Annotated in this window: 57 protein-coding genes and 2 tRNA genes (2 of these 59 cut by a window edge); 35 read left to right on the forward strand and 24 right to left on the reverse strand. The window is 57.9% G+C overall.

The genetic code is table 11. The features are described from left to right. Nucleotides 1-159, forward strand: partial view of an NCS2 family permease gene (locus tag JAO29_RS08440; protein WP_334267761.1) — the final stretch only. Its footprint begins 1,149 nt before the window's first position; the window shows 159 of its 1,308 coding nt (coding positions 1,150-1,308); the start codon falls outside the window, past its left edge; its stop codon occupies nucleotides 157-159. A gap of 148 nt (nucleotides 160-307) precedes the next feature. Here the strand turns inward: JAO29_RS08440 and JAO29_RS08445 are convergent, their stop codons facing one another. Then, on the reverse strand, nucleotides 308-1,363 hold the full coding sequence (locus JAO29_RS08445; RefSeq protein WP_334267762.1) for an LLM class flavin-dependent oxidoreductase: 1,056 nt from the start codon (nucleotides 1,361-1,363) through the stop codon (nucleotides 308-310). 122 nt (nucleotides 1,364-1,485) lie between these two features. On the opposite strand from JAO29_RS08445, the gene JAO29_RS08450 reads away from it, so the two are divergent. The 5 genes from JAO29_RS08450 to aroA all read left to right on the forward strand — a co-directional run bounded on the left by JAO29_RS08450 (nucleotide 1,486) and on the right by aroA (nucleotide 8,632). Next, nucleotides 1,486-2,733: a putative DNA modification/repair radical SAM protein gene (locus tag JAO29_RS08450; RefSeq protein ID WP_334267763.1), complete on the forward strand. Its 1,248-nt coding sequence runs from the start codon at nucleotides 1,486-1,488 to the stop codon at nucleotides 2,731-2,733. Then, nucleotides 2,730-4,220, forward strand: coding sequence for a UdgX family uracil-DNA binding protein (locus JAO29_RS08455; RefSeq protein ID WP_334267764.1), 1,491 nt, complete (start codon nucleotides 2,730-2,732; stop codon nucleotides 4,218-4,220). Before JAO29_RS08450 ends, JAO29_RS08455 begins: the two co-directional genes overlap by 4 nt. Before the next feature lie 286 nt (nucleotides 4,221-4,506). Beyond that, nucleotides 4,507-5,286, forward strand: a complete 780-nt coding sequence (gene deoC, locus JAO29_RS08460; RefSeq protein ID WP_334267765.1) for a deoxyribose-phosphate aldolase — start codon at nucleotides 4,507-4,509, stop codon at nucleotides 5,284-5,286. A gap of 84 nt (nucleotides 5,287-5,370) precedes the next feature. Then, complete coding sequence (locus tag JAO29_RS08465; RefSeq protein WP_334267766.1) at nucleotides 5,371-7,248, forward strand: SpoIIE family protein phosphatase; 1,878 nt, start codon at nucleotides 5,371-5,373, stop codon at nucleotides 7,246-7,248. A gap of 67 nt (nucleotides 7,249-7,315) precedes the next feature. Continuing rightward, on the forward strand, nucleotides 7,316-8,632 hold the full coding sequence (gene aroA, locus JAO29_RS08470) for a 3-phosphoshikimate 1-carboxyvinyltransferase (RefSeq protein WP_334267767.1): 1,317 nt from the start codon (nucleotides 7,316-7,318) through the stop codon (nucleotides 8,630-8,632). Here aroA and JAO29_RS08475 read toward each other — a convergent pair. The 10 genes from JAO29_RS08475 to JAO29_RS08520 form a co-directional block, all read right to left on the reverse strand. Beyond that, entirely contained in the window at nucleotides 8,601-9,743 is a 1,143-nt protein-coding gene (locus JAO29_RS08475) for a glycosyltransferase family 9 protein (protein WP_334267768.1), read from the reverse strand. The two genes, aroA and JAO29_RS08475, sit on opposite strands and share 32 nt — an antisense overlap. Before the next feature lie 33 nt (nucleotides 9,744-9,776). Next, nucleotides 9,777-10,301 (reverse strand): bifunctional nuclease family protein, encoded by a 525-nt coding sequence (locus JAO29_RS08480; protein WP_334267769.1) that lies wholly within the window; start codon nucleotides 10,299-10,301, stop codon nucleotides 9,777-9,779. Between the two features lies 1 nt (nucleotide 10,302). Next, the gene (miaB, locus tag JAO29_RS08485) at nucleotides 10,303-11,676 is read right to left on the reverse strand and encodes a tRNA (N6-isopentenyl adenosine(37)-C2)-methylthiotransferase MiaB (protein ID WP_334267770.1); all 1,374 of its coding nucleotides are present in this window, start codon (nucleotides 11,674-11,676) and stop codon (nucleotides 10,303-10,305) included. 258 nt (nucleotides 11,677-11,934) lie between these two features. Further along, nucleotides 11,935-14,574 carry an ABC transporter permease gene (locus JAO29_RS08490; protein WP_334267771.1) on the reverse strand — a complete coding sequence of 880 codons (2,640 nt, stop codon included), beginning with the start codon at nucleotides 14,572-14,574 and terminating at the stop codon, nucleotides 11,935-11,937. Continuing rightward, a complete protein-coding gene (locus tag JAO29_RS08495) occupies nucleotides 14,574-14,921 on the reverse strand; it encodes a PadR family transcriptional regulator (RefSeq protein ID WP_334267772.1) in 348 nt (115 codons plus the stop codon). The genes JAO29_RS08490 and JAO29_RS08495 overlap by 1 nt, the downstream gene beginning before the upstream one ends. 192 nt (nucleotides 14,922-15,113) lie before the next feature. After that, nucleotides 15,114-15,190, reverse strand: a tRNA-Glu gene (locus JAO29_RS08500). A 23-nt stretch (nucleotides 15,191-15,213) separates the two neighbouring features. Then, nucleotides 15,214-15,290 (reverse strand) — tRNA-Glu (locus JAO29_RS08505). 87 nt (nucleotides 15,291-15,377) lie between these two features. Then, nucleotides 15,378-15,653, reverse strand: coding sequence for a DUF507 family protein (locus tag JAO29_RS08510; protein ID WP_334267773.1), 276 nt, complete (start codon nucleotides 15,651-15,653; stop codon nucleotides 15,378-15,380). Further along, nucleotides 15,650-15,928 carry a DUF507 family protein gene (locus tag JAO29_RS08515; protein WP_334267774.1) on the reverse strand — a complete coding sequence of 93 codons (279 nt, stop codon included), beginning with the start codon at nucleotides 15,926-15,928 and terminating at the stop codon, nucleotides 15,650-15,652. The genes JAO29_RS08510 and JAO29_RS08515 overlap by 4 nt, the downstream gene beginning before the upstream one ends. Before the next feature lie 54 nt (nucleotides 15,929-15,982). Beyond that, nucleotides 15,983-16,333 (reverse strand): (2Fe-2S) ferredoxin domain-containing protein, encoded by a 351-nt coding sequence (locus JAO29_RS08520; protein WP_334267775.1) that lies wholly within the window; start codon nucleotides 16,331-16,333, stop codon nucleotides 15,983-15,985. Between the two features lie 93 nt (nucleotides 16,334-16,426). Here JAO29_RS08520 and JAO29_RS08525 point away from each other — a divergent pair, with 93 nt between their 5' ends. From JAO29_RS08525 to JAO29_RS08585, 13 genes are all read left to right on the forward strand, one after another. Next, a complete protein-coding gene (locus JAO29_RS08525; RefSeq protein ID WP_334267776.1) occupies nucleotides 16,427-16,891 on the forward strand; it encodes a hypothetical protein in 465 nt (154 codons plus the stop codon). A 46-nt stretch (nucleotides 16,892-16,937) separates the two neighbouring features. Then, a complete protein-coding gene (recJ, locus tag JAO29_RS08530) occupies nucleotides 16,938-18,725 on the forward strand; it encodes a single-stranded-DNA-specific exonuclease RecJ (RefSeq protein WP_334267777.1) in 1,788 nt (595 codons plus the stop codon). 99 nt (nucleotides 18,726-18,824) lie between these two features. Then, nucleotides 18,825-20,066, forward strand: coding sequence for an efflux RND transporter periplasmic adaptor subunit (locus tag JAO29_RS08535; protein WP_334267778.1), 1,242 nt, complete (start codon nucleotides 18,825-18,827; stop codon nucleotides 20,064-20,066). Between the two features lie 3 nt (nucleotides 20,067-20,069). Continuing rightward, nucleotides 20,070-21,047 carry a tetratricopeptide repeat protein gene (locus tag JAO29_RS08540; protein WP_334267779.1) on the forward strand — a complete coding sequence of 326 codons (978 nt, stop codon included), beginning with the start codon at nucleotides 20,070-20,072 and terminating at the stop codon, nucleotides 21,045-21,047. Nucleotides 21,048-21,101: 54 nt separating this feature from the next. Beyond that, on the forward strand, nucleotides 21,102-22,433 hold the full coding sequence (locus JAO29_RS08545; RefSeq protein WP_334267780.1) for a TolC family protein: 1,332 nt from the start codon (nucleotides 21,102-21,104) through the stop codon (nucleotides 22,431-22,433). Then, entirely contained in the window at nucleotides 22,430-22,744 is a 315-nt protein-coding gene (locus JAO29_RS08550; protein WP_334267781.1) for a hypothetical protein, read from the forward strand. The genes JAO29_RS08545 and JAO29_RS08550 overlap by 4 nt, the downstream gene beginning before the upstream one ends. Before the next feature lie 68 nt (nucleotides 22,745-22,812). Next, nucleotides 22,813-24,291 carry a hopanoid biosynthesis associated radical SAM protein HpnJ gene (gene hpnJ, locus JAO29_RS08555; RefSeq protein ID WP_334267782.1) on the forward strand — a complete coding sequence of 493 codons (1,479 nt, stop codon included), beginning with the start codon at nucleotides 22,813-22,815 and terminating at the stop codon, nucleotides 24,289-24,291. Between the two features lie 146 nt (nucleotides 24,292-24,437). Further along, on the forward strand, nucleotides 24,438-26,150 hold the full coding sequence (locus JAO29_RS08560; RefSeq protein WP_334267783.1) for a PAS domain S-box protein: 1,713 nt from the start codon (nucleotides 24,438-24,440) through the stop codon (nucleotides 26,148-26,150). A gap of 106 nt (nucleotides 26,151-26,256) precedes the next feature. After that, nucleotides 26,257-26,961 (forward strand): hypothetical protein, encoded by a 705-nt coding sequence (locus tag JAO29_RS08565; RefSeq protein ID WP_334267784.1) that lies wholly within the window; start codon nucleotides 26,257-26,259, stop codon nucleotides 26,959-26,961. A gap of 251 nt (nucleotides 26,962-27,212) precedes the next feature. After that, nucleotides 27,213-29,459: a COG1470 family protein gene (locus JAO29_RS08570; protein ID WP_334267785.1), complete on the forward strand. Its 2,247-nt coding sequence runs from the start codon at nucleotides 27,213-27,215 to the stop codon at nucleotides 29,457-29,459. Nucleotides 29,460-29,503: 44 nt separating this feature from the next. After that, nucleotides 29,504-29,953: an SRPBCC family protein gene (locus JAO29_RS08575; protein WP_334267786.1), complete on the forward strand. Its 450-nt coding sequence runs from the start codon at nucleotides 29,504-29,506 to the stop codon at nucleotides 29,951-29,953. An 85-nt stretch (nucleotides 29,954-30,038) separates the two neighbouring features. Continuing rightward, entirely contained in the window at nucleotides 30,039-30,497 is a 459-nt protein-coding gene (locus JAO29_RS08580; RefSeq protein WP_334267787.1) for an EamA family transporter, read from the forward strand. Further along, a complete protein-coding gene (locus tag JAO29_RS08585; RefSeq protein WP_334267788.1) occupies nucleotides 30,494-30,886 on the forward strand; it encodes an EamA family transporter in 393 nt (130 codons plus the stop codon). Before JAO29_RS08580 ends, JAO29_RS08585 begins: the two co-directional genes overlap by 4 nt. A gap of 15 nt (nucleotides 30,887-30,901) precedes the next feature. Here JAO29_RS08585 and hpnE read toward each other — a convergent pair whose 3' ends face one another. Genes hpnE through JAO29_RS08605 form a run of 4 tightly spaced genes read right to left on the reverse strand, consistent with a single transcriptional unit; the run spans nucleotide 30,902 to nucleotide 35,197 of the window. Continuing rightward, nucleotides 30,902-32,293 (reverse strand): hydroxysqualene dehydroxylase HpnE, encoded by a 1,392-nt coding sequence (hpnE, locus tag JAO29_RS08590; RefSeq protein WP_334267789.1) that lies wholly within the window; start codon nucleotides 32,291-32,293, stop codon nucleotides 30,902-30,904. Beyond that, entirely contained in the window at nucleotides 32,290-33,195 is a 906-nt protein-coding gene (locus JAO29_RS08595; RefSeq protein WP_334267790.1) for a phytoene/squalene synthase family protein, read from the reverse strand. Before JAO29_RS08595 ends, hpnE begins: the two co-directional genes overlap by 4 nt. Next, a complete protein-coding gene (hpnC, locus tag JAO29_RS08600; protein ID WP_334267791.1) occupies nucleotides 33,192-34,133 on the reverse strand; it encodes a squalene synthase HpnC in 942 nt (313 codons plus the stop codon). The genes JAO29_RS08595 and hpnC overlap by 4 nt, the downstream gene beginning before the upstream one ends. Continuing rightward, complete coding sequence (locus JAO29_RS08605; RefSeq protein WP_334267792.1) at nucleotides 34,130-35,197, reverse strand: zinc-dependent alcohol dehydrogenase; 1,068 nt, start codon at nucleotides 35,195-35,197, stop codon at nucleotides 34,130-34,132. Before JAO29_RS08605 ends, hpnC begins: the two co-directional genes overlap by 4 nt. 112 nt (nucleotides 35,198-35,309) lie before the next feature. On the opposite strand from JAO29_RS08605, the gene JAO29_RS08610 reads away from it, so the two are divergent. Together JAO29_RS08610 and JAO29_RS08615 are read left to right on the forward strand one after the other, a co-directional pair. Then, nucleotides 35,310-36,089, forward strand: a complete 780-nt coding sequence (locus JAO29_RS08610; RefSeq protein WP_334267793.1) for an MlaE family ABC transporter permease — start codon at nucleotides 35,310-35,312, stop codon at nucleotides 36,087-36,089. Between the two features lie 7 nt (nucleotides 36,090-36,096). Next, nucleotides 36,097-36,939: an ABC transporter ATP-binding protein gene (locus JAO29_RS08615; protein WP_442886344.1), complete on the forward strand. Its 843-nt coding sequence runs from the start codon at nucleotides 36,097-36,099 to the stop codon at nucleotides 36,937-36,939. Nucleotides 36,940-36,956: 17 nt separating this feature from the next. On the opposite strand, the gene JAO29_RS08620 is transcribed toward JAO29_RS08615, so the two are convergent. From JAO29_RS08620 to JAO29_RS08630, 3 genes are all read right to left on the reverse strand, one after another. Then, a complete protein-coding gene (locus JAO29_RS08620) occupies nucleotides 36,957-37,595 on the reverse strand; it encodes a flavin reductase family protein (RefSeq protein ID WP_334267794.1) in 639 nt (212 codons plus the stop codon). Between the two features lie 42 nt (nucleotides 37,596-37,637). Continuing rightward, complete coding sequence (locus JAO29_RS08625; RefSeq protein WP_334267795.1) at nucleotides 37,638-38,408, reverse strand: phenylalanine 4-monooxygenase; 771 nt, start codon at nucleotides 38,406-38,408, stop codon at nucleotides 37,638-37,640. Between the two features lie 108 nt (nucleotides 38,409-38,516). After that, nucleotides 38,517-39,833, reverse strand: a complete 1,317-nt coding sequence (locus tag JAO29_RS08630; RefSeq protein ID WP_334267796.1) for an MFS transporter — start codon at nucleotides 39,831-39,833, stop codon at nucleotides 38,517-38,519. 185 nt (nucleotides 39,834-40,018) lie between these two features. Between JAO29_RS08630 and JAO29_RS08635 the strand changes: the two genes are divergently transcribed. Beyond that, nucleotides 40,019-40,603: a YceI family protein gene (locus tag JAO29_RS08635; RefSeq protein WP_334267797.1), complete on the forward strand. Its 585-nt coding sequence runs from the start codon at nucleotides 40,019-40,021 to the stop codon at nucleotides 40,601-40,603. Between the two features lie 68 nt (nucleotides 40,604-40,671). Here the strand turns inward: JAO29_RS08635 and JAO29_RS08640 are convergent, their stop codons facing one another. After that, on the reverse strand, nucleotides 40,672-41,454 hold the full coding sequence (locus tag JAO29_RS08640; protein WP_334267798.1) for a response regulator transcription factor: 783 nt from the start codon (nucleotides 41,452-41,454) through the stop codon (nucleotides 40,672-40,674). 4 nt (nucleotides 41,455-41,458) lie between these two features. Continuing rightward, complete coding sequence (locus JAO29_RS08645; RefSeq protein WP_334267799.1) at nucleotides 41,459-41,785, reverse strand: PilZ domain-containing protein; 327 nt, start codon at nucleotides 41,783-41,785, stop codon at nucleotides 41,459-41,461. 277 nt (nucleotides 41,786-42,062) lie between these two features. Between JAO29_RS08645 and rpsP the strand changes: the two genes are divergently transcribed. From rpsP to rimM, 3 genes are all read left to right on the forward strand, one after another. Next, on the forward strand, nucleotides 42,063-42,314 hold the full coding sequence (rpsP, locus tag JAO29_RS08650; protein WP_334267800.1) for a 30S ribosomal protein S16: 252 nt from the start codon (nucleotides 42,063-42,065) through the stop codon (nucleotides 42,312-42,314). Nucleotides 42,315-42,576: 262 nt separating this feature from the next. Further along, nucleotides 42,577-42,864, forward strand: coding sequence for a KH domain-containing protein (locus tag JAO29_RS08655; protein ID WP_334267801.1), 288 nt, complete (start codon nucleotides 42,577-42,579; stop codon nucleotides 42,862-42,864). A gap of 38 nt (nucleotides 42,865-42,902) precedes the next feature. Continuing rightward, the gene (gene rimM / locus JAO29_RS08660) at nucleotides 42,903-43,520 is read left to right on the forward strand and encodes a ribosome maturation factor RimM (RefSeq protein ID WP_334267802.1); all 618 of its coding nucleotides are present in this window, start codon (nucleotides 42,903-42,905) and stop codon (nucleotides 43,518-43,520) included. Here rimM and JAO29_RS08665 read toward each other — a convergent pair. Next, nucleotides 43,491-44,375 carry a hypothetical protein gene (locus tag JAO29_RS08665; protein WP_334267803.1) on the reverse strand — a complete coding sequence of 295 codons (885 nt, stop codon included), beginning with the start codon at nucleotides 44,373-44,375 and terminating at the stop codon, nucleotides 43,491-43,493. The genes rimM and JAO29_RS08665 overlap by 30 nt on opposite strands. Before the next feature lie 140 nt (nucleotides 44,376-44,515). Between JAO29_RS08665 and trmD the strand changes: the two genes are divergently transcribed. The 6 genes from trmD to JAO29_RS08695 all read left to right on the forward strand — a co-directional run bounded on the left by trmD (nucleotide 44,516) and on the right by JAO29_RS08695 (nucleotide 49,584). Next, entirely contained in the window at nucleotides 44,516-45,370 is an 855-nt protein-coding gene (gene trmD / locus JAO29_RS08670; protein WP_334267829.1) for a tRNA (guanosine(37)-N1)-methyltransferase TrmD, read from the forward strand. 78 nt (nucleotides 45,371-45,448) lie between these two features. Beyond that, nucleotides 45,449-45,805, forward strand: a complete 357-nt coding sequence (gene rplS, locus JAO29_RS08675; protein ID WP_442886345.1) for a 50S ribosomal protein L19 — start codon at nucleotides 45,449-45,451, stop codon at nucleotides 45,803-45,805. 141 nt (nucleotides 45,806-45,946) lie between these two features. Further along, nucleotides 45,947-46,654, forward strand: coding sequence for a ribonuclease HII (locus tag JAO29_RS08680; RefSeq protein WP_334267804.1), 708 nt, complete (start codon nucleotides 45,947-45,949; stop codon nucleotides 46,652-46,654). Further along, a complete protein-coding gene (locus JAO29_RS08685) occupies nucleotides 46,639-47,367 on the forward strand; it encodes a PIG-L deacetylase family protein (RefSeq protein ID WP_334267805.1) in 729 nt (242 codons plus the stop codon). The genes JAO29_RS08680 and JAO29_RS08685 overlap by 16 nt, the downstream gene beginning before the upstream one ends. 256 nt (nucleotides 47,368-47,623) lie before the next feature. Then, nucleotides 47,624-48,220: a pyridoxamine 5'-phosphate oxidase gene (pdxH, locus tag JAO29_RS08690; RefSeq protein ID WP_334267806.1), complete on the forward strand. Its 597-nt coding sequence runs from the start codon at nucleotides 47,624-47,626 to the stop codon at nucleotides 48,218-48,220. 152 nt (nucleotides 48,221-48,372) lie between these two features. Then, on the forward strand, nucleotides 48,373-49,584 hold the full coding sequence (locus JAO29_RS08695; protein WP_334267807.1) for a hypothetical protein: 1,212 nt from the start codon (nucleotides 48,373-48,375) through the stop codon (nucleotides 49,582-49,584). 59 nt (nucleotides 49,585-49,643) lie between these two features. Here the strand turns inward: JAO29_RS08695 and JAO29_RS08700 are convergent, their stop codons facing one another. Continuing rightward, the gene (locus JAO29_RS08700) at nucleotides 49,644-50,258 is read right to left on the reverse strand and encodes a TetR/AcrR family transcriptional regulator (RefSeq protein WP_334267808.1); all 615 of its coding nucleotides are present in this window, start codon (nucleotides 50,256-50,258) and stop codon (nucleotides 49,644-49,646) included. Nucleotides 50,259-50,308: 50 nt separating this feature from the next. Here JAO29_RS08700 and JAO29_RS08705 point away from each other — a divergent pair, with 50 nt between their 5' ends. The 4 genes from JAO29_RS08705 to JAO29_RS08720 all read left to right on the forward strand — a co-directional run bounded on the left by JAO29_RS08705 (nucleotide 50,309) and on the right by JAO29_RS08720 (nucleotide 55,011). After that, nucleotides 50,309-50,884, forward strand: a complete 576-nt coding sequence (locus JAO29_RS08705) for an isochorismatase family protein (protein ID WP_334267809.1) — start codon at nucleotides 50,309-50,311, stop codon at nucleotides 50,882-50,884. Next, complete coding sequence (locus JAO29_RS08710; RefSeq protein WP_334267810.1) at nucleotides 50,877-52,283, forward strand: DHA2 family efflux MFS transporter permease subunit; 1,407 nt, start codon at nucleotides 50,877-50,879, stop codon at nucleotides 52,281-52,283. Before JAO29_RS08705 ends, JAO29_RS08710 begins: the two co-directional genes overlap by 8 nt. A gap of 84 nt (nucleotides 52,284-52,367) precedes the next feature. Beyond that, the gene (locus JAO29_RS08715) at nucleotides 52,368-53,573 is read left to right on the forward strand and encodes a Gfo/Idh/MocA family protein (RefSeq protein WP_334267811.1); all 1,206 of its coding nucleotides are present in this window, start codon (nucleotides 52,368-52,370) and stop codon (nucleotides 53,571-53,573) included. Between the two features lie 55 nt (nucleotides 53,574-53,628). Beyond that, nucleotides 53,629-55,011 carry a Gfo/Idh/MocA family protein gene (locus JAO29_RS08720; RefSeq protein WP_334267812.1) on the forward strand — a complete coding sequence of 461 codons (1,383 nt, stop codon included), beginning with the start codon at nucleotides 53,629-53,631 and terminating at the stop codon, nucleotides 55,009-55,011. Between the two features lie 3 nt (nucleotides 55,012-55,014). Here JAO29_RS08720 and JAO29_RS08725 read toward each other — a convergent pair whose 3' ends face one another. Both JAO29_RS08725 and JAO29_RS08730 read right to left on the reverse strand, forming a co-directional pair. Further along, nucleotides 55,015-55,470 (reverse strand): low affinity iron permease family protein, encoded by a 456-nt coding sequence (locus tag JAO29_RS08725; RefSeq protein WP_334267813.1) that lies wholly within the window; start codon nucleotides 55,468-55,470, stop codon nucleotides 55,015-55,017. A 61-nt stretch (nucleotides 55,471-55,531) separates the two neighbouring features. Then, nucleotides 55,532-55,924: the 3' portion of a cupin gene (locus tag JAO29_RS08730; protein ID WP_334267814.1), read on the reverse strand. Its footprint extends 180 nt past the window's final position; the window shows 393 of its 573 coding nt (coding positions 181-573); its start codon lies beyond the right edge, outside the window; its stop codon occupies nucleotides 55,532-55,534.

Genomic DNA, 55,924 nt, shown 5'->3' on the forward strand with positions numbered 1-55,924 from the left:
ATTCCTCTCACCTGGTCCATCGCCGACGGTCTCAGCTTCGGCCTCACCAGCTACGCCGCACTCGAAGTACTGACAGGCCGGGCAAAGCGATCAAGCTGGATGCTGTATATCCTCGCCACCCTCTTCCTCATGCGCTTCTTCTTCCTCCATCGCAGCTAAAGCTGTTCTCATGCAAGGAGACTGTTCCGATTCGTCATCCTGAACGCAGAGAAGGATTCCTGTATTCCGCCCGGAACACCACAGACACTCACGGAAATACAGGGCCTCCTGATCACGACACCTTCGTGAAAACCGCAGCTGGAGGGCCTTACTCAGCCAGCCCAGTCTCCGCATCAAGGCCAAACTCGGCTGCCAATAGCTCGTAGCTCTTCAGCCGCTTCTCCTGGTCCCACACAATCGTATTCACGATCACCTCATCGATCCCCAGTTCTCCCGCCATCTGCTCCAGCTTCTCCCGCACCACTGCCGGAGTCCCCACAAAGTACCGCGGCCACTCCCCTTCCTCCAGCGGAAGCTCGCCCCTCATCCTCAGCTCTCGTATCGCATCCTCCGGCGTCGCCACCGGCTTCCGTTCTCCCATCCGGATCCTCTGCTGCAGCAGCTTCACGCTCGCCGAAAGAAACTCCGCCTCCTCCTGGCTGTCCGCGCAGATCACACCCACTGCCACCGTCGCCTCAGGCTTCTGACGGCGCAGGCCCGGCCTGAAGTGTCTCAGGTAGGCTTCAATCGCATCCCTCGTCTTCACCGGCGAAAAGAAGTGCGCGAACGAGTACGGCAGCTCGAACTCCACCGCCGCCGCCGAGCTCCACATGCTCGAGCCCAGCATCCACACCGCGGGACCGGCGTACCTCTCCTCCGGCACCGGCGCAGGCATGGCCTTAACCTTCAGAAAAGGATGTCCCGTCGGAAAGCCGTCCTCGAGAAACGCCAGCAGCTCCGTCACCTGGTCCGGGAAGTCGTCCTCCATCGCTACCTTGCGGCTGCGCCGAAGCGCCAGCGACTCCATCGGACCTCCACCCGGAGCCCTGCCCAATCCCAAGTCCACCCTCTCCGGATACAGCCCGTAGAGCGTCCTGAAGACCTCGGCCACCTTCAGCGGCGTGTAGTGCGGCAGCATGATCCCGCCCGACCCGATCCGGATACGGTGCGTCTCCGCGCCAATCCGCGCCAGCATGATCTCCGGAGCCGTACACGCCAGCAGATCCATCGCATGATGCTCCGACATCCAGAAGCGCGTGTAACCCAGCTTATCCACCCACCGCGCCAGCCCGATCGAGTTCTGTAACGCCTGTGCCGGAGCCGTTCCCTCCGCCACCGGCGACTGGTCCAGCACCGAGAGCCTCAGTTCTCTATCTTTCGCCATATAGCTATCTGATGTTGCAGCACGATGATAGGAGTCACGGCAAATCCACAGGAGACAAACCCAGAGTCAGAGAACAATATTCGCTTTTTATTCGCTATACTGTCTCTGGAGCGAGTGCGACGTTGAACACGCAGCAAAAACTCGAAATCCTCGCCGATGCGGCAAAGTACGACGCCTCCTGCGCCTCCTCGGGAGTCAGACGCGCTGGCAACGGAAAAGGGGTTGGCCACACCGATGGCACGGGAATCTGCCACTCCTACACGCCTGACGGCCGCTGCGTCTCCCTACTCAAAATCCTTCTCACCAACTTCTGTACCTACGACTGCGTCTTCTGCGTCAACCGCGCCTCATCAGACATTCCTCGAGCCCGCTTCAGCGTGGACGAGATCGTCAACCTCACTCTCGACTTCTACAAGCGCAACTACATCGAGGGACTCTTTCTCTCCTCCGGGATCATCCAATCACCCGACTACACCATGGAGCAGCTCGTCCAGGTTGCGCGCTCGCTGCGTGAGACGCACCACTTCGGCGGCTACATCCATCTCAAAGCCATCCCGGGCTGCTCGGCCTCGCTGATCGAGACCGCTGGCCTCTATGCCGACCGTCTCTCCGCCAACATCGAGCTGCCCACCCAGCAGGACCTCGTTCAACTGGCCCCCGAGAAAAAGTCTGCCGTCATCGAAACCACCATGAACCAGATCCACTCCCGGAAGACCGAGATGGACGAAGATCGCAGGCGCATCCGCTCCACCCCCAAGTTCGCCCCAGCCGGGCAGTCCACCCAGATGGTCGTCGGTGCGACCGACACGACCGACCACGAGATCATTCAGCGCGCGGACGCACTCTATTCCAGCTTTCACCTGCGGCGAATCTACTACACCGGCTTCAGCCCCTACCCAAAGGCTGACCGCCGCCTTCCTCTGGCCGCGACGCCCATGGTTCGGGAACACCGCCTGTATCAGGCAGACTGGCTTCTACGGCACTACGGCTTCAAGGCCGCTGAGATCACCACGCCCGCCGACCCGCACCTCGACCTCAGCGTCGATCCCAAGACCCAGTGGGCCCGCCGTCATCCTGAAGCCTTCCCCATCGATGTAAACGCCGCACCGCGTGAGACGCTTCTTCGCGTCCCCGGAATTGGCTACCGCAACGTCGATCGCATCCTCGATATCCGCCGCTACCACCGCCTGACCCTCGACGATCTGCGGCGGCTGCGTGTCAGCGTGCACAGCGTCTCTCCCTGGGTCATCACCGCCGACTCTGTGCCCCGGGCCACACCACCACTTCAACCACCACCCGCACAGCAGCTGTCTCTCGATCTCGGCCTCGACCTTCCCACCATCCACTCCACGCTGGACGGACAGCTATGATGGCGCCCTGCCTTACCTCGCTCGTAATCGATCCTCAGGCTCCTGAGGACTCGGGCTTCGATCTTTGGCGAAATCTCGCCCGTGAGCAGCTTGCGTGCGCCACGCCGCCCGATGCAGTGGAGTTTCAGGATGCACGCTCTGCTCTTTCGTGCTCCCTGCATCTCTCCCACAACCGCGCTCCAGCATCCGGCACGTCGAGCTCCACGACACCACCCCATGTGCCCCGGTCTTTTCTCGACGACGCAGCGGTCGCTGCCCATCACCGCTCACCCCATCGCTGGAACCTGCTCTATCGCGTCCTCTGGCGTCTGCAGTCGGATAAGAATCTTCTTCACATCTCCATCGATCCCGATGTCGCACAACTTCGTTCCATCGTCCATCAGGTCAGGCACGATCTCCACAAGATGCATGCCTTCGTGCGCTTCCGCAGGATCGAAGATCAGCAAGGCGAGCACTTCATCGCCTGGCACAAACCTGCGCATCGCATCCTTGCCCTGGCGGCGCCATTCTTCATCGAGCGCTTTTCCGTGATGCGCTGGAGCATCCTCACTCCCGACAACTCCGTCTCGTGGGATCCCGCATCCCGTACCGCCAGCTTCGGACCAGGCGCTGACCGCAGCCAGGCTCCAGCGGAAGATGAGCTCGAAGCCTTCTGGCGGACCTACTATTCCAACATCTTCAATCCCGCGCGCCTCAACCCATCGGCGATGCGCTCCCACATGCCGGTCAAATACTGGAGCACGCTGCCTGAGGTCAACGTTCTTCCCGGCCTTATCAACCGGGCCGAAAACCGCGTCGGCTCCATGATGGCGAGCCAGAAGGCCACACCCAGCGCCCAGCCCTTTATCCCGGAGATCCCAACCCTCCCAGTCCTTCATCAGGCGCTCCCCGCTTGTCAGGGCTGTGACCTCTTCCGTCACGCGACGCAGGTCGTCTGCGGTCGCGGACCCTCCTCTGCCACGCTCATGCTTGTGGGAGAGCAGCCCGGAGACAAGGAAGACCAACTGGGTGCCCCGTTCGTCGGCCCCGCGGGAGAGCTGCTTCGCCAGGCCTTCCACGAGGTCGGTATCGTCGGCGAAGAGCTCTACATGACCAACGCCGTCAAGCACTTCAAGTTCGTTCAGCGCGGGAAGCTCCGAATCCATAAAAATCCTGCCCAGTCCGAGGTGAACGCCTGCCGCCCTTGGCTTGAGGCGGAGATCCATGCAATCAAACCCCAGGTCATCCTCTGCATGGGGGCGACCGCCGCCAAAACTCTTCTGGGAGGCACCTTCGCCCTTATGCGCGACCACGGCCGCTTCGTTCCCACACGCTATGCCGATCAGACCATCGCCACCATCCATCCCTCGGCCATTCTCCGAACCGCGGACAAAGCGAAGGCAAAAGATCTGTATCAGCTCATGAAAGAAGACCTCGCTATGGCATGGTCCCGCAGCCGCTGCCCTCCGCCTCCACCTGTCAACCCCGTTTACCCCACAACCGCATGATTCCAAAAGAGATAGTCAGTGCCGAATAGCTTTGTACGGCTGGTATACTTGTAGGTGGGAGCCTTTATTTCTTTGGATTTCCAGACGAAGTCAAGTGCAATGTTTTCAATACTTTAGAAGTAATTCCTTTGGTTTCAAGAATTTACATTTTTGGTCCAAAGATAAGTGGTTTGTATTCAGGAATTTGCGCAATATATGCACGGGTGGGGTAGGGTCCACCAAGCCAGCCTTTCGGCTCGTGTGATAGAAACAGACCGCGCCGTTAGAACGGACGGTAAGGAGAATCATGAGCAGCCTGTCGCACACGGACACAGAAATCTTTGATCGCAACGCTTTCGCAGCCCAGGCCCTCTCCTCTCCTCAGAATCTCGCCGGTCTTCTCGACCACACTCTCCTGAAGCCGGACGCCAGCCGTTCTCAGGTCCTTCAGCTCTGCCACGAGGCAGCCGAGCACCGCTTCGCCTGCGCCATGGTTAATCCCATCTGGGTTCAAACCGCCGCCGCCGCCCTCCAGGGAACAGGCGTCCCCGTCGGCGTCGTCATCGGATTTCCCCTCGGCGCGACGCTTCCCGCCTCCAAGCGCGACCAGACTGCCCGCGTGCTCAAGCAGGGTGCGCACGACATCGACATGGTCCTCAACATCGGTCTGCTCAAGAGCGCAACTCCGGCCGACTACGAAGCAGTCAAGCAGGACATTCGCGGGGTGGTCGAACTGGCCCACGGAGGGGGAGCCATCGTGAAGGTGATCCTCGAGACCTGCCTGCTCAACTTCGAGGAGAAGCTTCGCGCCTCCGAGCTCGCTCTGTCCGCTGGAGCCGACTTCCTCAAGACCTCCACCGGCTTCTCGACCGGAGGAGCCACCGTCGACGACATCAGCCTTCTGCGAGGTGTCGCAGGCTCCCGCGCTGGCGTCAAAGCCTCGGGCGGAATCCGCTCGCTCGCAGATGCTTCCGCAATGCTGTACGCCGGTGCCTCTCGGATCGGGGCCAGTGCGAGCGTTAAAATCGTCAATGAACTCGCCGGTCGCGATGCAAGCGCCGCGCCTGCTTCGACTGGCAGTTACTGAAGAAATAACCAGTAGAAGGAAGGCACACCGGGCGAGAAAACTGCTCTCCCGAGTGCCTCGTCAGTAGTATCATCGGCTCTTCCCATGTCTACGGCCAACAAACAACGACGCGGAACCTCACCCTCCGCCGCGCCCCCCGATGAGGTCGCACTCGACAGCAGCTTCGAGGGCGACTACCGGCCGCGGACGGACGAAGCTCCGCAGACCTCGAATATCCGGGTTGACCCGGTGCATCAGGTCGAATTCCTCCATTCGCTGGCCGACGCTCTCAACACCACCCTCGATCTCAACACGCTGATGCATCGGGTCGGCGATCTCGTCCGCGCCGTGATCGACTACAAGATCTTCGCGATCCTGCTGATCAACGATCGAACCCAGGAGCTCTGGATGCGCTTCCAGATCGGCCACACGCCCGAGATCGAGCGCACACGCCTCAAGATGGGCCGCGGCATCGTAGGCCAGGCAGCCCTGCAGCGGAGAACCCTGCGGATCGACGACGTCACGAAAGAGGAACACTACATCAATGCGAACCCGGAGGTTCGCTCTGAGCTGGCCGTCCCGCTGATCGTGAAAAATCGCGTGATCGGCGTCTTCGACATCGAATCCGAGATTCCGGCCTACTTCACCGCGGAACACCAGCGGCTGCTTGAACTGGTCGCGTCGCGCGTCGCCATCGCCGTCGAAAATGCGCGGCTCTATACACGCGTCTCGCGCCAGGCACAGACTCTTGCGGTGCTGAACGAGATCTCGCGCGAGATCACCAGCATCCTCGATCTCGACGATCTTCTCGAGCGGATCGGCCAACTGCTGAAGCGCGTCATCGATTACCAGATGTTCACGATCCTCCTCTGGAACGAGCGCACGCAGCAGTTTGAGCATCGCTTGTCGTCCCGCTACGGCGAACGGGTCAAGCGGGAGCGCACCGTTGCCATCGGAGAAGGAATCATCGGATCTGCCGCCCAGGCCCGGGAGTCGATTCTTTCTCCCGACGTCCGCAAAGATCCGCGCTACGTGGCCGTCAATCCAGAGACGCGTTCCGAGCTGGCCGTCCCGCTGATCTACAAGGGCCAGGTCATCGGCGTCATCGATCTGGAACACACGCGCGTCAATTACTACAACGACGATCACCAGCGCACCCTTTCCACGCTCGCCGCGCAGGTGGCTATCTCCATCGCGAACGCGCGACTCTATCAGCGCATCCACGAGGAGGAGCAGCGGATGGAGCGCGACCTCGAGATGGCGCGCCAGGTCCAGCTTCGCCTGCTGCCGCCGCAGCCTCCCAGGATGGAGTGCGCCGAGTTCGCCGCGCAGTTCAGCGCCGCCCGCTCGATCGGTGGCGACATCTATGACTTTCTCGATTACGGCCACGGTCGCGTCGCCATCGCCATCGGCGACGTGAGCGGCAAAGCAGCACCTGCGGCGCTCTACGCTGCTCTGGTCAGCGGGATTCTGCGCTCGCTCGCGGCTCAGCACCTGTCTCCGGCGGCCCTACTCTCGGCGCTGAACGATCAGCTTCAGGAACGCAGGCTCGACTCCCAGTACGTGACCATGCTGGTTGCGATCTGGGACGATTCGAATCAGACGCTCCAGATCGCAAACGCAGGCTCGGTACAACCGCTCTTCGTCTCCCTGCTGTCGAGCAGCTCGCGAACCACGGTGGATGTAAAGACGATCAAGGCGGAAGGCTTTCCGCTCGGGCTTTTCCCAGACGTCCAGTACGAAGAGTTCACAATCTCTACACGCACCGGCGATCTCGTAGTCTTCTTTTCGGACGGCATCCCCGACGCCGAAAATGCGAACGGCGACATGTTCGGCACCGACCGTCTGGCCAAGGTGCTGAAGGCGCAACGCCAACCTACAGCCGCTTCGATGGTGAACGCCATTCTGAAGGCGGTGTCGGATTTCCAGTCGGGCACGGAACACTTCGATGACGAGACTCTCGTCGTATTGCGCGCGCTCTGATCTCCACAGGCCTTCGTCTTAAGCCCATCGATTCCAAGCCTGCCGGAGACAAGGTAGGATAAAAATAATGTCTTCCACAATGGATCAGTCGAACGCATCAACTACTCAGATTGTGCGCCCAGCGCGCAGCTTCCAGGGCTCTGTCACCGTTCCCGGCGACAAGTCGATCTCGCATCGTTATGGCATGCTGGCGGGTCTCGCCGAAGGAACGACCCGGCTCTCCAATTTTTCGACGGGCGCCGATCCGCATTCGACCTTGAGCTGCATGGAAGCGTTGGGAGCGAAGGTTGAGAAGGACGGCACAAGCATTGAGGTGACAGGCGTCGCGGGTTCGTTTCAGCAGCCCGCTGCGGATCTCGACTGCGGCAACTCCGGCAGCACGATGCGCATGCTCGCCGGCCTGGTAGCGCCCCATCCGCATGTCTTTACGATGATCGGCGATCACTCGCTGACCATGCGACCGATGGAGCGCATCCGCAAGCCGCTGTCTGCGATGGGAGCACGCATCGATCTGGTAGACGGCCATGCCCCGATGACGATTCACGGTGGACCGCTGAAGGCCATCGATTTCGAAACTCCTATCCCTTCCGCACAGGTCAAAACTGCCGTTCTGTTCGCGGGTCTGCAGGCCGAGGGCACCACAAGTCTCTCAGAAGCAGTCAGGACGCGTGATCACTCTGAACACGCCCTGAAGGCGTTTGGCGCCACCCTTACGCGCACCGGAGACCGCCTGAGCATCGCTGGCGGCCAGAAGCTGAAGGCCGTCGAAGCGACTGTGCCCGGAGATATCTCGTCGGCTGCCTTCTTTCTTTGCGCCGCACTTCTCTTTCCCGACTCAAACCTTGTCCTCGACTCGCTTGGCATGAACCCGACACGGGCTGCACTTCTGGATGTCATCACGACCCTCGGAGGCAAGATCAAGGTCCTGATGGTCGAAGAGCATCATGGCGAGACGATTGGAACCATCCAGGTCAATCGCTCGACAGATGGCCTGAGGGGTGCCGAGATTACTGGAGCGCTCTCTGCACAACTGATCGACGAACTGCCAGTCCTCGCAGCGATTGCTCCGTACACTCGGGATGGAGTCGTGATCCGCGACGCCAAGGAGCTGCGTATCAAGGAGTCCGACCGCATCGCGCTAATCGTGAAGAATCTGAAAGCGATGGGCGCGGAGGTTACGGAGCTCGAGGACGGAATGATTGTGCCCGGTAACCAGCAGCTTCACGGTGCCGAGATCGACTCGGGTAGCGATCATCGCATTGCTATGGCCTTCGCCATCGCCGCACTGCGCGCCAGCAGCGAGAATGTGATCCACGGGGCGGAAGCCGCGGCGATCTCCTTCCCCGAGTTCTTTACGTTTCTCGAAGAACTCTCAAAGCGCTAGGCTGAAGTCTCTCTGCAGCATAGCTGGAGAGAAGATCGTCGAGAGCGGATAGCACTTCGGCAACACTTACTTCGTCGATGATGTAGTCGGGCGAAGCCGAGGGCATATCCGCATTCTTGAGGATACGATATCGTTCGTTGTCGACCGGAAGCCACTCAATCGGCGGAGACCATGCAGGGGCGATGACCACCATGGGAAGTCCCGCTGCGCGGCCAATATGGAGCGGCCCGGTGTCCAGGGTGAGGCCCACCGTGGCAAGGCTCATGAGAGCAGTAAGCTGGGAGAGATTTGTCTTTCCCGCTACATTGCTGGTTGCGAACGGAAGCCCGCTGCGCAACTGATCGATGGCAGCCGACTCTGAGGCGGTTCCGACGAAGACGATATTGGCGCCGTAGCGCTCTTTGAGGTAGATGGCCGCCTCGTGGAAGCGCTCAGGACGCCAGCTCTTCCGTTGCGTCACGCTGGTCTGGGTGACGAAGACGACGATTGGCCGGGACAGATCCACTCCTGAATCTGCAAGCAACTCTGCGACGACGGCAGTGTCCTGCTCGGTGAAGAAGATCTTCGGCTCGAAGTGTATTGAGGTATGTCCGAGCGCCTCGACGATGCGCAGGTTGTTTGCGATCTGGCTTGTCGTCCTATCGAAGGCCAATGGAACCTGGAACAGAGCAGGCTCGACCGCGAAACCTACGCGCGTCGAGGCCCCGCCAAACAAGGCCTGAAGCGTTACTACCGTTCGCTCGTTCCCGGAGGGAAAGAGACTTACGAAGTTGGAGTTGTGAAACGGAAACTGCCGCCGTATAGACTGGATGGAAGACTTGAGGTCTTTTAGCGGACTTGGTGTCTCGATCACCGAGTCGATGGCGGGATTGTTCCTGAGGGCGTCGAGCGAGAAGCCACTGGCTACCGCGGCGATGTGGGCAGATGGAACCGCGTGCCGCAGCGCACTGAAGAGCGGGGTGGAGTGGATAACCGTTCCAAGCGCGGTAGCGTGCTGGAAGACGATAAAGTTATCGACCTCGCGGAGGCGGGCCGAAGGAACAGATCGCCGCCCCTCGATCGCAGTGATTCCCCGGAACGCAGCAATTTTGAGATTTCGAACGAGACTCAAATTGGATCCTTGCGAAGCTCTAGTGGAAGCAGACTACATCTTGTAGCGGCCCATCTCGTCGTCATTCAGGTTTTCAAGCCAGCGGCGCATCTCATCCGCGTTGATCGTCTGATTACCGCTGGCAGCCTGGCGCGAGTTCTCCAAAACATCGCGGTTGACGTAGATGGGGCAATCCCAACGAAGAGCAAGAGCGATGGCGTCGGAGGGCCGCGCATCCATGGCTACCGTCTCTCCCGCCTGGTCGAGCCAGATGACAGCATAGAAGGTGTCATCCCGAAGCTCGGAGACGACGACTTTGCGCACCTCGGCGTTCAGATTGCGGGCCATGTTCCGCATCAGGTCGTGGGTCATGGGCCGCGGTGTTGCGGTCTTTTCCAGCTCCAGTGCGATGGCGTTAGCCTCGAAGATCCCAACCCAGATCGGGAGCACCATGTCGCTGGCAATGTCCTTGAGGACAATGATCGGCATATTGGTGACGGGATCCATCATGAGCCCGCGAATCTGCATCTCGACTTCCTCAGGGGCATGGGTAACGGGTTGTGTGTCCACAGAGCTCATATCAGTTCAGTACGACGAAGGGTTGGGGCTGCCGGGTAGCCTGGAAGGACACAGAACCCGCAACAGCCTCTCCAATAAGGCAGTTGGGCATCGTGCGAGTGATGCGGATGGGGAGATAGCTCCCGATCGTGGGCATCGGCATGCTGTCCGCAAGGGTGAAGTTGACGGTCTTGTTCTGGGTGGAACGACCTACCGCCTGCCCGCGCGCCGGGTTGAAGCTTTCGACCATTACTTCGACCGTCTGGCCCAGATGACGGGCGTAGTGCTCGCGCTGAATCTCACGCTGGCGATCATTGAGGATGCGCAGACGCTCCGTCTTGACCTCATCCGGGATACTGTCGGCGATGTGGACGGCCGGGGTGTTGGGCCGCGGAGAGAATTTGAAAGCGAAGACAGCGTCGTAGCGGACGGCACCAAGCAGCGTGATCGTCTCCTCGAAGTCAGCGTCCGTCTCGCCGGGGAAGCCCACGATCATGTCGCTGGTAATCGAGATGTCACGGCTGGCCGCGTGTATCCAGCTCATCCGCTCGAGATACCAGTCCCGGGTGTATTCCCGCGACATTGCGCGGAGCACGGAGGAGGACCCGGATTGAACCGGTAGATGGACGTGATCGCAAAGCGCCGGAGTTGAGTCGATTGCCTCGACGATATCCCGCGTGAAGTCACGAGGATGCGAGGTGGTAAAGCGGACACGCTTGATTCCCGGTATGGTGCCGACGGCGGAGAGCAACTCGGCGAAAGAAAGCTTGCCCGAGGGGTCGCGCCAGGAGTTCACATTCTGACCGAGCAGTTGGATGTCGGTGTAACCCTGCTCGACCATACGGCCAGCCTCAACCAGTACGGAAGCCGAGGTGCGGGAACGCTCCTTGCCGCGCGTATAGGGAACAACGCAGTAGGCGCAGAACTTGTCGCACCCTTCGATGATGGTGATATATCCCCGATGGGGATTGGAGCGAACGGTGAACTCGGTGTCGAAGGTCTGGTCGGTCTGGCGGTCGTCAAGTCCGGTGATGCGGCTCTCCCCTGCCTCCAGACGCGCCAGCATGGTCGGCAAATTGCGATAGGAAGCGGAGCCTGCGACGATCGAGACATAGGGCGCGCGATCGAAGATGCGCTCTCCCTCCTGCTGGGCCACGCAGCCTATGACGGCGAACTTCTTTCCCTCGCCCTGCATGCGTTTGTACTCGTTCAGGCGGTGGAAGACCTTCTGCTCTGCCTTGTCGCGGATGGAACAGGTATTGTAGAGGATCAGGCCTGCCTCAGTCTCGTCCGACACCTGGGTATAACCTTCGTGTTCCAAAGTGCCGATGACCTTTTCAGAGTCATGGGCGTTCATCTGGCAGCCAAAGGTTTCGATGTAAAAGGTCTTACTCACGTTACCAGTATATCGCTGGGAGAGGAGCGGATAAGGAGACCGAATCACGCTTCCCAATCTGCTATGAAGGCTCAGTCCGTATCAGACCCGCTCACCTGTGAAGAGGAAATTCCACAAGAGTCCGAGTCAGTCTGAGGATCTCAGGCGATCTACAGGCACCTCAAGAATTCGGCACCACGCCCTGCACGCTTAGCGGAAAGAGACATTTTTGCAGGTCGCTCTCCTCCAAATGTAAGTAGTTGATAATTATGGATGTTCCTATTCCGCCCGGAGTGCCACCATGGGATCTATCTTTGTGGCCTGTCTGCCAGGTATGACACATCCGATGGAAGCCGCGGTTCCGAGCAGAACTGCGATTCCGATCAATATGGCCAGATCATCGGGCTTCACGTCGAAGAGCATCGTCGCAAGCAGTCGTGTTGAAAAAACTGCTGCGCATACTCCCAGGACAATTCCCGCCATAACGGGAAACATTCCGCGCCTCAGTACGTTCACGAGAATCTCGCGATTGCTGGCACCGAGCGCGATGCGGATTCCGATCTCCTTCGTTCGCTGAGAGACACTGAGAGCCAGCGTGCCCGTGACTCCCACAATCGTGATGAACAATGCGACTCCTGCGAAGATTCCCAACAGCGCCGAGGTGACCCTTGGAGTTCCAAGCTGAGCGCTCCGAAGCTGATCCAGCGTCCGAATGTCACTGACAGGCTGCTCGGAATCGATCTGCTGGATAATTGTGACCACCTGGCCGGAGATTCGCGTGGGCTCACCGCGGGTGCGCACCAGCAGGTGGGGCGATCCCATGAACAATGTCTGTGCCTGCGGAAAGTACACGGCATCGTCAAAGCTCTTATCGAGCCCGTACTGGTGGACGTTGCTTACGATGCCGACGATGGTGATCCACGTCTTGCCGTCGGTGGAGATGTGGCGGCCAAGTGAATCCTGGCCTGGCCAATAGTGCTTCGCCATCTGCGCGTTGACGATCGCTACGCGACTGGCATCTATCGTATCTGCGTCGGTGAAAGTTCGCCCTGACAACAAGGGCGTACCTAAGACACGGAAGTAGTCCGGCGTGATGAGTTGATGATCTATCTGCGGCGGAATCTCTCCGGCGCGCACCGGACGGCCTTCAATGATCACAGCACCATTCATTCCGCTGCGATCGCTGTTGAGTGGAACGCTGGTGCTCATCGCGACAGCTTCTGTTCCGGGAATCTGCTGCGCACGCTCAACAATCTGATGGAAGAAAGTATTCTGCTTGGTCAGCTGATCGTATTTCGTCCAGTTGAGACTGATGTTCATGGAAAGGACGTTTGCTGTCTTGAAGCCTGGATCGACTGAGAGCAGGTTGTACAGGCTGCGCATCATCAGCCCAGCGCAGACAAGCAACACAAAGGAGAAGGCCACCTGAGCGGCGACAAGGATCTCCCGGGTCCTCGACCCAGTCTCGCTTCCGGCAGTCTTCTCGGCGGAACCCGCGAGGATTCCAAGTTTGCTGCGTGCGGCAACCATGGCAGGTAGAGATCCGAAGAGGATACCAGTTAGCAGTGACGTAACCAGTCCAAACAGGAGGACCCGTCCATCGAGATGAATCTCGCTGGACAGCGGAGTCATGCGCGCGGCATACGCGACCAGCAACCTGACTCCAGCGGCGGCCATCCCTAATCCAAGTACACCCCCGGCGAACGCAACGACAAGGTTCTCTATCATCGTCTGGCGGAAGATATCCATTGCGCTCGCTCCGGCTGCGAGCCGAACCGCCGTCTCCCGCGCTCGTTGAAGCTGCCGGGAAAGACCAAGATTTGCTAGGTTGGCGCATGCAAGAAGGAGCACGAGCCCTGCTGCCGCCAGGAGCATCAGGAACGTCGGGCGTGCGGCATGGGTCAACTCATTCTGGACCGGAATCACCGTAAGTGCCATTCCAGCGCCGGCAGGATACGACTTGGGATAGGCATGCTCGAGGCGGTGGTAGATGGTCGCGAGATCGTTTTGGGCCTGAGTTGCAGTGACTCCGGGTTTCAGCCTCGCCAGAATTGTCAACATTCTCGAATCGCGGTTGGCAATCATTCGCGGATCGGAGCGGAAGGGGCATGAAGTGGTGGGCATGTAGACATCGTTCGCGTCGGGATACCCGGGAACAGGCGCAAGCACTCCTATCACTGTGTGAACTCGATCGTTCATCGTGAAAGGACGACCAAGGATTTTAGGATCCGCTCCGAACTCTTTTACCCAGTAGTCATAGCTGAGCACGAGCACGGGAGCAGCGTTCAGGGTCTCGTCCGCCGGAGTTATGAGCCGTCCTAATACAGGCTTCACATCGAGCACCTTGAAGTAATTCGCCGAAACCACGCCGGTCACGACGCGCTCCGGCACCTTCGTTCCCAGGAGAGTGAACGTCATGGAGTGATACTCAGCCAGATCGGAGAATGCGCGTGACTGCTGCCGATAATCCGCAACTTCCTGGACGGAGAAGTCGATGGAATCACGGCCCACGAGCGTCGCCGTCTGTCGAAGACGCATGATCTGCTGCGGATTTCCATACGGAAGGGGGCGAAGCAGAACACCGTCGATGACAGTGAAGATCGCCGTGTTAGCACCGATGCCGAGAGCAAGGGTGAGGATGGCCATCAACGTGTAACCAGGCGAACGCCGCAGCGTGCGGAAGGCATAGCGGAGATCGCGGATGATCTTTTCGACGGACACGAAACTGTTATTGCGCCACGTGTTTTCGAACACTTTCTGACGCGAACCGAACTTGATGTATGCCAATCGTTTTGCGTCCGCGGAGCTGAGACCACAGGCGAGGTTAAGCTCCTGCTCGAGTGCCAGATGCTGTTCGATCTCGCGTCTCAAGTCTTCATCACGGCGGCGTCGGCGGAAAAATCGCGGAATTCTCATCATCACGCTCCCATTACCAGGCCGATTGCACGTGCAAGCTGCTGCCAGCGACGAGTCTCGACGGTAAGCTGCTTCTTTCCCGCTATCGTCAATTCGTAGAATTTCGCCTTACGATTGTTCTCGCTGGCTCCCCAGTAGGACGATAACCAGCCGCGGTCCTCCAGCCGGTGCAGCGCGGGATAAAGCGAGCCCTGTTCCACCTGCAATACGTCCTCAGAGGTGTGCTCAATGATGTGCGCGATGGTATGTCCGTGTGCGGGGCCCATCACCAGAGTTTTGAGAATGAGCATGTCCAGGGTTCCCTGAAGCATCTCCGCTTCAGATGTCTTCTTCGATCGTGCCACGGGCATATTGTTCTCCACTCGAACGTCTATGGGGATAGACTACACCACTCGAACGTCTATGGGAAGAAATTCTGATGCGTTTTCGTTGAAGCTCAAATCTAGATAGCTGGCGCGCTACTATCCTGGGAAGTAGATAACTGCTGCGGTGTCATATGCCCGCAGTCCTCGACTGTTCTGAATCTGATTGGACTTTTGATTTGGTAGCGCCAACGGGGATCGAACCCGTACTCTCAGCCTTGAAAGGGCCGCGTGTTAACCAGTTACACCATGGCGCCAAGGCTTCTGTTTGGGAAGAGCTTGGTAGCGTTACCGGGGCTCGAACCCGGACTCTTCGCCTTGAGAGGGCGACGTGTTAACCAGTTACACCATAACGCCAGATAAACATTTACAGGAGGATTTTCTCTCCAGCTCAGTTACAGAGTATATCTCAAAATGAATGAATCGCAAAAGCGAAGAACCCCACTACAGACCGAGTTTCTTGACCTCGTCGTTGTAGTACTTGCGATAGAGGATGTCCCACTCTTGGGAACCCTCAAGAATGATCTTCCGCTGCGAGGCGATCTTCTGGCGTGCGGCAGCGTCGATCCGGGTCTCCTCAGTCAGCAGCTTCTCGAGCGCTTTTCGCGCCTCCTGACGAATCGTATTGCGATCCTCAAGGAAATCGCACTCGGGAATCTCCGCCAGAGTGTCTGCCACGGTGTGGGCCAGTTTGTTGACTTTGTCGCGGGAGATTCTCACAGCACCGCCTTATACTTACGCGCCAGTTCGTTCTTGACCTTCTTGAACATCTCCGGATAGCTTGCCCCGGTTTTTCGCATATCTTCCTGGAACGCCTCGAGGATGACCCGGACCTCATCATTGATCCGGTCTTCCAGGGCGAGCTCCTCGATCATAGCCGTCGAGACACGCTCGTCGAGAAGGGCCGGTTTTTCAGTCTGGATCATCTTTTCCGCGATGAGATGTTTCACAGTCTGGCGCGCGAGATAGCCTACGTAATCTTTAGAGAAAATCATCGAATTAAAGTCGAATATAACACGCTGGATATAGGTGAGACAGCATGAGTTGTTCTACTTGCGGTGGGGACAGCCATCACTGTTGATGCAGGACTCAGGAAGGCGCAGGCGCTCTACGGGACGACCATTGACGAGATGCTCCTGAACGATCTCACTGGCATCGCGCGCGTGAACATTGCCGTACCAGACTGCCTCGGGATAAACAACCACAACAGGACTATGCTCGCACTGATCCAGACATCCCGACTCATTGGCACGGACCTGATGCTTCAGGCCAGCGTCCTTGATGGCATCTTTGAAGGCCGACTTGAGCTTCTTGCTTCCGCTGGGAAGGCAACTTGGACGGGAGGCGGAGCTGTCGCGCTCGTTGGTGCAGATAAAAAGATGGTGTTCGAAAAGCGGCATCTCTGTTGGATTCTTTGAGATCAGGAAGGATGCACAGGCGCGAACGCTAAAACTTTATCCTGTGGACCTCGTTTTTGAGACAATAGCCTTTCGATGCATCCTGATAATCTCATCTCGCTCAAAGACGACATGGTGGCCTTCATTGCGGGTCACGGTATGCGCAGAATGAACGGCTATGTCTCCGACGATATCCCCTCGGTCCTGTTTGAAGAAGACGGTCCCGATGCATGGAAGGACTTCGTGGAGCTGGCGAAGGCCTCTGAAGCGCCATTTCTAACGATGAGCGAGGCTGTACTTGAGAAAGCGGATATCGCCGCGTTGATTGAAGAGATACGCGACCAGATGTATCCGGACGATGAGTCGCCCGAGGTCGATGATGCGGAGCGGCTGCTGCGGCATGTAGGCAAGATCGGCTATCTGCAGCTCGGGTTTCCGTGCCAGGGTGTCATGTTTCTCTGCGAGATCGCGACCGAGTGGTATGACCGGTTTCAGGACCTGATGGAGACGGTGACGGATCTGGGAAGTATCGTCGTCGACGACAGCGAGAACGAAGACTGAACGAGGCAGATCAAGGTTGGTCACCAGCGAATGTAAGAAAGAACGGGTGTGGCTGACGGAAGTCGCCGACGAAGTCGCTATCCAGGATGTGATCTCTCAGACTGGGTGCCCTCCGGCCATCGCACATCTCCTGGTGTCGCGGGGAATCACGAAGCCGGAAGACGTTCGCAGATTCTTCTCCCCTTCCCTAACCGACCTAACCGATCCGTTGCAGATGCTGGGAATGGAGCGGGCCGTCGCCCGCATACGTCAGGCCGTGCAGCATTCCGAGCCTATCCTCATCTACGGCGATTACGACGTCGACGGCACCACTGCAACGGTCCTGCTGAAGACCGCCATCGAGCGCAGTGCCCCTAAAGAGACCCCGGCGCTTGTGCAATACCACGTTCCGCATCGCATTCGTGAGGGATACGGGATGCGGAGCAGCATCCTGGCGAATGCTGCGGTTTCCGGGATCCGTCTGGTGATCAGCGTGGATACAGGGATTCGCGCCTTTGCGGCAGCGGAGGAGGCGAAAGCCCTCGGCCTCGATCTGATCGTGACCGACCATCACCTTCCCGACGATGATCGTGGGATACCGGATGCGCTCGCGGTCGTGAACCCGGCGCAGGCAGGCTGCAGTTATCCGTTCAAATCTCTTTGCGGTGCAGCGGTGGCCTTTAAGCTGGCCCATGCGATCCTGCGAGCTGGCTGCATCAGTGACGCAGAGCGCGAGCGCCTTGAACAGACACTGGTTCCGTCTTTTCTGAAGCTGGTAGCGATTGCTACGATCGCCGACGCCGTGCCACTCGAAGGCGAGAATCGCATCCTGGCAGCGATCGGACTGAGAGAACTCAGCAATCCGGTTCAGCCCGGACTTCGCGCCTTGATGGAGGTAGCTCAGATCCCAACCGACCGGCCGCCCACGGCGACAGAGGTGGCATTCCGAATCGCTCCGCGCATCAACGCGGCCGGCCGCATGGATGTGGCGAGTGACGTCGTAGATCTGTTCCTGACACGGGATCCGTTCCAGGCACGTGAGCTGGCGGCGAAACTGAACCGCCTGAATGACGATCGCAAGGCAACGGAGGCCAGCGCTCTTGAAGAGATTGAGGAACGGCTGGCAGCGTTGCGGGACAATGACGGCCGCTTCCCTTCTGTGTGTTTCGTCATGGACGATCCTGCGTGGCATCGGGGAGTACTCGGTATTCTTGCCTCACGAATCGTAGATCGAACCGGACGCCCCGCGCTGGTTCTGAGCCATGAGGCGGGTGAGGCTCATGGTTCAGGTCGATCGATCTCCGGGTACCATCTACTGAATGCGTTGACCGAGATACATCAGGAAGACGGTTCTCTATTCACGCGCTTCGGTGGCCACGCCCATGCAGTCGGCTTCTCCTTACCTTCCGATCATGTCTCGTTGCTGCGGGAGAGGATCGAACGTCACAGCGCGGTGTCGCTTCTGCAAGATATGCTCACTCCACCTCTCAAGTATGACGCTGAGGTCCCCTTAGCCGACTTGGATATGCGGTTCTACGATTGGATAGAGCGATGCGCCCCGTTTGGCAACGGGCACGGTGAACCTGTATTCGTAAGCCGAGCGGTAAAGCTAGCCTCGGAGGTCCGCATCCTGAAGGAGCGACATGTCTGTCTGGAGATCTCCGTGGACACTGTGCGGCTCAGCGCACTGGGTTGGAGCCGGGCGGGCATAATGTGGGCCGATATCTGCAAAGAGCTGGAGCTCGGCGCGGGAGCGATGGTGGACATCGCCTATCGCGTTCGGCACAAGAGCAGCGCCTGGTATAGCGGAATTGAGCTGGAGTTAGTCGATCTCAGGCGTGCTTCGGCAGTTTAGAAACACACTGAACGCGGTATGCGCCGTGGTTCGCCCGCCAGAAGTAATTCCTATGCATCGTCTTAGGCGGAGAGACGTCTTATATACTGACCTTTCGCAATGCCGACGACAGAGACAAGACGGCTCAATCCTTACGCGCTAGCGGGAATCATCGTTGCACTCGTTTTTGTTGGGGTCATGGGAATACGCATGGTTACCGGCGACGTGGTCGAGATTCGCGCGGCGGCGGTCACCCATCAAAATCTGATCAGCACGATTCCCACCAACGGACGAGTAGAACCGATCGAGCCATTCCGGGCTCATGCACAAGGGCCTGGAGTAGTCGAAAAGATCTACGTTCATGTGGGCCAGAAGGTCAAGAAAGGCGACCTTCTACTGAAGATGCAGGACTCGGATGCAGTCTCTCGTCTGGCGACAGCAAAGGCGAGCCTGAGCAGCGCCCAAGCGACGCTACACGATCTTCAGCAAGGCGGCACCCAGGAAGAGAGGCTATCCATGGCCTCCGATCTCAGCCGCGCCCAGCAGCAGAAGGATCAGGCGGAACGCAGCCTCTCCGCGTTGCGCGAGCTGCAACAGAAGGGTGCGGCTTCGGCGAGCGAAGTAACCGCTGCGGAGCAGCGGCTTGAGTCTGCCAATGCGACGCTCAAGAGCATCCAGCAGCGACAGACAAATCGCTACAGCTCAACAGATAGGAGCAAGGTTCAGGCGCAGGTCAAGGATGCTCAAGCCTCAGTAGCCGCGGCAGAGAGCACGTATGGGAATGACAACATTCGGACTCCGATCGCCGGGACCGTTTACTCGATTCCGGTTTCGGCTTACGACTTCGTAAATGCCGGAGAGAGCCTGATGGATGTTGCCGACCTTAGGCGCATTCAGGTACGGGCTTACTTCGACGAGCCAGAGATCGGCAAGCTGGCAGTAGGCCAGGCGGTCAAGATCATCTGGGATGCAAAGCAGAACCAGGTCTGGCATGGACATATCAGCCGAGCTCCCTCGACGGTAATTACCTACGGGACTCGAAATGTCGGAGAGTGCATCATTACGGTGGATGATGCACAGGAAGATCTTCTCCCTAACGTTAACGTCAACGTCAGCGTGACTGTTTCGCAACGGTTCAACGTGTTGAGCGTTCCCCGTGAGGCACTGCACACCGAAGGAACGAGCGACTATGTCTATCGTGTGGTGCAGGGCAAACTGGTGCGGACTCCCGTCCAGGTCGGCCTGCTCAATCTGACGCGCGTGGAGATCCTCAGCGGCCTTACCGAAAAAGACACTGTAGCGCTGAATGCGACCAGTAACCGTGATCTTTCGAACGGTCTTGCCGTCAAGATCGTCGAATAGGCTATGTTTACCTCGTTATACAAACATCTTGGACGATCTGCACTCCTGATGATCCTGGCTCTCGCTGCAACGGCCACGGCTGTCGCAGATACGAGCCAGGCAGACACGCTGCTCAAACAGGGGCGAGTGCAAGATGCGGTTACAATTTTGCGCGGAACGCTCTCTGCCCACCCCAAGGATGGACTCGCGCACGCTCTGTTGTGCCGTGTGTACTATGCGCAGGATATGGCTGACCGTGCCGTAAACGAGTGCGAGCATGCAGTACAGGACGACCCTGATAACAGCGATTTCCAGATGTGGCTGGGCCGGTCTTATGGAATGAAGGCGTCCCAAATCAATATGTTGAGCGCGTTTGTGGTCGCAAAAAAGGTCCATGTCGCCTTCGAACGAGCCGTGGAGCTGGACCCGACGAACGTGCAGGCGATGAGCGATCTTGGGCAGTTTTATGTGGCTGCACCTGCCATTGTGGGTGGTGGCGTAGATAAAGCTGCAGCGCTGGTCCCGAAGATGATGCCCCTGTCGCCTCAAAAGGCGCATCGCATTCTGGCATTGATCGCTGAGAAGAGAAACGACCTTGCCACAGCCGAAGCAGAGTTCAAGAATGCGATTGCCGCAAATAAGAGTGCGGAGGCGTGGGTCGATCTCGGACAGTTCTATCAGCAGCAGCACGAACCCGACAAGGCGGCCGCGGCCCTCGAATCGAGCATGGAGGCCAACCATGCTCGAGATGCTGCCCTGGTGGACGTGGCGAGTATCCTCACCGACATTCACCGTCGCCCCGATCTGGCAGAAAAGGCGCTTCGCGAATATCTCGCCTCTCCGGCCAAGACAGATACTGCCCCGGCCTTCAAAGTGCACCTGCAATTGGGAGATATTCTTAAGGGACGCGGAGATACGGCGGGTGCTAAACGAGAATATGCGGCAGCGTTGGCACTGGCGCCTGACTTCGCTCCGGCCCGCAAAGCGGCGGAGAACGCATGAAGGCGAGCGCGATAGGATGAGATACACGGCTATGGCAGGAGTTTTTCCCGACGCATGACCCTATTACGATGTCTTCTCATCACCGCAGCATGCGCCGTCGTGGCATCCACTCCCGCCACCGCCCAGATCTCGTTTACGACAGCCATCGATCTGGCTTTGAAGAACAGCCCCAGAGTTCAGGCAGCACAAGCAGAGGTCGATAAGGCGCACGCGGTACTTTCCGAGACCAAGGATGTTTATATCCCTACCTTCAGCGTCGGCTCGGGACTCGGCTATACCTATGGCTTTCCTTTCGGTGCGCCATCGCTCTTCAACATCACCATCCAGTCGCTTCTCTTCGATGAGTCTCAGAAAAACTACGTTCGGGCTGCTCGCGCAGGTGTGGAAGCAGCGAATCACAATCTGAACGATATTCGGCAGCAGATCATGGAAGATGCCGCCACAAGCTATATCTCCCTTGACGCGGATATCGAACGCATTCAGGCCTCTAGTGAGGAATCCGGTTTCGCCGCCGAGTTGACGAAGATTGTTCAGCAGCGACTGGACGCCGGGCAGGACACAAAGATCGATCTGACCCGCGCCAAACTGACGGCGGCGAATCTGCGGCTGCGCAAGATGCAACTGGAAGATGATGCCAGCAACCAACGTGAGCATTTGGCCCATCTGACCGACCTGCCGGCGGATGGCCTGACGACAGTCCATGCCAGTATTCCCCCGTTCGAGCCGTTCGACTCCACGCCGCCTAAAGACACAGTTCTTCCGGCCTCAATTCAGAGTGCGTACTCCATAGCACAGTCCAGGCTGCAGACTGCCTTTGGCGACTCTCGCAAGATGCATCGGCCCCAGATCGGTCTTGGTGTGCAGTACAGCCGCCTCGCCAGCTTCAACAATTACCAGGATTATTACCGGCCGGGCAGCTTCACCAATTACAACAATCTCCAGGTGGGGCTGCAGTTCACGTTGCCTCTGCTCGACTATTCGCGGAACGCCAGGGCGCGAGAGTCCATGGCCGAGGCGCGCCGCAGTCTGCACGAAGCAGATCGTGCTCGCAACCAGTTCCTGGAAGGTCGGCGCAAGGAAAGCAATACGATTGGGGAACTCCAGGCGCGGACAGAGATTGCGGGACTTGAGCGTGAACTCGCGCTCAATCAGATCGATATCGTCCGGGTTCAGCTTACCAAGGGCAGCCCCGGCAATCAGCCGGTGACCCCGAAGGACGAGCAGAACGCGCGCATTCAGGAGCGCGCGCGTTATCTCGATTTCCTCGACGCCGACCTGCAGCTTCGCCAGACCGAGATCAACCTGCTGCGTTCCAATGGACAACTGGAAAATTGGCTAAAGTCGGCCTCCCAGTTGCCGACGCCCGTTGCATCTAAATCGGAATGAGATGGAAGGGGATTCTCGCAATCATCGTCGTGACCGTTCTTGTCGTTACGGCGGGTGGGCTGGTACGAGACTCAAGAGTAGATACTGACTTTCCGGCTCTCCGGGCCAAATCCGCTGAGTCGGACGTGCGCCGGATCATGGGTGATCCGCGAGAGATACAGAAGAACTGTGACGCCTACGGAACCCTGGTGACCCCCACCTGTGATCATGTCTTCATCTACCGCTCGATCTTTTATCCTCTGCGTGACAAGTACTGGCTCGTATTTTTCGATGATAACAATCAGGTTACGGCGACCTCGAGTCAGCAGTAAACAGCGGAGGAACCCGCGAAACAGGTTCCACAGGCAGGTTACCGAATGGTAAAATCAACGGTAAGATCATGCCGCTCAAGACACTGTTTCTAAACCCGCCCTCCTTTGAGAACTTTGATGGCGGCGCCAGCTCCCGCTGGCCCGCGACCCGCGAGATCGAATCCTACTGGTACCCGGTCTGGCTGGCCTATCCCGCCGGAATGCTTGAAGGATCAAAGCTGCTCGATGCCCCGCCCCACCATGTCTCCGCAGAAGAGACCATCGAGATTGCCAAGGGTTATCAGTTCCTGGTGCTCTTCACCTCGACCGTAGGCTGGGCGGGAGATCATGCCCTTGCCCAGGCTATCAAAAAGGTCAATCCCTCCATTCGCATCGCCTTTGTGGGGCCACCGGTTACAACGGACCCCGACCGCGCTCTGAACGAGTGTGATGTCATCGACTTCGTCTGCCGCCGCGAGTTCGACTTTTCCGTCGTCGAATACGCTAATGGCAAGCCTCTGAACGAGATTCTCGGCATCAGCTACAAAGATGCCAGTGGTGTCATCCAACACAATCCTGACCGCCCACAGGTCGAAGACCTGGATGCGATGCCCTGGGCGACCAAGATCTACAAGCGTGACATGGACGTCACCCGCTACAACGTGCCGTTCCTTCTGCATCCTTACATCTCTCTCTACTCGACGCGCGGCTGCCCGGCACAATGCACCTTCTGTCTTTGGCCACAGACACTCTCAGGCCACGCTTGGCGTAAACGGTCTACCGACGACGTCGCCGCGGAGATGAAGTGGGCCAAGGAGAACTTCCCCGAGGTCAAGGAGTTCTTCTTCGACGACGACACCTTCAACATCCAGAAGGCACGCACCATTGAGCTGTGCGCCAAGCTCAAGCCCCTCGGTATTACCTGGTCCTGCACCTCGCGCGTCACCACCGATCGCGATACCCTCAAGGCTATGAAGGAGGCCGGCTGCCGCCTGCTCATCGTTGGCTTCGAGTCCGGCGACCCGCAGATCCTCAAGAACATCAAGAAGGGCGCCACCGTCGAGCGCGCACGCGACTTCGTCAAGGATTGCCACGACCTCGGGCTCATCATTCACGCCGACTTCATTCTCGGTCTGCCCGGTGAGACCAAGGAGTCGATTCGCAACACCATCAACTTCGCCAAGACGCTCGACTGCGAGACCATCCAGGTCTCTGTCGCCCACGCCTATCCCGGCACCGAGTTCTACGACTTCGCCAAGCGCAACAACTTCATCACCAACGAAAAGATGGAGGATGGCGGCGGTCACCAGATGGCGCACATCGAGTACCCAGGCCTACCCACCGAGTACGTCATGGAGATGGTGCACAAGTTCTACGACGAATACTACTTCCGTCCGAAGGCTGCGGCCCGCGTGGTCTGGAAGGCCATCGTCAACCGCGATGTGCCACGTCTCTATGTCGAAGCCAAGAGCTTCATGAAGCTCCGCGCACAACGCAACAAGGCAGCCCGCGCCAAGAAGGAAGAGAACGCCCTCAAAGCGCAGGAATCCGTCAGCATGAATGCGTAATGTAGTCTCAGCGATTCGAAGTCGGCCGGGATCTCCCGGCCGACTTCTTTTGGTTCCCGGATCATCGCCTTCAAATGAATGCTTTTCGCTTGGGCCGTACGCATCTATGATGAGAACGGCCATCTTTTCAAAAGGCTACCGATCGAATGCCCAGTCCTCAGGATCAAAAAGCAAGCTCCAGGCCCAGTAGCACAGACAAGTCCGGCGACCACGAGCGAAAGTTAGCTCTCGTAGTCGAGATCGGTCTTCGGCTCAGCAACAGTCACGATCTCCAATCCATCGTCCAAGCCACCACCGACGCCGGCCTTGAGCTCTCGGGAGCAGCCTTCGGTGCCTTCTTCTATAACACCGTCGACGAAAAAGGTGAGAGCTACCAGCTCTATACTCTCTCCGGAGTTGATCGTTCTCACTTCGCCAGCTTCCCCATGCCTCGGAACACCGACGTCTTTTCCCCTACCTTTCGCGGAACCGGTATCCTCCGCTCCCCGGATATCACTGCCGATCCCCGGTATGGGCACAACGCGCCTCACTACGGCATGCCGCAAGGCCATCTCCCTGTCCGCAGTTATCTAGCCGTGCCGGTGAAGAACCAGGCTGGCGAGGTCCTGGGCGGCCTTTTGTACGGCCATGAGCAGACGGACGTCTTTCCCGAGAGCAGCGAGCGCATCATCTCCGCGCTCGCCGCCCAGGCCGCCATCGCGATTGAAAACGCGCGCCTGCGCGAACAGCTGAACCGCAAGATCGAAGATCTGCAGAAGGCTCAGCAGACCCAGAGAATCGCCGCCGAACGCCTCGGCGAACTCGCCGCCATCGTCGAGTCCTCCGATGATGCCATCATCAGCAAAAACCTCAACGGCATCATTACCAGCTGGAACAAAGCCGCCAGTCGTATTCTCGGCTACAGCCCCGATGAGATCATCGGCAAATCAATACTCACGCTCATACCAACACATCTCCACGGTGACGAGACAACCATCCTCTCCAATATTCGCGCCGGCAATCGGATCGAGCACTTCGAGACTATCCGACGTACCCGCTCCGGTGAGATGCTCGACGTCTCTCTCACCGTCTCTCCCATCCGCAACGAGAACGGCAAGATCGTGGGTGCCTCGAAGATTCTTCGCGACATCTCCTCGCGCAAGCGCATCGAGCACTCGCTTCTCCAGGCTGAAAAGATAGCCGCGACTGGCCGCATGGCTGCCACCATCGCCCATGAGATTAACAATCCCCTCGAAGCTGTCGTCAATCTCCTCTACCTCATACGACCCACTATCACCAATCCTGAAGGATTGGGCTATCTTGATACTGCTGAGAGCGAGCTCAGCCGCGTCTCCCATATCGCCCGCCAGACCCTGGGCTATTACCGCGATAACGCCTCCGCCACTCCTGCCTCTCTCACTGACCTCGTGGAACAAACTATCGAGATTTATCAACCCCGCTGTTCGTCGGTGGGAATTGAGATTCGCGGGAATCTCCAATCCTCCACGCCTGTCGTCATGCGCCGTGGAGAGATTATGCAGGTCATCTCGAATCTGATAACTAATTCCATCTATGCCATGTCGGATGGTGGAACCCTCAGCCTGACGGTCTGCGACACCACCACTCCTGATTCCGGCGTCCTGCTCATCATCGCGGACACCGGAACCGGAATCGCTCCCGAGCACATGTCGAAGATCTTTGACGCCTTCTTCACCACGCGAAAGACCATAGGAACCGGCATTGGTCTCTTCATCGCCAAGCAGTTTGTAGAAGGCCACGGAGGCCGAATCACGCTGGCCAGCAGCACCGCTGGCGAGAACTCCGGAACCACCGCCACAATCTTCCTCCCGCTACAGACCACGTACGAAGCCAACCGATAGATCCATTCGCGAAAAAGTGGGCACCGCCTTAACTCTCCGCCGCTCTGCCCTCGTCACGGCTATACTACGTCCGTCGTCAAAAGCGTTTTCTGAAAGGAATTCCGGCATGTCTCTCGCGTCCCGTTGCGTCTTCGCCGTCTCTCTCGTCTGTCTCTCAGCCGCTCCGCTCCTCGCCCAGGAATCCCCCGAGACCAACCGCAAGGTCGCTGGAGGGGGCATCACCGCCCCCGGCTGGCAGGGCAAGATCGACGCCGACGCCGAAAAGGCCGGCCAAACCTTGGCCGACGATAAACTCGCGCTCGATGGCAAAACCCTGCAGGTCACCACTGGTCCGGCCGTCACCTACTGGAACCCCCAAAACACAGCCAGCGGCGACTACACAGTCTCGGCCACCTTTACCGAGCCCAAGTTCATGAGCCTTAACACTCACCCGCATCCCTACGGCATCGTCATCGCCGGCAACGGCCTTGGCACCGCTGATCAGAGCTATATCTACTGCGCTGCCTACGGGAACGGAAACTTCATCGTACGCGGATTCGGCCCGGAACCCTTCCAACTCAATGGGCGACGCGAAGCCAATGACGCCGTGCACAAGGCGTCTGGTCCGGGGGAGCCTGTAACTCAGGAGATCGCCATGCAGGTTAAAGGCGACAAGGTTTCCTGCATCATCAACGGAACGACCGTCAAGACTCTTGAGAAGTCGGAGGTCGTGGCTCCCGGGAAGCTCAAATCGACAGACGGCGTTTATGGGATTCGCTTCGCCCATAACACCGATGCAACGGTGACCGACCTCAAGGTTACAAAGCCTTAGAAGCCGGGCGCAGCTCTTTGCACCGACGCAGACCTTTCGGCATGATCTTCCAGGCATCCTAAACAGGGCCGGTCTAAACACCGGCCCTTGTGCTTTTAAGCAGCGTCCTGTGCCAACAGCCATTTGACGCCCAGGAGACACCCCCGTGACAATCGCGTGTAAGTGAGGTTGTAGGGTGAGTTAACTGCCTCAGGATAAGAAAATTGAGGCTTCCGCTCAGAGATGGAACATAGCCGGTCCCGGAGATTCAGATGGTTTCATACGCGAAGTGGTTCCCGGCAGCTCTGACGACGTTAGTTATTCTCGCCTCGATCTCCTGCAGTAGCGGCAAAACAGGAGCGACTGCCGATTTCACGATTGCCGCCACTCCGGGTACGATCACGCTGACGCGGGGCAGCGCGCCGCAACAGATCAGTGTGAACGCAGGGTCGTCCAACGGGTTCATGGGAAATGTTTCCGTGAGTGTCTCCGGTGTTCCCTCAGGTGTAACGGTCTCTCCGGCTACACTGACGCTGACTCCAGGTGTCGCGCAGAATCTCAGTATCGCAGCGGATTCCTCCGCTGCAGCAGGCAATGCGGTCCTTACCCTCAACGGAAGCTCCGGAACGCTCTCTCACAGCTCATCGGTAAACGTCAGCATCACACCACCTCCGGCGGATTTTACCCTCGCTGTAGCGCCTTCCTCGCTCACAGTGATCGCTGGAGCTCCAGGATCCTCCATCGCGGTAACGGCAAACCCAGTCTCCGGATTTTCGGGTAATGTCGCGGTGGCGATCAGCGGACTTCCCGCGGGTGTATCCGCAAGTCCCGTCTCCCTGACGCTCGTACCAGGTGTCTCGCAGACCGTGTCGTTGACGGCTACGCCAACGGCACCGGCCCAGGCGTCTACCGTCACCCTGACCGGTACGTCAGGCAGCCTGACTCACAATGCAACGTTCGCTCTCAACCTGCAAGGCGCGGCGGCGAGCCTGAGCGACGTAACCACCTACCACTATGATCGAAGCAGGAGCGGGCTGAACGCCGCAGAGAGCGTTCTCACTGTCGCCAACGTCAACTCGTCGCACTTCGGCAAGACTGGCTTCTACGGTACGGACGGAAAAGTCGATGCTCAGCCTCTCTACCTTGCCAACCTCACAATCGGTGGAAGGTCGCACAACGTGCTCTATGTCGGAACCGAGCATGGCACCCTGTATGCCTTCGACGCGGATGATGGAACCCGGTTGTGGCAAACCTCTCTCCTTGGAGCCGGTGAGACTCCAAGTGACGATCATGGATGCTCGCAGATAAGTCCCGAAATTGGTATCAGCGCCACGCCGGTGATAGATCGTGGTCAGGGAGCTCACGGAACGATCTTTCTGGTAGTAACCAGTAAAGACGCCAACGGTGGTTATCACCATCGTTTCCATGCCGTGGATCTCACAACCGGTGCCGACACGCGAACTCCGACGGAGATAACGGCGACCTATCCCGGAACCGGGCAGAACAGTCAAGGCGGGAACGTGATCTTCGACCCGTCCCAGTATGCAGAACGGGCCGCCCTCCTCCTGCTGAACGGAACTGTCTACACCGGGTGGACCTCGCATTGCGACAGAGGTATTTATACCGGCTGGATTATGGGGTATGACGAATCTACGTTGCAGCAGACGCAGCTTCTGAATGTGACCCCGAATGGAAGCATGGGGTCTATCTGGATGAGTGGAAGTGGTCTGGCCGCGGACAGCGCAGGCTCGATTTATGCCCTTATTGCCAACGGAACCTTCGATACCGCTCTCGATGCCAATGGATTCCCCTCCCATGGAGACTATGGCAACTCGATGCTGCGTCTCTCGGTTGTGAACGGCCGACTCACGGTAGCGGACTACTTCACGATGTATAACACGCTGTCAGAGTCGTCTCAGGATCTCGACCTGGGCTCTGGCGGACCTCTGCTGCTGCCTGACCAGGTCTCTCAAGGTATCGCCCACCATCTGATCGTAGGGGCTGGTAAGGACCGGAATATCTACCTCGCTGACCGCGACAACCTGGGCAAATTCAATCCCGCCAGCAATCCAGCGGATAACAATATTTATCAGGAGATCCAGGGAGCGAACCTCGGTGACTCGTTCTCCTCAGCAGCCTACTTCAATGGCAGCCTGTATCTCTCCGCTGACAATGACGCGCTCAAGGTATATCCGCTGAACAATGCCAAAATGTCGGCGACGCCTTCAAGTGTCTCCGCTACCATCTTTCCGCACCCCGGCCCGACGCCGACCATCTCAGCCAACGGACTTCAGGATGGAATTGTCTGGGCGCTGGAGTCGAGCACAAGCAGACAGGCCGTTCTCCACGCCTACGATGCAACGAATCTTGCGCATGAGCTGTACAACAGCAACCAGGCAGCCAATGGTCGCGACAACTTCGGAGTCGGCAACAAATTCATCACTCCAATGGTGATCAACGGCAAGGTCTATGTTGGAACTCCGACCGGCGTGGCAGTCTTCGGCCTGCTCACCCCCTGAGAGCGAGCTCGTGACATGCAACAATGACGCCAGAAGCGGGTAGGATGGTCTATCGTCTCGAACGAACTACGGTGATTTCACGCGATCAAGCGAGTGTCTTCGCCTTCTTTGCGGAGGCCGCGAATCTTCAAAGAATCACTCCACCCTTTCTTGATTTTGAGATCGTCACTCCGCAACCGATTGCCATGAGGGCAGGAACCCTCATCGATTACAAGATGAAGCTCTCTGGCCTGCCAGTGCGCTGGCGAACCCTCATCCAGGAGTTTGAGCCTTCCTCACACTTCGTCGACATCCAACTGAAAGGACCATACCGCCTCTGGCATCATCGGCATGAGTTCGAGACTGTCTCCGGCGGCACGAAGATGAGGGACATTGTCGATTACGAACTGCCGTTTGGAGTGATCGGCACTATAGCCAGGGCTCTCTTCGTGCGACGTATGCTCGATCGCATCTTCGACTACCGCGCGTCCGCTATCGAAGAGATCTTCTGCTAGACCTGTGACAGCCCGCAACGGCTGCGCGCCATGCAGCGATTTGATACCCTGATACTCAGACTGCCTGTCGTCTCACCTGAGATGCATGCGGCAACCTTCTCGCATGAAGCATGCTCTCAAGCCATCCCAGTACCTGATCCTGATCGCGGTCATGCTGACCGCCTCGGTGGGCGATACTCTTCTGTCTCGAGGAATGGCTCAGGTCGGCGCAGTAGATCTCCATCATCTCCCTTTGCTCTGGAAGGCGCTGTTCAATCCGTTCGTCATCTCGGGCATTGTGCTGCTTATCGGTTTCTTTGCCAGTTATATGACAGCACTGACCTGGGCCGACCTGACATTTGTCATGCCGGCGACTGCCTTTGGCTATGTTGTTGTCGCCTTACTGAGTCGCTTCTGGCTACACGAGCACCTCTCTGTGTACCGCTGGGCCGGCATTGCCCTGATCGTCTGCGCGGTTGGCTTTGTCGCCGGGGGACCTTCTCGAACGGAGCATGAAGGAGAGCATCCTGAATTGAACCTGATGGACTCAGGAACCGGAAGATGATCAAGACAACGAGCATTTTGCATGCATGGACAGCAATCGGAGGTGTAGCCGCTCTTGCTGTCGTCGGCGAGGTCCTGATCGCCGCCGCCATGCGCCAGCTTGGGGATCTGGACCGGATACGTGAGAGAAGCGGCCTGCCCGGCGCGATTCGAGCCGTTCTGTCCAGCCCTGTCTTCCTCGCGGGTGCTTTGTGCATGGCACTGAATTTTTTTGCGATGCTTTATGCGCTTTCCATCGTAGACCTGTCGCTGGCCGCCCCCGCCATCGCGTCGCTGACCTATGTTGGAAACGCTGTCGCCGCGAAGCTGTTCCTTCATGAGAACGTGGACCGACGACGCTGGCTCGCGGTCCTGTTTGTCTGTGTCGGCGTGGTCCTGATCTCCCGCTAGAGCGCTGTACTTCGCTTAAAGGAACTTCATCAGTCCCGTCGCCGGAAGCTCAGCTGCCATGAATCTCATCCTGTCTCCCACCACTGCACCGGCGGCAAGCCTCCCGCTGCGCACCGCTCCCTCCATCGTCGAAGGCCACTCGGTTGCAGTCCAATCCCCGGCGAGAAAGAGTCCTGGCCACTGGGTAGTCTGCTGCAACCGATAGCGGTCCAGACCCGGAGTGACCGAGAAGGTAGCACGGGCCTCCTTGAGGACCCCGGACTTCAGCAGCTTTGCCTGCCTTACGGCTGGGAAAAACATCTCGAACTCAGCGAGAGCGGACGAGAGAATCTCTTCCCTTCCCATCTCCAGTTCAGGCCAGGATGCACTTATCACAAGCTCACAGTAGCTTCCGCGGCTCTCAGGCCATCGGCGAATGCGTGACTTCGTGAAGACCCACTGAATTCGGGTATCGAGAAGAACCGCGTGGTCCATCCCGGTGACGTCGCGGTCGAACCAGAGGTGAACCGTTGTGATGGGAGCCGGGACAAATGCGTCGAAGGCGGCATCGAGCCTGACGTGTTCTTCTTCCGCTGCAGGCAGCGATTTCAGAAGGGCTCGAGTCTGCTTGAAGTCGCACGCAAGCACCACTGCGTTGCCCGTATGGGTCTCTCCGGCCACCTGAAGACTCCACCTGCCATCCGCCATCTGCTGGAGAGACTCCAGACCAGCCTTCAATCGAAGATCGACACCGGAGCGCACAGCAAGCGAAGCAATGGGCGCAAAAAAATCACTGAGAGGAGCCGCAGGCACTCCGAGCCTTCCAGCTTCAGGAGAACGCAAAAAGGACTCGTGGAATACCTTGCCGGCATATTTGAGCGAGCAGCGTTCGAAGGTATCGTTGAGCGCACCTATGACTACCGGTTCCCAAAAATGGCGGATGGCACGGTCGGTTTGACGGGTACGCTTCAGCCATGAGGCGAAGCTCTCGGAGTCGTCGTGAGGGAAACCGCGCAGAAACTGCATGAGTCCTGTGGCAATAGTGGCCTTGTCCGCCAGTCTGAGCATCGGAGCACCGAGAAAACTCGCCATCTGATGCATGGGGGCCGGGAGGCTGCCAGGTTTCAGCGGAGTGCGATTGCCGTTCGGCTCCAGAAATATCAGTTCGTCATACCAGCGGATCGTCTCAGACATGCCCGTCTGCTGCGCGAGATCGAGCAGATTTGTGCAGCAGCCCAGCACTACGTGCTGCGAGTCGATCGTCTCTGCCAGCGCAGGGTGATCGTAGGAGTAGGCGCGGCCTCCGATATACGGCCGCCGCTCGAATAACTTCACCTGTGCCCCGGTCTTTGATAAAGCAGCCGCCGCTGACAGACCCGCCAGCCCCGCCCCAATGACGATTACGTCACTGTGTGGAAGCGGGCTCATCGCCGCACCCGGTTGGTCAACGACATGGCGGCTCCGCGGCCTAGAACCCACAGCTTCTCGCCCGTCGGAACACTGATGCGATGCGAGAAGACATCTCCGTCAGCAGTGCGGATTTTGCCAAGCAAGCGGTGATAAATCGCCACGAGGACCCAAAGTGCGGCTCTTCCGTCTGCGTCAATCAGAGGGAGCAGCTTGTCCGCGGATTGGTAATATTTTTCGGCCTGCGCCGCCAATTGTGACAGCATCTGGCGGTTGCCCCTCGTGAGTGGCGCTCCTGCCGCTAACGCGATGACGGTCTCGGCTGACATTCCGTGTTCGCGCAGCATGTCCAAAGGCAGATAGATGCGACCACGCTCCGCATCTTCCTTAACGTCGCGCAGAATATTCGTCAGCTGGAAAGCTACTCCCGTCTCTTCGGCGAGCTTCTCCGCACGGGGATCGCTGTAGCCGAAGATCCGGATACAGACCAGGCCTACAACGGACGCAACCAGATAGCAGTAGCGATAGAGCTCATCGAAGGTGGCGTAGGTCTGCACCTGTCCTGGCTCCGGGGGCTGCTGGTCGAGATCCATGGTGGTTCCCTGCACCAGCTCCTCCAGCAACTGGTCCGGGATACGGAAGCGCCGTTGAGAGTCGTTCAGTGCGAGAAAGACGGGATCCTGCGTAGCTGCTCCGTCGCGACTCTGGCGCCACTCGTCGACCCAGTTCGCCATGACCAGACGGCGTTGTTCAATAGGCATGGATTCATCGTCGGCGATATCGTCGGCTCGACGCATAAATGCATACACGGCACACATGGCATCGCTCTTGTGCCGGGGAAGCACGCGAAAGGAGTAGTAGAAGTTTTTGGCCTCGCGCTTTGCAATCTCCCGGCAGGCCGCATACGCCTCGGCAAGTGTCACCGCAGCATCCTCGAACGCAGCTTTTCCAGAAGCGAGCCGCCCAGAAGGCTCAGTTTTTTCGCTTTGGAGACCACGGGTCGCCCCCGCAGAACGTCATAGTCCTGCGCGACGATGCCGTCGAGTATGGCGTCACCGCCTTTGCGAAAGAGGTTCAGCGTAACCGCCAGCTCGCGGTCCACATGGCCTGTGATTTCGCCTCCCTCGGCAAGCATCTTGCGAGTTCTTATGACAAGATCCCGGATCATGGCACCAAACTCGGGAGTGAAGACGCGTCCTGCGATCTGCCCCTCGTCGACATCGAACCGCACCATCGACTCTGCCGGAAGATAGCGGCGGCCGCGTTGTTCGTCTTCGACGACATCCTGCCAGAAGTTTGCCAGCTGCAGCGCCGTGCAGACCTTATCGGAGAGCAATGCAGTCGGCTCATCGCGATAACCACACACCAGAAGCACGAGTCGTCCAACCGGATTGGCAGAGTAGTGAGAGTACTCGAGCAGCTCGTCCCAGGTCTCATACTCAGTCTTCACCTGGTCCATGCGGAACGCGATCAGAAGATCGTGAAAGAGCTGACGCGGAAGATCGCACGTGCGAATCGTCTCCCGGAGCGCCACGAAGACCGGGTGCATGGACCTTTCAGGGGCGTCGTAACATTCATCTAGCATTGATCCCCAGGCATCGAGCAGACGCAGGGCGACGGCACGGTCGGCCACCTCATCACCCAGATCGTCCGCCACCCGGCAGTAGGCGTAAATATTGTCGAAGTGCTGCCGCGCGTGCTTCGGCACAAAGATGGTCGCCACATGGAAGTTTTCATAGTGGCTGCGCGTCAGTTCACTGCACCAGGCGAGAGACTCCTCCAGGGTTGGCCTGTTCAGAGGTGTCAGATATTGGTGTGGTGCTCCCAGCAGTGCATGTTCTGTGGTGCTCAACTCGCTCACCGCGGCGCTCCTTCGGGGAAGACCGCCGTCTTGATCTCCCGCGATCCACCGGTACGTGTCAACATGCGCGAGAAGAGCTCCGGCACCTTATCCAGCCCCACCCGGTCGGTGATAGCTTCTGCACAGTGGAAACGACCACTTGTGATCAGGTCGAAGGCAGTGCGACAGGTCGCCGGCGTATGGTGAAAGCTCGCTTTGAGCGTGATATCGCCGTAATGCATGCGGTTGGTGTCAATCTCGACCCTGGTGCCGCTGGGAGGTCCTCCAAAGAAATTGACTACCCCTCCCTTGCGCACCATGTCGACGGACCATTCCCAGCTGGTTGGTGTCGCAACGGCCTCGATTACGGAATCCGCGCCTCGTCCTCCGCCGGTTAGTCCTCTCGTCGCGACCACAACGTCTTCGACGGCCGTCGTCTGGACGACATGGGAGGCTCCAAAGAGCCGCGCTGCACCTACCTGGTCGTCGCGCTTCACAACCGCGATCACTTCTATTCCCGAGAGCTGCGCCACGTGCATGAACATCAGTCCGATCGGCCCGGCGCCGATCACCACCATCGAATCTCCCGGCGTTGCTGCCGTCTCCTCGAAGCCGCGAACAACACAGGCCAGCGGTTCCGTCAGGGCAGCGTATTCGAACGGGACGCCGTCCGGAATCAGCAAAGTATTCTTCTGAACGATACGGGCGGGAATGCGAATGTACTCTGCATACGCACCATTATTGAAAAGCAGATCCTCGCAGAGGTTCTGCTGACCGCGAAGGCAGAAGAAGCATCGGTCGCAGGGCGCAGAGTTCAGCGCGACGACGCGGTCCCCTTCCCGGAAGTTCGTCACACCTTCGCCAACTTCAGCGACCACACCGGCTACTTCATGCCCGAATGGAATAGGCGGCTTGAGCATCATCGCGTGGTATCCCCGCCGGTATACCTTTAAATCGGTTCCGCAGGTAAGCGCCGCCCCCACCCGGACGACCAGTTCTCCGGCCGCGGCCCGAGGAGTCTCAATCTGCTCCAGCCGCAGGTCTTCCTTGCCATAAAGAACCGCCGCGATCATCTCACGTTCCATCGCTTAATATCTTCTCATCTGCGGGGTCCTTTTCCTACCTTATCTGTTCTGTTATCAGATGCAATCCCATCGCACCAGTCGCGCATCTGATACTCTGAGCCACAGATAAGACATGCCTTTCGTCTCTCCAGAGGACTTCGCCAAACAAAAGGTCACAGCCGTCCAGGAGTACTCCATCCTTTCCTGGCAGGCGGTTGCTGCACTTTTTTCGCGCCCGCGCTACTGGGCTGACATCTACACCCAGATGGACTCCATCGGCGTGGGATCCATGCCGATCATCGTGCTGACCGGCTTTTTCACCGGTTGCGTCCTGGCGCTCCAGTCGGCCACCTCGCTGAAAGCCTTCGGTGCAATCAGCATGACCGGCAACCTTGTGGCCCTGTCGATGGTGAAGGAACTTGGTCCGGTACTTACCGGACTGATGGTCTCAGGGCGAAATGCAGCCGGAATGGCCTCAGAGATCGGCTCCATGAAGGTAACCGAGCAGATTGATGCCATGAGGGCGCTGGGCACGGATCCGGTCAGAAAACTGGTAACTCCGCGGCTCTACGCGACGATCTTTATGCTCTTTTTCCTCACCATCGTCGCTGATGCGGTCGGAATCGCCGGTGGTGCGCTGGTCAGCGTGACCCTGCTTGGGCTTAATGCCTCCTCCTACTTTCATGCCTCTTACCGTGCCCTGGAGTACGCAGACGTCGTGCAGGGGCTGACCAAACCCATCTTTTCCGCCTTCATCATCGCGACTGTGGGGTGCTACTTCGGCATGAACACCAAAGGCGGAACCCAGGGCGTTGGTCGATCCACTACCCAGGCCGTGGTCATCTCTTCGGTCTTCATCATCGTCGTCGACTTCCTTGTCAGCCGTGCGATGATTGGCATCTTCGGCAGGTAGGGTGACGATGGCCGAAGACCTCATGACAGGCAAGGACGCTAAGGTTACCGACTCCAGCCCGCAAACGCCAGTCGTTGCATTTGAGAACGTCAGCATCTCCTTCGACCTCAAGAAGGTCCTCGACGACATATCCTTCTCCGTGGCTCAGGGAGAGACACGCATCATCCTCGGACCCGCAGGAGGTGGCAAATCTGTCCTGATGAAGCTCACCAATGGCCTTCTGCGCCCTGACTCAGGGACGATACGGGTCTTCGGCCAGGAGGTCAGCTCTATGCCGGAACAGGAGCTGTTCAAGCTCAGGGGCAAGATAGGCATGGTCTTCCAGGAATCCGCCCTCTTCGACTCCCTGTCCGTGGAAGACAACGTGGCCTATCGTCTTCACGAAGAGCATGTGCCGGAGAAAGAGGCTCACGAGCGGGTGATCGAAGCACTGAAGTTCGTAGAACTCGAGCAGGCCGTTACCAAGTTTCCGTCCGAACTCTCCGGGGGCATGAGGCGCCGAGTCTCCATCGCCCGAGCCATCATCTCCCGGCCAGACTTGATCCTCTACGATTCCCCGACCGGGGGGCTGGACCCGATTACTTCGACGACAATCATCGAACTCGTGATGAAACAGCGCGACGTAAATCACACTACTTCCTTGATGATCACGCACCGTCTTCAGGACGCATTCACGCTCGCCATGAACCGCTTCAATCCCGAGACGGGCAAGATGCAGCCGATCCCAGACGGCGGCGTCGACGAAGGCACGAAATTCCTGGTACTGAACGAAGGGAAGATCGTCTTCGATGGAACCACGCACGAGCTGGTCCACTCCGAAGACCCGTGGCTGCGCGAATACCTTTCCTAATACACGATCCTCACGGCCTATCTGGGCTTGTTCTTCCACTGTTCGTAGGGAATGCGGGGAATGTTGAGGAAGCTGTCACGAGTTCTCACATACGAACCGAGGCCATTCATGCGCCCGATGGCGTGCAGTTGTTCAGAACGGATGTAGGGACCGGCCGGGTCGACGAACTGGTCTTCCACGTAGATGGACACGACTCGACCAAGGACGATGCGCGATCGCCCGATCTCTAATGTCGTATGCTCCCGGCACTCAAGCGCGGCATGCGCGCTTGCAATCCTGGGTACCTTTACAACTGCCGATGGAGCCGTCTCCAGATTAGCCATCTCAACCTCCGAAATCCCTGGTGGAAAGTCGGTGGCGCAGATATTCATCTGCTCGGCAATATCCTCGGTAACGACATTGATAACGAACTCTCCAGATCGTCGGATATTCCGTGCAGTATCCTTCGGCACAATCTCATCTGCAGAACGATTGGCTACCCCGATTCCTACGATAGGCGGGTCGGTGCAGAGATAGTTGTAGGCACTGAACGGCGCTGCATTCAGAGTACCGTTCTCTTCCATCGTTGTGATGAGGGCAATCGGCCTGGGAGCCACCAATCCGATCAGCATGTTGTAGATCTCGCGCGGCCGCGCTTCTTCCATGTCAAACTTCACGAGTGCGATCTCCTCATCTCTTAGATGCTGCTCAAGACTACTTCAGTCCAGCCCTGCCGCCGCCGCTTTGGCAGCATTGAAGATCTCTTCAAAAGAGTCCACTGCATAAAGAATCGGCTGCATCGCACCTGTATCCACCTCCTGGTTCATCACGGCATCCAGATCGAATTTCCTTACGTCGCAGTCGCCTGAAAGGACACGCGTGCACTCACCATGGGAGCTGATGAGACCACTGCCATAGACTTTGAGTTCTCCAGCCTGCCGGATAACTCCAAATTCAACAGTGAACCAGAAGATTCTCCCCATCCGTTCCAGCGCATCCGGACGATCGATCAAAGCTGCGCACATGCGCCCGTAATGTTGCAGAAAGTCGGCGAAGACAGAATGAGCATGCATGGGGACATGCCCGAAGACATCATGGAAGATATCGGGCATCGGCGTGTAGTCAAGCGAATCTCGACTTCGCAGCCAGGCGGTGGTGGGAAACATCCTCGCGCTGAGCATCTCAAAGAATGCCCTCGGCGGCAGAAATCCGCTGACCGGCGTCGAACTCCAGCCTGTGAGAGGCCGAAGCCGCGCGCTGATTGCCTTAAGATCGGGAATCTGCCGATCATCGAGGCCTATCTTCTCTAAGCCGTCGAGGTATTCTGCGCAGGCGTGATCTCGTAACTGCGGCATCCGACGTCCGACCAGTTCAGCCCAGACCGCATGCTGATCCGCAGAATAGGCACCGTAGTCCTGCTCGATCAGATATGGAGTTGCTGCAGTTAGTCCCTCCATCGGAATGTCCATGCCAGGTTTGCCGATGTCCATAGATCACTCCGAATCATGGTTTTCCCGATCACAAAGAATACAATTTCAGTCTTCAGGCGGGCTCCAGCATAATGACAATCATCGCTGGTGAAGTAGAAAACCGTTCATCTATCGCGGAGCATTCTCCTTGCGGAGTGCCTTCGCCTCCGCCAAGGTCCAGTCTTCCCCTCGCTCTTCACGTCCCAGCCCGGTGATGATGGCGATCGCGAATGCTCCCACGACCACGGTCCACGACATCACGACGTTGAGCGGTCCGCCGGAGAAGTGCTGCGCAAGCTTTGCCTGGAAGACGCCGTTCCTCGATGAGACCAGATTCCCAAGCTGATAAGTGAAACCTGGAAACACCGCCCGTACCGGGCCCGGAGCAAGCTCATTCAGATGCGCTGGTATCACTCCGAACGCACCCTGCACCGTGAACTGCATCAGGAATCCACCCAGTGCAAGTAACGGAACTGTATGAGACCACGCCCAGAGCGGAATCATCGGAATAGAGCAGAGCGCCGCGATGATGATCATTCGCTTCCGTCCCCATCGCTCCGACAGCGCACCGCAGACGATGCCTCCCAGCATCGCCCCAATGTTGCTGATCACCACCACAAGTCCCACTCGGCCAGGGTCAAGGCCATGATCCCGCTCAAGGAGTGTCGGATAAAGATCCTGTGTTCCATGACTGAACGAGTTGAACGCAGTCATCAACGCTACGAGGAACAGGAAGGTCGGCAGGTACTGAAGGAACTGGCGCAGATTGATCTGTGAGGTCTTCTTTCCCTCGAGCCGCCGCCGTCTTTCGGCTTCCAGCCATGTCGGAGACTCCTCAACCTTGAACTGCATGTAGAAAGCCAGCAGAGCAGGCAGGGCGCCGATCATGAACATTACGCGCCACCCCGTCAGCATCCCCGTCCCGTGCAGATGAGGAAAGAGTGAGCCGTACAGCGCCGCAGCGAGCAGGTTTCCAACGACGTAGCCTTCCTGCAAGACCCCGGAGAAGAATCCCCTTCGCTTGGCCGGCATTGACTCCAGTGCCAGCGCAGCGCCGACTCCCCACTCCCCGCCCATAGCGATGCCAAACAAGGCTCGGAAGAGCAGAAAGGTAGACAAGGTGGGCGCAAACGCAGAGGCCAGTTCAAAGATCGAGAACGCAATGATATTGATCGTCAACGTCGGTCGTCTGCCATACCTCTCTGCCAGAAGCCCGAAGATGAGCGCACCCAGAGGACGCATCACCAGCGTCCAGAAGATCGCCTCCGCGATCTTGGGGATCCCCACATGGAAGTCCGCCGCAATCGCCTTGAGACACACTGTGAGCAGGAAGAAGTCGAAGGCATCGAGCGTCCAGCCCAGAAAGCAGGCAGTAAAGGTGCTTCGCTGCGCCGAGGTGAGAGACCTTAGTTCCGACCGGAAACCCATATCGCGAGATGCTAGCATCCAGCCCCGACGATGTCTCTATCTTGTCAAAACCGGGGTTCAACAAAGATTTTGGTAGCGTTACAGTTCCCCTCCTCGTTACAGTCAGAACACAATCCGCAGATAAGGGAGATCTGCCGCGTGTCTGCGGGAAAGTAATCAGCCAGGTCGTACGCTTTTATCTATTCGAAAGAGGAAATTCCTGTATGCGCAATCGATCTCTGATGGCCTTCGCTCTGGCCTTTGCTTCCCTGGGTTGCCTGGGCGCCCAGGCCCAAACTTCCACGTGGAGCATCGATCCTGCCCACTCCAGCATCAACTTCGAGATCCGTCACATGGGCGTGTCCAACGTTCATGGTTCAATCAATAACGTCAAAGGTACGGTCGTCTACGATGAAAAAGACATCACCAAATCCTCCGTGCAGGCGACCGCAGATACTTCTTCTGTAAACACCAATAACGAGAAGCGCGATCAGGACCTCAAATCACCCAAATTCTTCGACATTGAGAAATATCCGCAGCTCACCTTCAAGTCCACCTCGCTCTCGAATGCTGGAGGAAAACTCACTCTGACGGGTGAACTGACGCTGAACGGCGTGACCAAGACGATGACCCTCGATCTCGATGGCCCCGCTCCTCCTCAGACCGACAAGAACGGAAAGACCCGTAGCGGCTTCTCTGCTACAGGAAAGTTGAAACGCAGCGATTTCAACTTCGCCTCTGCCTACCCAACCGCCGTGATCGGCGACGAAGTAAAGTTTTCAATCGATGTAGAGATCGACAAGCAGTAGAGACAGAGAGCAACGAAAGGGAGCCCGAAGGGGCTCCCTTTTTCTATACTCGGAATCTGCCGTAGTTGTTACATCTTCGCGCGCAGCGGTTGCATCGCTTCTGTCTGAGGCAGAAGGACACTGTCGATCTCCTGCGTATACTTCTTCAGCAGCTCATGATGCAGACAATAGAGTGCGAGCTCCAGGCGATCGGATACCCCCAGCTTGTCATAGACCTTCCGCAGGTAGTTCTTGATCACCTGCTCGGTCGTGCCAATCTGATAGGCAATCTCTTTATTGCGCATCCCGCGGGTGATACAGCTGATGATTGCCAGTTCTTTTTTGGAGAGTTTCGGCTGAACCTTCGGATCGGTCAGAGTTGATGCCTGGGCGCGGTAAGCTTCGATCACCCAGCTGATCGAACGGTTATCGATCCAGGTCTCTCCTTCGGCGATCTTGCGAACGCATTTCACCAGAAGGTCCGGGGATATCGACCGCGGAACTACCCCGCGCACTCCGCGCCGGTAGAGTTCGACCGTGTTCGTTTCGTCCGTCTCCGTGACCTGCACGATCAGCTTCGCGTCCGGAGCCCGTCGAACCAGTTCAGGGATGGCATCCACCGTGCCGGCAATGAGCTGGCCTTCCAGCAGAACCACATCCGTTGGATAGCGCTGGAGGGCGGCGTACAGGTTCCCAAGCGTCTCCACCTGCGCCACAACGCGGATATCGTCTTCCAGAGCAAAGACTTTCCGCATGCCCACGCGATAGATTGCCTGAGAATCTGCCAGGATGACCCGAATACCGCCAGGAGATTCGGTGTCTTCGAAACTATCTTCTGTATCCCGGGAAGGATCGAAATGGACCACAGTCATAAGATCAAGCCTTTAGGAAATATTCATCAATCACAGCCGCTGCCTTCATAGCATTGTCCTGCTGGAAGCACCGCACTACCCGACCCACACAATGAATCTTTACGTCCGTCGCAGATCCCATCACCGCCGCTGGCATAACGATGGTGAACTCGATTCTGCTGTTAACTTGCAGAAAATGATCGCTTACAAAAAGCAGTCCGTTCGCCGAGATGTTCTCCGTCACTGCATGGAGATCTCCATCCGGGGTCTGGATCTGCAGTGGAAGCTTCATGGGGAACCGCACCGCGGTGCGGACCGGATTTTCTTCCTTCAGTTTCATCCACTGCCCCATGAACTCCCCTTCCTTACCTTTTCTGGACGGTAACGTTCTAGATACCTTTCACACAGGAGTCTACATCACAAAGTAACCAGTGCTCGGTTTTTTCTTTGTACGAAGTTTCAATTTGGAACAGGGCGGCACAAGGCACTTTACACCCGTTTCCGTTGCGAATTTCGGAGAATTCCGCCATACTTAGTTGTTGGGTTCTGTGATCGGGCCCTACCGAGGGAACTCGGTGGCTATGCTGGTTCACCCAAAATACACGTACTGAGAGGCTTTTCTTGTGTTGATGATCCGTCTGTCGCGCGTTGGAGCGCGTAAGCAGCCCCACTATCGCGTCGTTGTTATAGAGAAGGACCGAGCCCGCGACGGTCGTTCCATCGAAGTGGTCGGCACCTATAATCCCCGCACCAATCCTGCCACTGTCGATTTCAAGCGCGACCGGATTGACTACTGGACCAGCAAGGGAGCTCAGCTCTCCGATCGTGTAGAGAAGCTTCTCGCGAACGCCCCTGCTGCCGAAGCGGTACCCGCTGCTTAAGTTACCTGTCGCAGTCTTTCGGAACGCAAATCTGGTTCCCAAAGATTTGCTAATGCGGAAGGTTCCTCCCTGTGTCAGATGGGAATTCCTCGCGTAGACTTCATTATATTGCGATTCCGAAAGTCCGGGCTTTTCTGCAAGAAAGTCCGGGCTTCCGATAAACCGCGGCTACGCTCGTGCAGTACATTCCTGAGATCTCGCAATAGACGAGGCTATACGGTAGAGCAGAAGCCCGCATTGTGATTTCCCCAGGAGGTGTGTGATGACCCAGTCCGTACAAAGGGCGGGCGAGAACGGCTTCGCGAATATGATTGGGCTCGTTGGCGATATCGCCCGGGCGTTGGTCGATTTCCCGGAAAATGTGTTTGTAGAGGCGTTCAACCAGGAAGATTCGACGGTAATCCGTCTCCGTGTCGCTCCCAGCGACATCGGAAAAGTGATCGGAAAACAAGGCAGAACAGCGCGTTCCATGCGGACGATTCTTGCCGCTGCCAGTATGAAGCTGAAGCATCGCTTCGCCTTGGACATCGTAGAAGAGCAATCCGAGTAAAGACATACCCCTCTTGAAGAAAGCCACTACCTGTTGCTATGCAATCTCATCCCTCAACTTGGGTGACTCTTGCCCATCTCCTGCGTCCTCAGGGACGTAAAGGTGAACTCCTGGTAGAGCTGTTCTCTGACTTCCCTGAACGACTTGCGGGCCGTGAAGATCTCTTCCTGGCCCCGCCCGGCTTCCAGGGAGAACAGGCTGACGCGAGACCGATCAGGATTCTCTCCTCCTGGCTTCCCCACGGGAAGAACAAAGGACGCGCTGTCCTTCAATTCGATGGAATCGAGAGCATCTCCAGCGCCGAAACCATTGCTGGTCTCGACCTCATCGTCCGCGAAGACAACCGCCTCCCGCTCGATGAGGAATCTATTTACGTCAGCGATCTGACAGGTTGTTACCTCTTCGATGACACGATACCCGTCGGAGAGGTTACCGAAGTTCAATTCCCTGCTTCCGCTAACGGTACGCGACTCGAAGATGCGGCTCCTCTGCTCGTAGTCAAGGGGGAAGATCAGCAGGAGATTCTCATCCCTTTCGCCAAGGCATTGCTGAAGCAAATCGACCTCGCCGCCCGAAAGATTACGATGAGTCTTCCGGTCGGCCTGGTAGAGGTCAATAAAAAGTCGCTAGAAACGGTATCCGAACCCGAGCGATAGGACGGGATACACGGGAACGTTGCTGAGGGTGTCGTTGATATCTCTCACCTCGTCACGCAGACTCTGCTGTGCCTCGGCATTATCTTCGAAGGTGAAGCAGCCGTCCTGCTGACAAGCGGTACCGGCCAGCGAAACATCGATCGTCGGCGCTCCGGTGTAAACCACTCCGAACTCAAGCGGAACCGAGATATGCCGGTGCTGTCCCGGGAGGATGTTCCGAAAGCCCATCGTCAACATGGGGGAGACGCGACGAGGAAAGGTGAGGCTTGCCTGTCCGTGGACCGGATCGCTGACGCTGTTGACGAAGTCCTCATCGCCCAGCGTGAAGCGTTCTCCGGCCGGAACATGCGAAGGAGCGTTCACATAGTTGTTTGCGTAAGCAATCCCTGGACTGATGTGGAAGTTGCCCTTCCGTGGGAACCAATCGAGACGGAGGTTGCCGGAACGTAACTTGATCCTCGAGTCGTAGTGAAGCCCATCGACGTCGAACTCGTACCCGAATCCGACCAGATTCGCTCCTCCGCGGATGTCGAAATGCCTCGCGATCGTAGTCGAGAGATTGAAGCCTGCACCAAGCGTGTTCGCCACACCTTCAACTCGCCAGGAGCGGAAGGGTCCCGTCTCACGAGTGGGTGCAGCACCTCCGGCGACCGACGGAGCAGCATGGGCTTCGTCGCTGCTGGTCTTCGCCACTGCAGCAGCCATCATGGGCTCGTGGTCATCCGTGGATGCAATCTCCACCGCTGCTGGTTGTGCGCTGCTGGAGTATCGGGCTCGTTGTCCTGAAGGAGCCGAACCAGACTGCGCCTGTGACGGAAGAGCCGCCATCAGAAGCAGCGCTGTCATCGTCAGCATGGTTTTAGCCTGCAGTGACATAGAAGCTTTTTCACCAGCGTCCGTGCAGGATGTTGTAGATGTATTTACCCTGAAGTTCTGAGTTGAAATTTCGCGAATCGATCGTGCTGTTCGCTCAGAGATATTTCCTTTGGTCTCCAATGCGCTTCGACCTCATTTCCATCTTTCCGGATTTTTTTGCCAGCGTCTTCGAGTACGGAATTCTCAAGCGTGCCCGCGCAACGGGTCTTGTCGAGATTGCGACCCACGATCTACGCGCCTTTACCCATGACCGGCATCGTACGGTTGACGACAGGCCTTTCGGGGGAGGAGAAGGCATGGTCCTCAAGCTAGAACCAATCTACGATGCTCTCTCTTCTCTGAACATCACCCATAAGAGTCAGCGGGATCCTCTACGGGAATCCGTCGTCCTCCTCTCCGCGCAGGGGAGACCTTTCACACAGAAGATCGCTCACGAACTCGCCAGTCTGGATCGGGTCGTGCTGATCTGCGGCCGGTATGAAGGTGTGGATGAGCGAGTCAACGAGATGCTGTGCGATCGGGAGCTTTCGATTGGAGACTACGTTCTCTCGGGTGGAGAGCTCGGTGCTGCGGTGATCGTCGATGCGACCGTCCGGCTGCTGCCTGGCGCTTTGGGACATCCTGACTCCGCGCGTTTTGAGAGTTTCGGCACGCAGGACACGGTAGAGAATCCCAACGAGCCTGGAGGTCCGCCCCGAACCACCCATGGGGCAGGAGGCATCCTCGATTATCCTCACTACACTCGGCCGGCAGAGTTTGAGGGGCATGTAGTTCCGGAATCGCTGCAGGGTGGAAACCATGAGGCGATCCGTCTGTGGCGCAGGAAGATGGCCCTGCGGAAGACACTGAGAAACCGGCCGGATCTGTTAGCAAAGGTGTACCTTACAGCTCAGGATCGCAGAATGCTTGCTGAGCTCGAATTTGAGGAGAGCGGCAGAAAGAATGGCCCAGCCGGAACCAGTCTGGATTCCTGATGCTCCCCACCAGCTTTTCTACCCCTAATTGATTGAAATCGTGTAAACTGAAGACTCGAGTTCATATAGGAATTACTCATGTCTATTCATCCCATCATGCAGAAGCTGGCCGCGAAACTTGAGCGGACCGATTTACCCGATTTCGCTCCCGGAGACACTGTCCGCGTTCAGGTCAAGATCCGTGAGGGTGAGAAGGAGCGTCTGCAGGCATTTGAAGGAATCGTTATCGCCTGCCGCAAGGGACCTCAGGGTACCTTCACCGTTCGTAAGATGAGCTTCGGCCAGGGCGTCGAGCGCATCTTCCCTTACAATTCAAAGGTCGTCGACAAGGTCCAGAAGGTTCGTTCGTACCAGGTTCGTCGTTCGAAGCTCTTCTACCTTCGCGGACTGCGCGGTAAGGCCGCTCGTCTGCGCGAGGTCGAGCGCGCCAGCTAAGTTATCTTTTATTTCCACAGAAGCCACGGCCCAGGCCGTGGCTTTCTTTTGTCAGGCTATAAAATTTGCCGTAGGGCTATGGCTTCTCCCACTCCACTTCGCCAACCGAGAACAGTTACCGCAGCCACAGCGAAGCAGCAGATGCTGCGGCAACTTATCTGCAGCGACGCGCCGGAGCAGGCACTGCGCTACTGCGGCTATCGCGTGATTGCGGGCGTCGATGAGGTGGGCCGCGGAGCTCTCTTCGGGCCGGTTGTTGCGGCTGCGGTAATTCTTCCGGAACGCATCAAGGGACTGGCTTCGGCGGGCCTCAAGGACTCCAAACAGCTTCTGCGCAAAGACCGGGAGCGGCTGGACCGCCGGATTCGCAAGATCGCAATAGCCGTGAACGTGGCCGAGGTCGATGCGGAGACCATCGACCGGATCAACATCTACCAGGCGACCCGAATCGCCATGTTGACCGCCGTTCAGGGGCTTCCGATTGAGCCGGATCATCTGCTCATCGATGCCATGCGAATCGATCATCCATGCAAGCAGACCAAGCTGATCTACGGCGATTCTCTGAGCCTTTCAATTGCAGCTGCTTCTGTGATCGCGAAGGTCCATCGCGATGCCCTGATGCGCGAACTTGATCTGCTTCATCCCGGCTACGGGCTGGCCTCCCACAAGGGCTATGGGACGCCGGAGCACAGGCGGGCGCTGGCGCAGCAGGGACCTTCGATGCTGCACCGCAGGACGTTCGCGCCGGTGAGAGCCGTCGATCCGAACGCAGCGCTCGAGGATTTGGTTTCGGGCGAGCTCTTCGACCTGGATCTTGAAGAAGGAGCATCCGATTGGGTCAGCGATTGATGTGCGTGGTTGCGCACCCGGATGATGAGTGCTTTGGGTTTGGAGGCGCGCTGGCACTGGCTGCCGACCGTGGAGTGGAGACTTTCGTGGTCTGTCTGACGGATGGTCAGGCGGCGACTCACCGAGGATCTGCGAACTCAGGGGCGGAGCTGGGAGAGATGCGGCGCAGAGAGTTCGCGGCTTCGTGCCAGGTTCTCGGTGTGAGCAGGCACGAATTACTGAACTATCACGATGGCCAGTTGGTGAATGTTCCGGTCATCGAAGCCACAGAGCTGCTTGTAAGACGGATGCGCGAGTTTCAGCCGAATGTCGTGATCACGTTTGGCGGCGATGGCGGGATGAATGTTCATCCCGATCACATGATGGCTTCGTTCTGGACGACGACTGCCTTTCACTGGTCGGGCCGAGGTGCACGCTTCCCGGAGAGCGGAGCTGAATTTCAGCCCGATCGTCTGTTCCACCTGACTACTCAAGTTTTCATTCCCGATCGGCAGCCTCCGATGCCCAGTCCATGGACCGCGGTTCTGGATATCGAGTCGGTGCGAGAGCGCAAGAGCGAGGCGTTCCGGCGACATGTCTCCCAGGCTGCGCTGATGGAGCTGACCAAGCCGTTCTTCGCGCAGTATGGAGGCGAAGAGTTTTATACGCTGGTTGCAATGAAGGAGCCCGGGCCAGCAGCCCAGCTGAGCGACCTGTTTGAAGGGCTATCCTGACACCCACCCCCCAGGGTTTTGCGCAAAGTCTTCAAAACAATGCACTTAGGTTCGGACCTCAAACCTAAATTATTGTATTCAAGTGATTTACGTCCAAGTTCTTGATTCCTTGATGCTTATGACCAGGAGCTTGATAGCCCTTCCCTCAGAGGGACTACTTCTATTCTAGATTGCTGACGGGTGTAATCAGGCAAATACAATTCCTCCATTATCAGCAACTTAGAAGCTTAACGGCTTGACAGGATAGACTCGGGTCATGGACTGGCAGATTCTCGAACAGACTACCGACCCGCTCCCGGTCTTTCACGATTGGCTGAAGGAGGCGGGGACGACGGAGCCGAACGATCCGAACGCCGCTGCCCTGGCGACGGCGACCCGACATGGAGAGCCGAGTGTCCGTATGGTGCTGGTGAAGAAGGTGGATGAGAACGGATTCTGCTTCTACACCAATGAAGCCAGCCGGAAGGGTCGGGAGCTGACGGCAAACCCCCGAGCCGCCCTGTGCTTCCACTGGAAGACCCTGAGGCGGCAGGTAAGGGTCGAGGGGCCGGTCGTTGAACTCCCAGCCGCCGATGCCGAGGAGTATTTCCATAGCCGATCCAGGATGAGCCAGCTGGGGGCAGCTGTTTCCCGGCAGAGCCAGCCGCTTGAGAGCCGACGACGCCTTGAAGAGCTGGTGGAGCAGTATGGTGAGGAGCATCCAGGCGAGATTCCCCGTCCTGAGTACTGGAAGGGCTATGCGATCCAGCCGGAACGGATTGAGCTTTGGATGGACGGGGAGTATCGGCTTCACAACCGGTTTTTATATGTGCGAGAGGGCGCGGCATGGACGAGGCAGCGGCTGTTTCCCTGATCCGTCAATAAATGACGGATCTGTGCCGTGCTCCGGCATTGTTCTGCAAAAAGCCGGATGATTTGAGGGCACGCCTTCTTGGCTGTGGAAGCAAAGCGGCGACATACCACCGGTTCGGTTTGTGATTGTCCTACTCGAACAAGGAGCTCTCTATGAACTCTCAAACACTTGCTGGTGCATCTTCCACGCGATCCAATCCGCTATGTCGAGCCTTCCGGCCATGGTGTCTGTTGCTACTTTTCCTAGCATTGTCTCCAGTATTAGGCCATGCACAAAAGGTTCAGGCCCAAACTCCTGGAGCTGAACCAAAGCCCGAACCTGCTGTCGCTGCGATCTTTGCAGCCTTCGACCAATACGAAGTCGTAGGTATGCCGGAAGCGCACGGGATGAAAGACATCGATGATTTTCTTCTTTCCTTAATCCGCAATCCGGTCTTTCCGGAAAAGGTGAACGACATCGAGGTGGAATGTGGAAATTCACTCTACCAAGGCGTTTTAGATCGTTATATCGCCGGCGAAGATGTGCCATTTGCAGAGGTGCGTAAGGTATGGAGAAATACGACGCAGGTCATGTGTTCCACCTCAGGATTCTTCGAACAGTTTTTCCCCCTTATACGGTCGATCAATCAAAAGCTTCCTGCTGAGAAGCGACTCCGTGTCCTCGCCGGGGATCCTCCCATCGACTGGGATCAGGTTAAAACCGTAGAAGATTACCGCAAGTTCTCCAATCGAGATGCCAGCATTGCTTCCGTGATGGAACGAGAGGTGCTCTCAAAGCATCGCAAAGCTCTGATGATGTTCGGGACTTTTCATCTTCTCCACGGAGCTCCCGACGCGGTATCCATCTATGAGAAGAACTATCCAAACGTCACCTTCGTTATCGCCGATTCCGGGTTATTCAATACGGGTTCTACAGCTTCGCCCGAGAATCCATTCATCGGATGGCAACCCGGATCCCTCGCAAAGATTAGAAATACCTGGATTGCTGATCTGGGAATAAATAGCTTCTTCCCGCCCCCAATCATGATCGACCAAGATTGCAAGGTGAAGAGTGAATTCCCAAAGGAAATGCAACAAAACATGGGGAAGATAGTGGATGCCATCCTGTATCTGGGTCCCCAGGACCTGAGACTCAAAGAGCAAATGCCAGCTGACATCGCTTTGGATATCGACTACATGACGGAATTGCAGAGACGGGAAAGCCTAACAGGTTTTCCTGGGGCGAAAACTCGAACTCTCGAGGAGATAAACCGCCAGATTGTGAACAGCGCCAGCAATCCTCTTCTGGCGACGCCGAGGCCGCCAGATCTGAAGCTGTTTGCAAGAAATTGCCTCGATCGCAAAAATAGTAATGCAGGTCACTAAGCGTGAGTAACGCGAGCGAACAGGTCGACAATCTCGCTAAGTTACTTCTTCAGTAGAAGCTAAGGCAGGACGCTTCCGAGATAGAGGGTGAGGACGTTTTTGAACTCGGCGGTGACCTGCGGCTTCTCTTTGGGAGTGACCTGGGTGTAGAGATTGGTCATGCCCTTGACGATCTGCAGCGCCACGTTTGCCACCAACAGAGACTTCTCCTCTGAGAGCGCCGGATTCCTGGCGCGAAAGGCATTCGCGATGGCAATCCGGAGAGCCCTGCGCGTGGACGGATCGCGACGAAAACGGGTGGGGGCGGAGAGCAGCGCGAGGTAGGCGGGGCGACGATGCACAAATTCCGTGATGCATTCGATGAACTGGCTGGCGAAGTCCTGATGGGTAAGGGTGGAGGTGTTCGCGATCAGCGGCTTCCAGTGCTCTTCGATCTCGTTTGCGTACTGATTGACCAGAGCTGAGGCAATGGCCGCTTTATCGGGAAAGTAATGGTAGAGGGTTCCGATGGAGGCGCCGACACGCTCTGCAATTGCCGTCATCGTAGTGGCCTCGAAACCCGACTCTACGAACAGGTCAGCGGCAGCGTCGAGAAAACTGGCGAGGCGGCGCGTGGAACGCTCCTGCTGGGGTTCGACGCGGACGCGATTTGACGAAACCGAGGGCACCCTCATATTCTACCTTTGAAAAGTCGAGGATTCCCTCAACTTTACGGAGGTAGCATTTGAGTACATTGCAGCTTAACCCGAAGAAGACCGCGTTGGTTCTTATCGATCTGCAGTATGGAGTTACGGCTAGAGATACTGCACCCTATACGTCCGCTGAGGTGGTAGAGAAGGGACGGAAGCTGGCGGAGAGCTTTCGCGCGAAGGGAGCGACGGTGGTGTACGTTCACGTCGACATGGCGAATTTTCTTGCCTTGCCGGCCGATGAGCAGCCTTTCCGCGATCCGAACGGGCCTCCTCCGCCAGCGAAGGCGTCAGAGCTCGTTCCGGAGGCGGGTTATCAGGAGGGCGACCTGCTGATTACGAAGCGGCACTGGGGAGCATTTGCAGGCACGGAGCTGGAGGCGGAGCTACGGAAGCGCGGAGTCGATACGGTGGTGCTGGGTGGAATTGCGACGAACATCGGGGTGGAGTCGACGGCGCGGCAGGGCACGGGGCTGGGATTCGCGTTCGTGGTTGTCGAGGACGCCTGCGCGACGTTCAATGCCGAGATGCAGAGTTTCGCGTTTGAGAAGATCTTCCCGCGACTGGCGAAGGTGAGAAAGACGGACGAGGTGATCGCGGCGCTTGGGTAGTACCCTGAGCACGGATGAGCGGCTCGATCCTGCGATCTGGAAGGTCTGCTCGGTTGCGATCCTGGGATCGTTTCTATCGCAGATGGACGCGACGGTGGTCAATGTATCACTGTCGAGCCTGGCGACGGAGCTGCATAGCAGCCTTACCGTGATTCAGTGGGTGACGAGCGGCTATCTGCTGGCGCTTGCGCTGATGCTTCCGCTCAGTGGATGGCTGGTGGACCGGATCGGTGCGAAGTCCCTTTACCTGTGGTGCTTTTCGCTGTTTACTCTCGCGTCCATGCTTTGCGGGATGGCGTGGTCTGCTGATGCCCTGATTGGATTTCGGATCCTTCAGGGCATGAGCGGAGGATTGATGGCGCCGATGGCGCAGATGATGGTGGCGCGCGCCGCGGGGAGACATATGGCCCGGGTGATGGGGTATGCCGCGCTGCCGGTGATGATCGGGCCGATTCTAGGGCCGGTGATCGCGGGAGTGATTCTGCAGCATGCTTCGTGGCGATGGCTGTTCTTTGTGAATCTTCCTGTGGGGGCGCTGGCTATTGTGCTGGCAGTGCTCTTTTTACCGAACGATAGCGGGGAGATGCAGCGGCGGGATCTGGACGTGATGGGACTGGTGCTGCTGTCGCCCGGGCTGGTGCTCTTTCTGTATGGCTCGGACCATCTGAAGGAGCGCTCGGGTCTGACGGCGGCGGTGGCAGGATTGATGCTTCTGGCGTCGTTCCTCATCACGGCTCGGCGCAAGGGGGATGGTGCCCTGATCGACCTGCGGTTGTTTCGCGGCAGCGTCTTTCCGGTCTCGTCACAGACCCAGTTTCTCTCGAACGGAATTATGTTTTCGGCGCAGATGCTGATTCCCTACTATCTGCTTCGTGCCTGCGGACGAACGCCGAGTGAAGCGGGGTGGCTGATGGCTCCGCTGGGACTGGGGATGATGTGCATGTATCCGTGGATGGGCAGGCTGACGCAGCGATTCGGGATACGGAAGGTATCTGCTGGAGGAGCGTTGCTTGCGCTGGCGGGCACGCTTCCCTTAGCGTACCTTGCGGGACATGGCCTGGTCGCCACGCTTCTGGAGGTGTGCCTGTTTGTACGGGGAGCCGGAATGGGAGCGATCGGGATTCCGTCGCTGTCGGCGGCGTATGCCTCGGTCGCGAAGCGAGATCTGCCGATGGCGACGACGTCGCTGAACATCGTCCAGAGGATTGGTGGCCCCACGCTGACGACGGGGACGGCGACCTTTCTTGCCTGGAGGATGCAGTCTCCCGGCGAGGCGCAGGTGGCGTTTGGAGCCACATTTCTGCTGCTATGCGGGATGCATCTACTGCTCCTGATTTCGGCAGTGAGGCTGCCGTGGTCGCTGACGCTGGGGAGCGAAGAGGCGCAAGTGGAAGGATGATTTTTCGTTTCCGCATGCCGAAGGTTGTCCTCGGTTGATATAGTTCGGGGTGCAATGCAATTGCACCCTGAGAGGACGAGGATTATGGGATCGGAGATGTTTGGTCGGCGCGAGTTTCTGCGGGCGGTAGGTTCGGCGGGATTGATGGCGGGTGTACCGGCGCTGGCGGAGATGAGTGCGATGGATCCTGCGCGGGTCCTCCACGAGATAGCGGAGCCGGGCCAGGATGCGGACTCGGCGCCGAAGCACTCGATCAAGTTTGCGGTCTGCGGTATGAGCCATGACCACATCTATGGTATGGTGGGCGCGATCCAGCGGGGCGGCGGCGTGCTCGTCGCGGCGTATGGCGCAGAGCCGGACAAGCTGGCGGCCTTCAAGAAGAGGTTTCCGGATGTGAAGATCGTGTCGTCGGAGGATGCGATTCTGGACGATCCTTCGATCCAGCTGGTGTTGAGCTCGACGATCCCGGACCAGAGGGCTCCGCTGGGTGTGCGGGCGATGAAGAAGGGCAAGGATTACCTGAGCGACAAGCCGGGCGCAACGTCGCTCGAACAGATTGACGAGATTCGCAAGACGATCGCAGCGACGAAGCGAATCTACGGGATTCTTTACAGCGAACGCTTCGAGGTGAAGGCTGCGGTGAAGGCGGGTGAGCTGGTGCAGGCAGGGGCGATCGGCCGGGTGATCCAGACGATCAATATTGCACCGCATCAGATCGTGCAGCATGGAAAGGATCCGTATGCCGGCGGATCGGGCGGGCGGCCGGACTGGTTCTGGGATGCGGCGCGCTATGGCGGGATTCTGACGGATATCGGATCGCACCAGGTGGATCAGTTTCTGTACTACACGGGTTCGAAGCAGGCCGAAGTAGTGGCGTCGCAGGTAGCGAATGTGAACCACCCGCAGAAGCCTAAGTTCGAGGACTTCGGCGATATGATGCTGCGGGGAGATCACGGCTTCGGATATGTGCGACTGGACTGGTTTACTCCGGATGGCCTGGGAACGTGGGGCGACGGAAGGCTGTTCATCCTGGGAACGGGCGGCTATATCGAGGTGCGGAAGTACATCGATGTAGCAAAGAGCAAGCAGGGGAACAATCTGTACATCGTCGACAAGGATTCACAGAGGTATATCGATTGCAATAACGTGCCGCTTCCCTTCGGACCGCAGTTTGTGTCGGACATTGTGAACCGCACCCATACCGCGCAGGACCAGACACAGTGCCTGCTGGCGGCAGAGCTGGTGGTGAGGGCGCAGATGAAGGCGCAGCATGTAACGCTGAAGAGCTAGCCCGCTGCGCGTTTTCTCGGAACATCGATGTGGCTTGACCAGAGGAGGCGGAACGATGGCAGATGTAACAAGGCGAGGATTTCTGAAGACCGTGGCCAGAACAGCAGCAGCGGCTGGCTTTCCTACGATTGTGCCGTCGAGCGTCTTCGGTCAGATGGCTCCCAGCGAACGAATCAACGTGGGTGCGATTGGAGTGGGGAGAATTTCGCGTGGGCATGATCTCCCCGCCATCTTCAAGTACGACAAGGCGCGCGTCATCGCTGTCTGCGATCTGGATGAAGATCGAGCGGCGAGGGGGCGCGAGTTTGTCATCGAAGCCTATGGGAAGAAGCTGGGTACGTCGTACGAGGATTCGGTAAAGGTCTATCACGACTACCACCAGCTGCTGGATAACAAAGAGATCGATGCGGTGGTGATCTCGACGCCGGATCATCAGCACGCGATTGTGGCTGCGGCTGCGGTGCGGGCGGGTAAGGATGTTTATCTGCAGAAGCCGGCGTCCCTGACGATTGCTGAAGGGCGTTACCTGAGCGATGCCGTGCAGGCCTCGGGGAGGATACTGCAGGTCGGGAGCCAGCAGCGATCATGGAAGCAGTTCCACCGGGCGTGCGAGCTGGTTCGGAATGGGCGCATCGGCGAGGTGAGGCATGTGGAGATTGGGCTGCCGGGGGATCCCGCGGGCGGGAATGCAACTCCGATGCCGGTGCCGAAGGGATTCGACTACGATGCGTGGCTGGGTTCGACACCGATGGTTCCCTACACGGTGGACAGGGTGATGCCGCAGAATGGATTTGACCGGCCGGGCTGGCTGCGCATGGAGCAGTTTGGCGCAGGCATGATTACAGGCTGGGGAGCGCACCACGTCGATACGGCGCACTGGGGCATGAACACGGAGTACACGGGTCCGGTGGAGATATGGGGATCGGCGGAGTTTCCGAAGAGCGGGCTGTGGGATGTGCACGGGAAGTTTCTGACGCATGCGCGGTATGCAAACGGCACGACGATGGCGATCTCTGGCGATTTTCCGAACGGCATCAAGTGGTACGGGACGAAGGGGTGGATCTTCGTAACACGGGATGAGATGACAACTCCGACTGTGGGATCAGGGAAGACGGAGAAGATTGAGCCGCTGATGGCAAGCGATCCGAAGATTCTGACCTCCGTCATTGGGCCCGATGAGATTCACCTGGAGACTTCGGCGGAGCATCACGCGAACTGGCTGGATTGCGTGCGGTCGCGGAGGCAGCCGCTGGCGCCGATTGAGATTGGGCACAGAGCATGTTCGACGTGCCTGCTGCACCACATCGCCATGAAGACGGGACGAGCGCTGCACTGGGATCCGGAGCGAGAGCGGTTCAGGGGAGACGAAGAAGCGAATGCAATGCTTTCTCGCCCGCAACGCTCGCCATACACCTTCGAAGAGGCAAGCTGGGCCTAGGGCTCACTTTTTGCTGGAGGCGTCTTTTTGTTCCACGATGCCGCGATCGGCAGCCTCCTGGTGGACGGCTTCGTAGCGGTGAGCGAGAACGTCTAGTTCTTCATCGGAGAGATGCTCGATGTCGATCATCTCGTTGCGGGCGGACTTGATGGATTCGATCAGCTCGTTGAGCTTGAGATTGATCGCGCGGGCATCACGATTCTGAGTGTTCTGGATAAGGAAGACCATCAGGAAGGTCACGATGGTAGTGCCTGTATTGATGACCAGCTGCCAGGTATCGGAGTAGTGATAGAGGGGACCGGTGATTCCCCAGATAACGATGATTCCGACTGCAGCGGCGAAGGCCCAGCGGGAGCCCATGTAGGCACTGCAATTATTGGCAAATTTCGCGAAGTGATCTTTACGAGGCGGCTCGGCAGGTGCGATTGTCTTTGCAGGCGCGATGGTCTTGCTCGGCACGTTCGTCTTGCTCCAAGGGGTGAGATGCACACAAGCGGCGCTAATTTGCCTTAGGTGATGGTCAAGCAATCCAAAGCTTTGGGAGAGCACCGATCTTTCCGGAGACTGGATCGGATGCTGGGAAGCGAACCTTGCGGATCCGCTCCAGAACTTCAGGAGTGGCGGAGGAGCGGCAGATGTCCCAATGCTCGCCGGGGGGATAGGCACCGACAACGAGGAAGTCGTCCGAGGCGGAGATGCGGCAATGGCCTGTTCCGGCGGGGAGGACGGCGACGTCTCCGGCGCGAACGGTCACGGTCGTTCCCTGCTCTCCCCCAAGCATGATCTGCGCGTGGCCGGCGGCAAATCCCAGGACTTCGTGCGCGGTGGAGTGATAGTGGTGGAAGTCGAAGACGCCGTTACGCCACTGAGGAGGCCAGCCGTTCTGGGTGAAGAGGCGTTCCATGATGTCGGC

Source organism: Edaphobacter sp. HDX4, assembly GCF_036877565.1.
Taxonomy (GTDB): domain Bacteria; phylum Acidobacteriota; class Terriglobia; order Terriglobales; family Acidobacteriaceae; genus Edaphobacter.

Excerpts from the sequence above, each read along its gene's own strand:
- JAO29_RS08445 (WP_334267762.1), bottom strand. The coding sequence starts at position 1,363 with ATGGCGAAAGATAGAGAACTGAGGCTCTCGGTGCTGGACCAGTCGCCG.
- JAO29_RS08455 (WP_334267764.1), top strand. The coding sequence starts at position 2,730 with ATGATGGCGCCCTGCCTTACCTCGCTCGTAATCGATCCTCAGGCTCCT.
- deoC (WP_334267765.1), top strand. The coding sequence starts at position 4,507 with ATGAGCAGCCTGTCGCACACGGACACAGAAATCTTTGATCGCAACGCT.
- JAO29_RS08465 (WP_334267766.1), top strand. The coding sequence starts at position 5,371 with ATGTCTACGGCCAACAAACAACGACGCGGAACCTCACCCTCCGCCGCG.
- aroA (WP_334267767.1), top strand. The coding sequence starts at position 7,316 with ATGTCTTCCACAATGGATCAGTCGAACGCATCAACTACTCAGATTGTG.
- JAO29_RS08480 (WP_334267769.1), bottom strand. The coding sequence starts at position 10,301 with ATGAGCTCTGTGGACACACAACCCGTTACCCATGCCCCTGAGGAAGTC.
- JAO29_RS08490 (WP_334267771.1), bottom strand. The coding sequence starts at position 14,574 with ATGATGAGAATTCCGCGATTTTTCCGCCGACGCCGCCGTGATGAAGAC.
- JAO29_RS08495 (WP_334267772.1), bottom strand. The coding sequence starts at position 14,921 with ATGCCCGTGGCACGATCGAAGAAGACATCTGAAGCGGAGATGCTTCAG.
- JAO29_RS08515 (WP_334267774.1), bottom strand. The coding sequence starts at position 15,928 with ATGATTTTCTCTAAAGATTACGTAGGCTATCTCGCGCGCCAGACTGTG.
- JAO29_RS08520 (WP_334267775.1), bottom strand. The coding sequence starts at position 16,333 with ATGCCGCTTTTCGAACACCATCTTTTTATCTGCACCAACGAGCGCGAC.
- JAO29_RS08525 (WP_334267776.1), top strand. The coding sequence starts at position 16,427 with ATGCATCCTGATAATCTCATCTCGCTCAAAGACGACATGGTGGCCTTC.
- JAO29_RS08535 (WP_334267778.1), top strand. The coding sequence starts at position 18,825 with ATGCCGACGACAGAGACAAGACGGCTCAATCCTTACGCGCTAGCGGGA.
- JAO29_RS08540 (WP_334267779.1), top strand. The coding sequence starts at position 20,070 with ATGTTTACCTCGTTATACAAACATCTTGGACGATCTGCACTCCTGATG.
- JAO29_RS08545 (WP_334267780.1), top strand. The coding sequence starts at position 21,102 with ATGACCCTATTACGATGTCTTCTCATCACCGCAGCATGCGCCGTCGTG.
- JAO29_RS08550 (WP_334267781.1), top strand. The coding sequence starts at position 22,430 with ATGAGATGGAAGGGGATTCTCGCAATCATCGTCGTGACCGTTCTTGTC.
- hpnJ (WP_334267782.1), top strand. The coding sequence starts at position 22,813 with ATGCCGCTCAAGACACTGTTTCTAAACCCGCCCTCCTTTGAGAACTTT.
- JAO29_RS08560 (WP_334267783.1), top strand. The coding sequence starts at position 24,438 with ATGCCCAGTCCTCAGGATCAAAAAGCAAGCTCCAGGCCCAGTAGCACA.
- JAO29_RS08565 (WP_334267784.1), top strand. The coding sequence starts at position 26,257 with ATGTCTCTCGCGTCCCGTTGCGTCTTCGCCGTCTCTCTCGTCTGTCTC.
- JAO29_RS08570 (WP_334267785.1), top strand. The coding sequence starts at position 27,213 with ATGGTTTCATACGCGAAGTGGTTCCCGGCAGCTCTGACGACGTTAGTT.
- JAO29_RS08575 (WP_334267786.1), top strand. The coding sequence starts at position 29,504 with ATGGTCTATCGTCTCGAACGAACTACGGTGATTTCACGCGATCAAGCG.
- JAO29_RS08580 (WP_334267787.1), top strand. The coding sequence starts at position 30,039 with ATGCGGCAACCTTCTCGCATGAAGCATGCTCTCAAGCCATCCCAGTAC.
- JAO29_RS08585 (WP_334267788.1), top strand. The coding sequence starts at position 30,494 with ATGATCAAGACAACGAGCATTTTGCATGCATGGACAGCAATCGGAGGT.
- hpnE (WP_334267789.1), bottom strand. The coding sequence starts at position 32,293 with ATGAGCCCGCTTCCACACAGTGACGTAATCGTCATTGGGGCGGGGCTG.
- JAO29_RS08605 (WP_334267792.1), bottom strand. The coding sequence starts at position 35,197 with ATGGAACGTGAGATGATCGCGGCGGTTCTTTATGGCAAGGAAGACCTG.
- JAO29_RS08610 (WP_334267793.1), top strand. The coding sequence starts at position 35,310 with ATGCCTTTCGTCTCTCCAGAGGACTTCGCCAAACAAAAGGTCACAGCC.
- JAO29_RS08615 (WP_442886344.1), top strand. The coding sequence starts at position 36,097 with ATGGCCGAAGACCTCATGACAGGCAAGGACGCTAAGGTTACCGACTCC.
- JAO29_RS08625 (WP_334267795.1), bottom strand. The coding sequence starts at position 38,408 with ATGGACATCGGCAAACCTGGCATGGACATTCCGATGGAGGGACTAACT.
- JAO29_RS08630 (WP_334267796.1), bottom strand. The coding sequence starts at position 39,833 with ATGCTAGCATCTCGCGATATGGGTTTCCGGTCGGAACTAAGGTCTCTC.
- JAO29_RS08635 (WP_334267797.1), top strand. The coding sequence starts at position 40,019 with ATGCGCAATCGATCTCTGATGGCCTTCGCTCTGGCCTTTGCTTCCCTG.
- JAO29_RS08640 (WP_334267798.1), bottom strand. The coding sequence starts at position 41,454 with ATGACTGTGGTCCATTTCGATCCTTCCCGGGATACAGAAGATAGTTTC.
- JAO29_RS08645 (WP_334267799.1), bottom strand. The coding sequence starts at position 41,785 with ATGGGGCAGTGGATGAAACTGAAGGAAGAAAATCCGGTCCGCACCGCG.
- rpsP (WP_334267800.1), top strand. The coding sequence starts at position 42,063 with ATGATCCGTCTGTCGCGCGTTGGAGCGCGTAAGCAGCCCCACTATCGC.
- JAO29_RS08655 (WP_334267801.1), top strand. The coding sequence starts at position 42,577 with ATGACCCAGTCCGTACAAAGGGCGGGCGAGAACGGCTTCGCGAATATG.
- rimM (WP_334267802.1), top strand. The coding sequence starts at position 42,903 with ATGCAATCTCATCCCTCAACTTGGGTGACTCTTGCCCATCTCCTGCGT.
- JAO29_RS08665 (WP_334267803.1), bottom strand. The coding sequence starts at position 44,375 with ATGCTGACGATGACAGCGCTGCTTCTGATGGCGGCTCTTCCGTCACAG.
- trmD (WP_334267829.1), top strand. The coding sequence starts at position 44,516 with ATGCGCTTCGACCTCATTTCCATCTTTCCGGATTTTTTTGCCAGCGTC.
- rplS (WP_442886345.1), top strand. The coding sequence starts at position 45,449 with ATGTCTATTCATCCCATCATGCAGAAGCTGGCCGCGAAACTTGAGCGG.
- JAO29_RS08680 (WP_334267804.1), top strand. The coding sequence starts at position 45,947 with ATGCTGCGGCAACTTATCTGCAGCGACGCGCCGGAGCAGGCACTGCGC.
- pdxH (WP_334267806.1), top strand. The coding sequence starts at position 47,624 with ATGGACTGGCAGATTCTCGAACAGACTACCGACCCGCTCCCGGTCTTT.
- JAO29_RS08695 (WP_334267807.1), top strand. The coding sequence starts at position 48,373 with ATGAACTCTCAAACACTTGCTGGTGCATCTTCCACGCGATCCAATCCG.
- JAO29_RS08700 (WP_334267808.1), bottom strand. The coding sequence starts at position 50,258 with ATGAGGGTGCCCTCGGTTTCGTCAAATCGCGTCCGCGTCGAACCCCAG.
- JAO29_RS08715 (WP_334267811.1), top strand. The coding sequence starts at position 52,368 with ATGGGATCGGAGATGTTTGGTCGGCGCGAGTTTCTGCGGGCGGTAGGT.
- JAO29_RS08720 (WP_334267812.1), top strand. The coding sequence starts at position 53,629 with ATGGCAGATGTAACAAGGCGAGGATTTCTGAAGACCGTGGCCAGAACA.